Source organism: Apibacter sp. ESL0432 (assembly GCF_019469225.1).
Lineage (GTDB): Bacteria > Bacteroidota > Bacteroidia > Flavobacteriales > Weeksellaceae > Apibacter.
Genome location: NZ_CP048266.1, coordinates 634,386 through 692,056, shown reverse-complemented (window position 1 = coordinate 692,056; position 57,671 = coordinate 634,386). Strand labels below are relative to the sequence as shown.

The window sequence follows — 57,671 nt, the reverse complement described above, 5'->3', positions numbered from 1 at the left end:
TTAAGCCCTGGTAAGGTTCCTCGCGTATCATCGAATTAAACCACATGCTCCACCGCTTGTGCGGGCCCCCGTCAATTCCTTTGAGTTTCAACCTTGCGGTCGTACTCCCCAGGTGGGATACTTATTACTTTCGCTTAGTCACTGAGGGTTAATCCCCAACAACGAGTATCCATCGTTTACGGCGTGGACTACCAGGGTATCTAATCCTGTTCGCTCCCCACGCTTTCGTCCATCAGCGTCAATCGGTATTTAGTAACCTGCCTTCGCAATCGGGGTTCTGTGTAATATCTATGCATTTCACCGCTACACTACACATTCCAGCTACTTCAATACTATTCAAGATTAACAGTATCAACGGCAGTTCTACAGTTAAGCTGCAGGTTTTCACCGCTGACTTATCAACCCGCCTACGGACCCTTTAAACCCAATAAATCCGGATAACGCTCGCATCCTCCGTATTACCGCGGCTGCTGGCACGGAGTTAGCCGATGCTTATTCGTATGGTACCTTCAGAACATTACACGTAATGTGGTTTATTCCCATACAAAAGAAGTTTAAAACCCATAGGGCTGTCGTCCTTCACGCGGGATGGCTGGATCAGGCTCTCACCCATTGTCCAATATTCCTCACTGCTGCCTCCCGTAGGAGTCTGGTCCGTGTCTCAGTTCCAGTGTGGGGGTTCACCCTCTCAGGCCCCCTAAGGATCATCGTCTTGGTAAGCCGTTACCTTACCAACTAACTAATCCTACGCATGCCTATCTGTATCCGATTAATCTTTTAATATCTGCCAATGCTGGCTGATATGTTATCCGGTATTAATCCGGGTTTCCCCGGGCTATCCCAGTGATACAGGTAAGTTGCATACGCGTTACGCACCCGTACGCCGGTCTCTCTTGAAGCAAGCTCCAAAATACCCCTCGGCTTGCATGTGTTAGGCCTCCCGCTAGCGTTCATCCTGAGCCAGGATCAAACTCTCCATTGTAATTTCTTTGTTATTATCAATCTCAAGGTTTTTCCCTAACTCAAAAGAATCTCTCTTCTTCCAGGTTGTGTTTTGCTACTTTTTATCTTTCGTAAGCTTTGTTTAAAAAACTTTTTATTTCAACGATCTTTTGCGCTAATCAGGTCCCCTCATCTTCTGTTTTTCTCTTTCGTTGTTCCTGACTTGCGGGTGCAAAGATAGCTACTTTTTCTTTCCCCGCAAGTTTTTTTTTAATCTTTTTTTAATCTTTTTTGCTAATTTTTCACTAATATGCTGAATACGAACCACTTAACCTCAAAAAAAAATTTTAATTTTTTTTTCTATTTTTTAATGCTTCTCTACTGATCATTCGTATTGGGGCTTATGGGCTCGTTCTTATTCTTTTCTATTTTATAATCTTTATAGGTTGTATTCTCTAATTGATAGTTTTGAATTCCTTTCCTCTAATGTTTTTATTCAAGTACTTTTTTTGTATATATAGGTAGATAGTACGTTTACTATTAATACTTTTACTGAATAGCTTTTTGTTTTGTAGTTTATAATAATATATATCGAACAAGTTATTAAATCTTTTACTAAATAAACTAATATATAAAATTAAACCTAAAAAGATATATTAACTATATATAACAAAAAGACTGCTTATTTATCATAGCAGTCTTTTTAATTTTTCAGATATGTTCTAGCAGATTATCTTTTAGCTCTGTATTCGCTAACAGTTAATTGCTTTCTTCCTTTTGCTCTACGTCTTGCTAAGACTTTTCTTCCGTTAGCTGATGCCATTCTTTCACGAAAACCATGCTTGTTTCTTTTCTTTCTTTCTGAAGGTTGAAATGTACGTTTCATCGGTTGTTATCTTATATCTTTATATTCGTTAATCTTTTTCGAGGTTGCAAAGATAGCATTTATTTTTTATATTCCTACTTTTAATTGTTTTTTTGTGAAAAAATTTTAGGTGTAACCGTAAGGTAGTTATAGGTTTATAGTCATAAACAAGGTTATTGTAGGTTATTTCTTAACTTTAAATGACATATATTACTATATAATAAACTTTTTCTTAGTTGATATTTTTATATATTCTGTCAAGAAAGAATAAATTTTGATTGGTTCTTTTATATTAAGGTAATTTATATTTTGTTATCGTGAAATCAATTTTATACTTATCAATAAAAAAGCTATCATTAATGATAGCTTTTTTCAATTCATTATAAAGTAGTAATATGAATATTACCCGTTAATTTTAGCAATTCTTTGAATCAATTCAACAACTTTGTTAGAATATCCCCACTCATTATCATACCAGCTTACTACTTTAACAAATTTAGGGCTTAATTGTATCCCTGCTTTTGCATCAAAGATTGATGTACGTGGATCTGTAATAAAGTCAGAAGAAACAACTTCTTCATCGGTATATCCTAAAATTCCTTTTAATTCACCTTCTGATGCTTCTTTCATTGCTTTACAGATTTCATCATAAGTTGTTTCTTTAGCTAAATTTACTGTTAAGTCAACTACTGAAACGTCTAAGGTTGGTACACGGAATGCCATACCTGTTAATTTTCCGTTCAAAGAAGGAATTACTTTTCCAACTGCTTTAGCAGCTCCAGTTGAAGATGGAATTATATTTCCTGCTGCTGCTCTACCTCCTCTCCAATCTTTTGCTGATGGTCCGTCAACTGTTTTTTGAGTAGCAGTAGTAGCATGTACTGTAGTCATTAATCCTTCTAAAATACCAAATTTTTCATGTAATACTTTAACTACCGGAGATATACAGTTTGTTGTACAAGATGCGTTAGAAATAAATTGAGTACCTTTTACATAGGTATTATCGTTTACTCCGCATACAAACATAGGGGTATCATCTTTAGATGGAGCAGACATTACTACATATTTTGCTCCGGCATCGATGTGACCTTGTGCTTTATCTTTTGTAAGGAATAAACCTGTTGATTCTACTATATATTCTGCTCCGATATCACCCCATCTAAGATCTGCAGGATTTTTTTCAGCAGTTACTCTAATTGCATTTCCATTTACTACTAATTTACCATCTTTAATTTCAATCGTTCCATCGAATTTACCATGAACAGTATCATATTTTAGCATATAAGCCATATATTCAACATCAATAAGGTCATTAATTCCTACAACTTCAATATTTTCATTATGTTGAGCCGCACGAAATACTAATCGTCCTATACGACCAAAACCATTGATACCAATTTTAATTTTTGACATAATACTTTACTTTTTTAAGTTTGTTTCTAAATTAATTTTTTTATTTTATCTATGTAGATAAGATATCTGCTACTTTTATTAGATCCTTATCTATTTCATTGTGTTTTTTAATTGCTTCTTCTATAGGAGTAAAAACGATCTTGCTTGATTGCATTCCTGCCATTACATTAGATCTACCCGCCATTAATCCTTCAACTGCAGCAACACCTAACCTTGAAGCCAATACTCTGTCGGCAACTGTAGGAGATCCTCCTCTTTGAATATGACCTAAAACGGTAACTTTAACGTCAAATTCAGGGTATTTCATTTTAGTAAATTTAGCCAAATCATATACTCCTCCTAATTTTTCTCCTTCAGCTACTACTACAATACTGGATGTTTTTCCTTTTTGTTTTGCATTATCAAAAGAAGAAAATAAATCTTCAATACTATCTTTTTGTTCAGGTATAAGTATATCCAATGCTCCGGTAGCTATACCGCTGTTTAAAGCTATAAACCCGGCATCCCTTCCCATAACTTCTACAAAGAAAACTCTATTATGCGAAGTTGCTGTATCTCGGATTTTATCGATTGCATCAACTACGGTATTTAATGCGGTATCATAGCCTAAGGTAAAATCTGTACCGAATATATCGTTATCGATAGTTCCGGGAATTCCGATAAAGGGTACCCCTTGTTCTTTTTGGAAAACAGTTCCACCTGTGAAAGATCCATCTCCTCCGATGACTACTAATGCATCTATATTATGTTTTTTTACTGTTTCTGCTGCTTTATTTCTTCCTTCAATAGTTCTAAATTCATCGGAACGTGCAGATTTGAGCTCAGTTCCTCCTCTATTTATTAAATTTCTTACTGAACGAGGACCTAAATCAACAACCATATCATTAATCAACCCATCATATCCCATTCGTATTCCACAGCATTCTATTCCATAATAATTAGCTGCTCTTACAACTGATCTTATGGCAGCATTCATCCCGGGAGAATCTCCTCCTGAGGTTAAGACACCTATTTTCTTAATTTTATTTGTGTTTTTAGACATGTTTTTTATATAGATTTTTACATTCTAAGATCATACAAATATACTAATCATTTGTGGATTATGCATTAAGAAAAGGACATGTATAATAAAATATATATCATGTTATTTTATATTGAATTAAAATTAATTTTTTCTTAATTTTGTAGCTATCACCTTTAATTATAAGGTAACTTATTTATTTTATATCCACATTTTAAATTAGATATATTACGAAGTTATTAGTAAAATAAATTGTATTGATAATTTACAATTTTATATATCAAAAATAATACCATATTCCTTTATAATACAACATTTATACAGCTTCGTAGTCGTAAAATAAGAAATCATTTATGCTGATTTTCATAAATTTTTTATTAATTATTTTAAACTTCCTACCATGTCTTTCGGTCTAACCCATTGATCAAATTGTTCGGCAGTTACTAAACCTAATTTAATTGCTTCTTCTTTTAGTGTTGTTCCGTTTTTATGTGCTGTTTTAGCAATTTTGGCAGCATTTTCATACCCTATATGTGTATTTAAGGCTGTCACCAACATTAGGGAATTATTAACGAGTTCTTTTATTCTTGTGTAATTAGGCTCAATTCCGACGGCACAATGATCGTTGAATGATTTACAAGCATCTCCCAATAGTTGGGCTGATTGTAAAAAATTATAGGCCATAACCGGTTTAAAAACATTGAGTTCATAGTTTCCTTGTGTACCGGAAAAAGAGATAGTTGTATCATTACCCAATACTTGAGCACATACCATGGTCATTGCTTCATTTTGTGTAGGGTTTACTTTGCCCGGCATAATGGAAGATCCGGGTTCATTTTCAGGTATAAATAATTCTCCTATTCCGCTTCTAGGTCCGGATGCTAATAGTCGTATGTCTTGAGCTATTTTAAAAAGTGAAACGGCTAATTGTTTTAATGCTCCGTGTGTCTCAACTATTGCATCATGAGCTGCTAATGCTTCAAATTTGTTAGGAGCAGTAACAAATGGCAATCCGGTAAATTTAGATATATATTCTGCAACTTTGACATCATAACCTTTAGGAGTGTTCAATCCTGTCCCTACAGCTGTTCCTCCTAAAGCTAATTCTGATAAATGCGTCAGGGTATTTTTTATAGCTTTAATGGCATGATCCAATTGAGCTACGTATCCGGAAAACTCTTGTCCTAAAGTTAAGGGGGTGGCATCCATTAAATGGGTCCTACCTATTTTTACTACATCTTTAAATTTCTCTGATTTTTTTAACAATGTATCTCTTAATTTTTCAACTGCCGGTAAGGTATGTGTTACTACCTTTTTATAGGCTGCAATATGCATTGCTGTTGGGAAGGTATCGTTAGATGATTGGGATTTATTTACATCGTCATTAGGATGAATGGGACTCTTTTCACCTAGTTTACCTCCACCTAGTACCAATGCTCGATTAGATATTACTTCATTGACATTCATATTGGATTGAGTTCCTGAACCGGTTTGCCATATAACAAGCGGGAATTGGTCATTTAATTCTCCTTTACTGATTTCATCACATACTTTGGCTATTAAATCTCTTTTTTCTGAAGGTAATACTCCTAAATCAGTATTAGCATATGCGGCTGCTTTTTTTAGATAGGCAAATGATTCAATTATCTCTTTGGGCATTGATGCCTCCGGTCCAATCTTAAAATTATTTCTTGATCTTTCAGTTTGGGCACCCCAATATTTGTCAGCGGGAACTTGTACTTCTCCCATAGTATCTTTCTCTATACGGTAATTCATGGTTATGTTTTTTTATTTTATATGAATCTTTCAAAAATCATACAAAAATAAAAAATCAGCCAAAAAGGCTGATTTTATTACTTCTATTATAGGATTGATTTACTTTTTCTTATTTTTATTTTGATTCATTTTTTGTTCTTGAATCTGTTTTTGTTGCTCTTGGGCTTGTTCCAACATGGATTGCATTTTTTGCTGCCATTTACTTTTTTTCTTACCCGGCTTTGTTTTATTCTCTTGCATCTTAGCATGCAACTTTTCTTCATTGATCATAAAGTTTTTAATCAATAAGATTAAAAGTATATTTATAGCATTGGATACTAAATAATACCAAGAGAGACCTGACGCATAAGAATTTAACCAAAATATAAACATAACCGGCATCAAATACATCATAAACCTCATATCCGGCATTCCTTCTTGTGTAGGTGCTTGCATGGTAGAGGTTGACATTTTAGTGTAAATTAATAATACTAAACAGTATAATATCGTAAACAGACTTATGTGATTTCCGTAAATACTTGATAAAATCGGAATATGTGTTGTCCATTCATAAATAGAATCATAAGCGGTCAGATCATCTGCCCAAAGGAAGGACTGTCCTCTTAAAGCTATATTATTCGGGAAAAATCTAAATAATGAATAGAAAATAGGTATTTGTATTAATGCCGGTAAGCATCCTGCTAGTGGATTAACCCCTACTTTTCTATATAATTCCATCGTAGCTTGTTGCTTTTTAATCGGATCTGAATTTTTGTGTTTTTCGTTTAATTCGTCAATTTCCGGTTTTAAAATTCGCATTTTTGCTCCTTGAATGTATTGTTTATACATAATAGGAGAGGTAACTAATTTTACCACGATGGTCATTAAGAAAATTATCCATCCTGCTGCAATACCGAATTTTGATAAAAATTCATAAATCCATAAATAAAATATACAAAGCCATTTCATCCATCCAAATGGAATGTTGTATGAAAACTGTTTACTGTCTCCATTATCTGCTTTGTAAGATTTCAATAGATCATAATCTAAGGGTAGAAAATTCCAAGTATATTTTTGATTAATTTCTCCTTGTTGGATAGGAACTATACTTGTAAATGTAAAATTCTTAAGATAATCAGGGTTATCTCTTTCTGCTTCTTGTGTACCTTTGGATTTGTAAAATCCGTTCTGTGCTTCTAAAATAGTTGCAAAGAATTGTTGTTTAACACTAATCCAATCTATTTTGTCTTTATCTTCTGTAAATCCGTTTGTATCGTAATCAGTTTGTGAATAATCGTTTAAACTGTATCTAAACTCCGTATAGGTAGTTTCTTGTGATTTTCCTTTTTCAAGAGCAATCGCATTTTGATTCCAATATAATTCGGCATCTTGCTGAGAGGTAATTTTTGATAATCCTTTCGATACTACTTGAAAATCTAAAGAATATTTTCCTTTCAGTGCATAACGGAATTGAATAAAACTCGTATTATCTAAATTCGCAGTTAAAACGGTTACATTTCCTTCCGTTGATGGTGTAAAAACCAAATCTCTGGTATTAATTATTTTACCTGCCTTATCTTTAAATGAAATATTGAAATCGGTATTTTCATTATTTACAAGATATAAAGGTTTTTTGTGAATGGTTGTATCCTTATCATAAGCCGTCCATTTTTTTAAACGTACTTCACGTAATTGAGCTCCTTGTGTGCTGACTTTAACTTCTATTTCATCATTTGAAAAAGGTAATAATTCTACCTTAGCCTGAGCAAGTGAATCTAACTTTACGGGTGCTGACTTATCATTGGTATTCTGAGAGATATTTTCAGATTTGATTTGTTGCTGTTCGGATTTTTGGGCTTCATCTATTGCCTGTTTTTGTTGATTATTGGAATAAACCAAAAATCCAATTAAAATAATCCCTATAAGAATAAAACCAATCAGCTGGTTTTTATCAAATTTGCTTTCCTGTTGCATTCTTTACTTTGTTTATCTGATAATTTTGAGATGCTTTAACTAATGCTAAAAATAATGGGTGGGGAGAAGCTACCGTACTTTTATATTCCGGATGGTATTGTACACCTATAAAGAATGGATGATCTTTTACTTGTATAACTTCCACCAATCCTGTATCAGGATTAGTTCCAATGGCTTCTAAACCATTGTTTTCAAACTCACTTATATATTCATTGTTAAGCTCGTATCTATGTCTGTGTCGTTCTTCTATATTTTGTGCATTGTAGATTTTTTCTGCTATAGAGCCTTTTTTAAGTTTACATGCCCATGCTCCCAGTCTCATAGTGCCTCCTTTATTGGTGACATTTTTTTGTTCTTCCATTAAACAGATAACCGGAGCTGAGGTATGCAAGTTAAATTCAACACTATCTGCATCTTTATATCCAAGTACATTTCTAGCAAATTCTATGACCGCAATTTGCATACCTAGACAGATCCCTAATACAGGTATTTTATTAACTCTAGCGTATTGACAGGCTATAATTTTTCCTTCAATTGCTCGATCTCCGAATCCGGGAGCTATTATAACTCCATCCACACCTTTTAAATAATCGGAAATATTTTCATAAGTAAGATCTCCGCTGTATATCCAACGAATATTTACTTTAGTTTCTAAAGTAGCTCCTGCATGTATTAAAGCTTCTACAATAGATTTATAGGAATCTTGAAGAGATACATATTTTCCTACTAAGGCTATTTCAACATTACTCTTTGGATTTTTATATTTATCCAGGAAATCATTCCATTGTTTTAAATCAGGTTTTTTATCTGTGGATAAACCTAGTTCTTTTAACACTAATGCATCAAAATTCTGATTTTGCAGATATAAAGGAACTTCATAGATGGTAGGAAGATCTTTACTTTCAATTACATTATCAATATTAAGGTTACAGAATAATGCTAATTTAGAGCGTACTTCTTTAGATATTGAGCATTCTGTCCTACATACCAGAAAATTGGTTTGTACTCCATATTCCATAAGTTGACGTACGGAATGTTGAGAAGGTTTAGTTTTTAACTCTCCACTGGCTGCTAAATATGGAATTAAAGTTAGGTGTACTACAATCGAATTTTGATATCCTAATTCCCAGCGTAATTGGCGTACGCTTTCAACATAAGGCAAGGATTCAATGTCTCCTACCGTTCCTCCTATTTCGGTGATAATGATGTCAAAATCTCCTTTTTTACCTAATATTTTAATTCTTCTTTTTATCTCATTAGTAATATGAGGGATTACCTGTACAGTTTTTCCTAAAAAGTCTCCTCTTCTTTCTTTATCAATAACTGTTTGGTAAATTTTTCCGGTAGTAACATTGTTGTCTTTGCTGGTAGGACTATTTAAGAATCTTTCATAGTGCCCTAAATCTAAATCAGTTTCAGCTCCATCTTCAGTAACATAGCATTCTCCATGCTCATAGGGATTTAGAGTTCCCGGATCAATATTAATATACGGATCGAGTTTTTGAATGGTTACTTTGTACCCTCTGGCTTTTAAAAGCATTCCTAAAGATGCAGCGACAATTCCCTTTCCAAGTGAAGAAGTAACACCACCTGTAACAAATATATACTTTGGAGAAGATTGGTCAGACATAATTTTAAAGTTTAGAAAAAATTTAGTTTATATAGTTTAGAATAGTTCAGTCAGTACCAATAAAAAAAGGCAAGCTACCTGCATCACACCGCTACAACCGTTTACCTTTGCTGCGTTCCCACCCTGGAGGATTCACAGGAGCTGGTTGTGCAGGACTTGCCGGTGCAAAAGTATAACTTTTTATAAATAATACAAAATTATAAGGCTTTTTTGAATAATATTTTTTCCTAAACCCGAACTTATAAATCAGGATAATGATATTTTGATGTCCGGATTTAAATATGTTAATTCGGTATTGAGCCTTTTTTGCGAAAGTTCCTTACCTAAACTAAATATTCAATCCAGATATCCTCTTACTAACTCAGAAGATTATTTCTTTGATTAGCCAAGGAGGAACCAACAAGGAAGTAGATGATATTACACGAGGACCTCAGTTTACTGGTAAAGATCCTTTTTATATTGATGGGCAGCGATTGTTTCGAATCAATCCCAACTACTTTGAAACTTTATTCTTTTCTAAAATTAAAATCTAAAAAAATAAAGAAAACGGTTATTCTTTTATTGTAAATTATCCTGACGGTAAAATTGGAAAATACAAAGAATTAGTGCATGTCCAACATTATATTTCAACATTTATTGATTCTATAGGAAATAAAATTCATTATGAATATTTATTAGATTTTGGTACTCCTTATATTAAACGTGTTTCCTACGGAGGGAGAACACTTTTCACAGATACATACTATTATACTAATTTTTCGTAAAATGAAGAAAATACTTTATTAAATCATAAAAAAAGGATTTTGAATACATAAATAAAAAAAATTGTATCTCAAATAGTTGTGTCTTCTTATTACACTGGTGATTATCACAAATATCATTTAACACATGATTTATTGAGCAATAAAAATGAGCGTCTACGTATTATTAAAGTGCAAAATGCTGAAGAAAAAAAAGTTAAAACCACTTACTTTTAAATTCAATGATTATAATGATACTAAAATCGTTAAAAGAATAGTTTAAACAACGGATTAAAAATAATAATAAATTAACAGCAGGTTATGGATTATAAAAAAATAATTAAAATATTACTATCATTTGGATTGTATTTATTAATGATACCCATTATAGTTTTCTTTTCAAAACATATTTATTATAAACCATATAGAATAAACACAGGATATAGTATTATTTCTCCAATAATTTATGCCAAAAAATTATTATATATAATGAGTATTATATTTATATTATTTTATATATGGAGAATATTATTAAAAAAAAACTATTTTTATATAATAAATTTAATATTAATTATTACAATTTTAATTACTATGAATTATTCCATAAACATAATATTATAATAATATAATATAAAATCATATTTAATATTTACTAAAATAATTAATAAACTAAGATTCTACGATTTTTCGAAAAGTAATCGGAGGCTTTGGAGCGGTATTGTCCGATGTGAATTTCAGGAAAGATGGATTACAGGATTAAAAGTATAAGAATTAAATCACGTGGAGTTGTATTCGAGGTCCTAAATAACAAAATAAATTGATATGAAAAAAAAAAACGATACTAATTGTTGGACTATTTATTACCATATTAGGGTCTGGCTTAAAATATCTTGATTTATGTGTTTCTGAAAAATACGAAACCCAATTGGAAGGATTGAACCCAACTGAAAATCAAATTAAAAAAGCCAAAGAATTGAAAGAAAAAATAGAAATTAATAAAAGGATAGCTCTTTATATAATTACTCTTTCATTAGTTTCTATTTATCCCATTTCGTTAATAAAAATAAGATAAAGTAAGGGATTTAGCCAAGATGACCAATTGCTTGGGGAGTTGCCGGACTATAAATTAATGGATATAATTCATATAATAAAACTAATATATTTATACACGGAGGAAGTTCTCCGGGTAGTGCAGACTGTATAGACCTTATGAGTAATGACTAGAATTTTTCAATTCACTAAGTAATTATAAAATACTGCCATCCCTGTACTAGTTAAATATAAATAATATGAATAAATTTTTTAAATGGAAATCATATTTTTAGTAGGATTAAGTGTGATTTTGTTTATTATTATTTTAGCTGAGGTAATTAGTATTTGAACACCCCCTGAAAAATACAAAAGAATTTACGAATTTTCTAAGACTCTGTAAAATAGATATTTAAAAGTATTTTCAATTATATCTTTTAAAATATTATTGGGATATGTATTTTAATTTTTTACGTTATTTTAAACTTAATATTAATTATAAAAAATATAAGATTTATCAAATTTATTATTTTAGTAATAGAAGTAACTCTATTGATATATAATTTTATACATCATATACAACAGCATTTTACCATTAAACTAAAAACTTCTCGCTTTGCGAGGAGTTTTTGTTTTACCGTGCAGCGGCGTTTTTCTGAAAAAAGTCTTTAAACTTTTTATTGCTTAACATTTTTTCCAAAAGCCGGAAAATGGTTTGCTTATCTTCTTCTTTCAACTGCTGTAAATCTTTACTCTGCGGGTAATTGAGGCCAAAAATATTGCAAAATATTATATATTTTACAGTTAGAGCAAAGCTTCAAAAAAGGAGAATTATTATGCAAAGAATGCATTAACAGCAGAATGCGGAATCTTCAAAAATATTTTGTCTATCTGTTGGAACTCGCAACTTTAAAGAATACGCAATGTTGCTCAAACAGGTGCAATGTTTTTAAGGACACAACCAAATAGAAACTAATAAAATTTACACACTTATACTAAAATCAATAAAAAATTATAAATGATGAATGATGAAAATTTTTGAAAAAAAACGTTTCTGCTGTTGAAAAAATTATTTTAAATAGTTTACATTAAATTTTAAATACTACTTATAATTATTTCATTCATAAAAATAATTACTATCTTAGCTACATATCAAAATACTAAAAAAAGATGAGCATAAAGTTACGGCTAATTATTCTTGTTTTTCTTCAATATTATATTTGGGGTTCTTGGTTAATATCTTTGGGAGGATATGCCGGATTACCTATAACTGAGGGTGGTTTAGGATTTACCGGAATCCAAATTGGAAGTTTATTTGCAACTATGGGATTTACTTCTCTTTTTATGCCCGGCTTATTGGGTATAGTTGCCGACCGATGGATAAATGCTGAAAAATTATTAGGTATAAGCCATATTCTAGCTGCCATATTTATTTTTATGGCTTCCCAAGTTAAAGAATACCATATATTTTATCTTTTGTTATTCCTGCATACTTGCTTTTATATGCCAACCATATCATTGACTAATTCTGTTTCTTATAATGCTCTTGAAAAAAATGGTTTAAATTCAGTTACCGATTTTCCTCCTATACGGGTTTGGGGAACCATAGGTTTTATTGCTGCTATGTGGACAGTTGATTTCTTAGGTTTTGCCAGAAGTTCTGTTCAACTTTTCATTAGTGCGGGAGCCGGAATTATTATGGCCTTATATTCCTTTACGATGCCGGCTACTCCACCAACAAAAAATGTTAATAACAAAGGATTAGTACATGCATTAGGCCTGGATGCTTTTGTTTTATTGAAAAATAGGAAAATGGCTATATTTTTCTTTTTTTGCATGCTATTAGGTTGTTCACTCCAAATAACCAATGCTTTCGGAGGTCCTTTTTTAGATAGTTTTAAATCCACATATCCCGATTCTTTTGGCGTTAAACACCCTAACTTATTACTATCTATATCACAAATTTCTGAAACTTTATGTATTTTATTAATACCATTCTTTTTACAAAAATTTGGAATCAAAAAGGTGATTATGATAAGTATGTTTGCATGGTTTCTACGTTTCGGACTATTTGGATTAGGAAATCCGGCTAATAAAATTTATCTTTTAATTTTATCCATGATTGTATATGGAATGGCTTTCGATTTTTTCAATATTTCAGGATCTTTGTTTGTAGATAAAGAAACTGATAAGAGTATGCGTTCCAGCGCTCAAGGACTATTTATGATTATGACGAACGGACTGGGTGCTATTTTAGGAAGCTACGGTAGTGGATGGGTGGTTGAGCATTTTACAGTCAATGGTATTACCAACTGGCCATATGTTTGGTTTACTTTTGCAGCTTATTCTCTAACAATTTTTATCATTTTTCCATTTGTATTTAACCCTAAAAAATCTTCTTAAGAATTAGATATTTTCAAAATGGTCTATTAAAAATATTTTTATTTAAGTATAAATTTTTGCGTTTTAGTAAATAACCATCCTATTAAAACGCCGACAAATGCTCCTGAAAGAACATCCAGAGGAAAATGTACTCCTACATATATTCTGCTATAAGATACCAAAATAGCCCAAGAGAATAATAAAATGGATGAATATTTATATTCTTTTTTAAAAATAAAAGTTAGATAGGTAGCTAAACTAAAAGAATTGGCAGCATGTGCGGAAAAATAGCAATAGGATCCCCTACATTTTTCAATCACTAGCCTAAAAACCCCTTCTAATTCCGGATTTCTACAAGGTCTTGGTCGCTGAATCCAATTTTTAACCAATGAGGATAAAGAATCGGTTAAAGAAATCATTAAAGCAATACTTAAACCTATTAAAAGAACTTTTTTCCATCCATATTTTTCTAAAATAATTAAAAATATAAAAAAATATGTAGGGATCCAATAGTATTCATTAGTTATAAATAACCAAAAAGCATCAAATTTTGGGCTTCCTAAATTATTTAAATATAAAAATAATTCTTCATCCCATTTTATAATTTTATCCATTAACTTCTTTTTACAGGACCATCGAACGTATCATCCATAAAATCATTTAAATGATCAGTAGCCTCACTTACCTTTTGATCCATATTTTTTTTGGCCTCATTTATTTCATCTTCAATTTCTTTAACTGATCCGTTGTCATCAACTTGAGACATGATTTCTCTTTTAATATTATCGGTGGCATCTTTCATAGCTCGTACCCCCTGACCTAACCCTCTTGCAATTTCAGGAATCTTATCAGGGCCAAACAATAAGACCACTACTAAAAGTATAACTATAATTTCTCCAAAACTCACAATATCTACATTTATTTTTTACAAATTTACAACTTTCTCATATGTATTGTCCGATTTTAAATGAATTTAACGTATTCATACTAATTAAATTCTAATAAGTGCTTGTAATAATTATTTTAAATAATAAATGAGAATTTTTATGTGTGAAATATCATTTTAAGCCTAACAATCCTGTAAAATTCAAAATTCACTTACCCTATACATATTGCTTATAAAAAAAGGTCTTGAAATTCAAGACCTTTTTTTATTACAACATAAAATATTTATTTTATAGTGGATACTTTCGTATTTGAATGTTCTTTATCATAATTATATTTAGTTAAATCATAAGATAAAGAAGATGCTATGTATATAGATGAATACATACCAAATGTAAATCCTAAAAATAGTGCAAACATAAATCCTTGTAAAGTTTCACCTCCGAAGAAGAATATAATAACTGTTACCATAATTGTAGAAACACCCGTATTAATAGTTCTTCCTAAAGTATGATTAATTGCATCGTTATATAATTCCTCTAAAGTCATTAAGTGGTGCGCATTATTTTTCTTATTTTCTCTAATCCTATCAAATACAATTACGGTATCATTAATTGAATAACCGATAATGGTTAAAATAGCAGCAATAAAGGATTGATCTATTTCCACGGAAAAAGGTATGATTTTTAGCCAACTTAATACGGAAAATGCACCCATTACTACTATTGAATCATGTAATAAGGCTGCAACCGCACCGGTCGACATTTGCCAATTTCTAAATCGTACCAAAATGTAAATGAAAATACCTGCTAAAGCAATAGATACGGCAATAACTCCATTTCTAACGATCCCACTAGCTACTGTAGGGCCCACTTCTGAACTTGATTGAATTCCATAAGGAGTACCTTTTACAAAACTTTCTTTAGAATAATTAGCCGGAAGATAATTTTTTAATCCTGTATATAATTTTTCACGAATTACCACATCAATATTCGGATCATTGCTATCCATTCCATATTTAGTAGTTATTCTTACTTGATTACCTTCTCCATATTTTTTAGCATTAATATTCGATGATTCTCCGTCAGTAGTAAATAATTTTTCTAATGATTCTGTTACTTCTTCCGGATAAATATTTTTTTCCAGTTTAATTACATAAGTTCTTCCTCCCGTGTAATCAACCCCTTTATCAAAACCTTTGGTGAACATGGAAACCAAAGCAATAACCATTATAACCAATGAGAAAATATAAGCATATTTTCTTTTTTCCATCCATTTAAAATGAACATTGGTAAACCAGTTTTTAGTTATGCTTGTAGCTAAAGAAAAGTTTTTACCTTTTTCCATAGAACCATAAATAAGCATACTGGTTATAAATATTGCTGTAAATAAGGTACAGAAAATACCTATAACTAAGGTAACCGCAAAACCTTTGATCGGTCCGGTGCTAAATAAAAGCACGATACCCACAATTAATGTGGTTAAGTTACCATCAATAATTGCTGCCAAAGCATGTTTTTGTCCTTCAATAAATGCTTGTTTTAGAGGTCTTCCTCGTCTCAACTCTTCTTTAACTCTTTCAAAAATAATGATATTAGCATCAACAGCCATTGCCATAGAAAGTACTATACCTGCTATTCCGGGAAGAGTTAAAACAGCACCCGTGGAAGCCATAATACCTATTAAATAAAATAAATTTAATATAAGAGCTATATTCGCGTATAAACCTGCTTTTCCATAGTAAAAAATCATCCATCCTAAAATAAACAAGTAGGAAACAACTATAGATATTAATCCATTGTTTATAGATTGTTGACCCAAAGTTGGACCTACAATTTCTGATTGGATAATTTTTGCTTTTGCCGGTAGATTACCGGATTTTAAAACATCAACCAAATCGTTAGCTTCTCTTTCTGTAAAATTACCGCTAATAACTGATTGACCGTTTGGAATAACTGAATTGACATTAGGAGCAGTATAAACTACATCATCAAGAACAACTGCAATGGGTTTACCAATATTTTTTTCAGTCATATTTTTCCAAACCAAAGCACTTTCCGGTCCCATTTGCATACTTATTTGTATTCTGTTGAATTGGTCGAAAGTTAAACCTGCTTCAGTAACTGCTCCGACTAAAGGAGCTTTGTTATTTTTAGTTCCTCGAATGGCATATAATTCTAACTCGTTGTTAGATTGGGAATCCGGTTTAGAAGCCCATAATAATTTTATATATCGTAAACCAATCGGTAATAATTTTTTAGCTTTATCTGAATATATAACTTTATTAATTGCTGCTGTATCAGATAATTTAGCAACTGCTAACGCATTAGATCTATTAGACGGTTTCAATAAAGGAGTTAATTTGTTATTAGCAACTTTTAGATTAACATCCATTAGATAGGACCATGCGGTAGGTTGATCATACACTTCCCAAAACTCTAATCTCGCAGAAGTCTGAAGTAATTTTTTTACACGATCAGCATCAGTAACTCCCGGTAATTCCACTAATATTCTACCGGTACCGGGTACTCGTGCAATATTGGGTTCATCAATATTTAGTTTTTTGATACGGGCCCTTATAACATCTATTGCTTTAGTAACTTTGGATTCAATAACTCCGGAGATATATTTTTCAACTTGCTCGTCGGTTGTGTTATGTTGAATTTGATTGGATAAATCTCTAGTACCGAAAACATCAGGACTGGATAATTTTAAATCCGGCTGATTTAATTCTGATTTAGCTGTTTGAAATGCTTTAAAAAAATTAGCTGTATAGGTATCCCTGGATTTCACTTCCTCCGAAGTAGCTATATCTAAAGCTTTTCTAAATACCGGATTTTCTGAATTATCTGCCAAATCCAACAATAGATCTTTTTCGGAAATTTCTAATAATAGATTTAATCCGCCTTTAAGATCCAATCCTAACTTCATTTCATTCTTCTTGGCATCATAATAATTCATCTTAACTATTCCGAGATTCAAAGTATCTTTAGCTAATTTATCAAGCTCAGCTTTTTTACTCGCCTCCGTTCCGTTAGATAAACTGTTTGCTTTAGATTCTATACGGTTAACATATAATGTTGGGAATAATTCCGCCAAACATATTAACCCAAGAACAATTGCAAAAAATTTAACAAGTCCTTTTCCTTTCATTGGTAAGTTTTAATTATAAATAATGTATTTTTATTTGGTTTGCAAATATAACAGTCTATTTGATGACTGGCAATTATTTATATATTTTTTTGCTCATTAAAATAAATACTTTCAATAATATGCATAAAATTTTAAAATAAACTTATAAATAAAAAGTGTAAAAATTATTTTTATAAAACCTTGCCGTTTTATATTTGTATTTTAAACAATTATGGAAAAGGAAGAAATTGAAAAAGCAGTTGAAATTTTAAAAAAAGGAGGAACTATTCTGTATCCCACCGATACCATCTGGGGTATTGGATGTGATGCAACCAATGAGGAAGCCATTGAAAAAGTTTTCAAATTAAAAAATAGGGATAAATCTAAAAATTTAATTATTTTGGTAGAATCTGAAAGAAGGCTTCAAGAATATGTTAATGTTTCTTCATTGGCTTGGGATTTGATTGATTTAGCAAACAAGCCATTAACCATAATATATGATAAACCACAAAATTTGCCTGCTCTATTGATTTCTGATGAAAATACTATAGGAATTCGTTTAACGCAGGATCCCTTTTGTAAAAAATTAATTTCAAAACTTAATAAACCCTTGGTGTCGACCTCAGCAAACATCAGTGGTGAACCATCTCCGGAAAATTTTTCATCAATTTCTTGCAAAATTTTGGAAGGTGTGGATTATATAATAAATTTGCGCCACGAAGAAAATATGCAATTTGCATCTTCTTCCATAATACAACTATCTGAGGATGGACGAATTAAAGTAATTAGAGAATAAATACTAAATGAATTTAAGCCACGCAATACAAAATCCTATTTTTAAGCTGATAACCCATGTTGTTTCAGACAAAAAACAACAAACTTTTGTTATCGGAGGCTTTGTTCGTGATCTCCTTTTGGAAAGGCCGAAAGTTAAAGATATTGATATTGTAACTGAAGGTAGCGGAATTGAATTAGCTTTATCCGTTGCAGATAAACTACATTCCAAACCCAAAGTATCCGTTTTTAAACGTTTTGGTACTGCTATGATCCATGTTAAGGATTATGACGTAGAATTTGTGGGTGCGAGAAAAGAAAGTTATTCTTTTGATAGCCGAAAACCTTTTGTTGAAACGGGTACTATAGAAGACGATCAGAATAGAAGGGATTTTACTATTAACACATTAGCGATAAGCTTAAATGAAGAAAGTTTTGGAGAATTGATAGATCCATTTAATGGATTAGAAGATTTAAAAAGAAAAATCATTCGTACGCCATTAGATCCTGAAATTACCTATTCAGACGATCCCTTACGAATGATTAGAGCCATACGATTCGCAACTCAGCTAAATTTTACTATTGAATCGTCTTCTTTTCTTGCGATTAAAGAAAATGCAGAACGATTTGATATTTTATCAAAGGAAAGAATTACGGATGAGTTTAATAAAATTATGATGTCGCCTCAACCTAGTATTGGTCTGAAATTATTATATGAAGCAAATCTTTTACAACGATTTTTACCGGAACTAACCGATTTGCAGGGTATTGAAGAAGTTGAGGGACAAAAACATAAAGATAACTTTTTTCATACTCTTGAAGTAGTTGACAATATTAGTAAAACTACAAACAATTTATGGTTAAGATGGGCTGCTTTATTACATGATATCGGTAAAGCTCGAACTAAAAAATTTGATAAAAAAATAGGTTGGACATTTCATTCTCATGAATTTGTGGGTAGTAAGATGGTTCTTCCCCTATTTAAAAGATTAAAATTACCTCTGGGCGATCCCTTAAAATATGTTCAAAAACTAGTTCAGAATAGTTCGCGTCCCATATCACTTATTACAGATGATGCATCGGACAGTGCTTTGAGAAGATTATTATTTGATATGGGTGATGATTTGGAAGATTTATTTTTACTTTGCAAAGCTGATATCACAACAAAGAATATAAAGAAACAAACACGTTTCAAGCAAAATTTTGATTACGTTGAAGAAAAAATAAAGGAAGTAGAAGAAAAAGATAAAATAAGAAATTTTCAACCGCCTATTACCGGACATGATATTATGGAAGCTTTCGAAATTATTGAAGGAAAACAAATTGGTACAATTAAGGAAGCAATTAAAGAAGGTATATTAGAAGGCACTATTACAAACGACTATAAAAACTCATACAACTATATGTTACAATTAGGAAAAAAATTAAATTTAAAACGTAAAAACTAGACTATATGATTTATAAGATTAGAGTAATTCTTGAAACAGAAGGGGACGTTTTTCGAGACATTGAGATTAAGGATTTGCAAACGTTGTGGAATTTATATGAAGGCATTAAAAGTGCTTTTAGTCTACAAGGTGACGAGTTAGCTTCATTTTATAAGTCTGATGATAATTGGACTCAAGGCACAGAGATTCCTTTAGAAGATATGGATGAAGATGGCGAAGGTGAGACCATGTCAGACGTGTATATTAAAGAAGTTTTTACAAAAGTCGGAGATAAAATGTTATTTGTTTATGACTTTATGAAAATGTGGTCTTTTTACGTAGAATTGTTAGAAATTATTGATAGAAAAGCGATAGGTGTTTATCCGTTAACGGTGTATCGTTTTGGTAAAATGCCTTTAAAAGCACCTGATAAAAAGTTTACTTCACCATCAAATATTGACGATTTCAGTGATGTGGGTGATGTTGACATGAATATTAAATTTGACGACGATGATGATTCCTATGACGACGATGATGATGATTCGTACAATGATGACGAACTTCTAGACGAGGATGAATTATAGAAACTAAAAAAGGAAATTAAATAAAATTTAATTTCCTTTTTCTTTTAAATTTATAAATTTTCACATATAAATTCCGTATATTAATTTACTAATAATATAGCTTATAAATCGTATTCGTATTTTCTATCCAAAACAAAATCTTCCATAAATTTGGTCGTATAATCTCCCTTCAAGAAATTTGGATCATCCATAAGCTGTCTGTGTAAAGGAATAGTAGTTTTAACCCCCTCAATATAAAATTCATCTAATGCTCTCTTCATTTTAATAATAGCTTCACTTCGTGTAGGAGCTGTTACTATTAATTTAGCAATCATAGAATCATAAAAAGGTGGAATTGTATATCCTGAATAAACATGTGTATCAACTCTTACTCCATTACCTCCGGGAATATTCAAGGTAACTATTTTTCCGGGTGATGGGCGAAAATCACTGTAAACATCTTCTGCATTAATTCTACATTCTATGGAGTGTCTTTGCGGATAAAAATTATTTTTAGGAACTTTAGCACCTGCTGCTAACTCTATTTGAAGTTTTAATAAGTCTAAGTCGGTAATTTGTTCAGTGATCGGATGTTCAACTTGAATTCTCGTATTCATTTCCATAAAATAGAAATTTCCATATTTATCAACTAAGAATTCAATTGTACCTACTCCTTCATATCCTATATATTCTGCTGCTTTTACAGCTGCTTCACCCATTTTTTTACGTAATTCTTCGGAAACAAATGGAGAAGGCGTTTCTTCTGCTAATTTTTGATGACGTCTTTGAACTGAACAATCTCTTTCAGAAAGATGGATAGCCTTACCATATTTATCTCCGGCTATTTGAATTTCAATATGTCTAGGTTCTTCAATAAGCTTTTCCATATACATACCCCCATTCCCAAAAGCAGCTTCGGCTTCTTGAACTGCAGATTCCCAAGAACTTTTAAGGTTTTCCTCTTTCCAGATAGCTCTCATTCCTTTTCCGCCACCTCCGGCTGTTGCTTTAAGCATAACAGGATATCCTATTTCTTTAACAATTTTAACAGCATCTTCATACGATTTTATTAAACCGTCTGAACCCGGTACAGTGGGAACTCCCGCCTCTTTCATGGTTGCTTTTGCAGAAGCCTTATCTCCCATTCTTTCTATATTTTCAGGAGTACCACCGATGAATTTAATTCCCATCTTTTGGCAAGATCTGGAAAAATTAGCATTTTCAGAAAGGAAACCATATCCCGGATGAATAGCGTCTGCATTAGTAACTTCTGCAGCTGCTAAAATATTCAATTGTTTTAGGTAGGAGTCTTTACTTGATGAAGGTCCAATACATACTGCTTCATCGGCAAATCGTAAATGTAAGCTCTTAGCATCTGCCGTAGAGTAAACAGCAACCGTTTTTATACCCATTTCTTTTGCTGTTCTAAGAATTCGCATAGCGATTTCTCCTCTATTAGCAATCAAAATTTTTTTAAACATACACTTTAACTTTTAATTTTGATTATTTAAGATGGATCTACTAAGAATAAAGGTTGGTCAAATTCAACGGGTGAAGCATCATCAACTAAAAATTTAACAATTTTTCCTGAAACTTCTGATTCTATTTCATTGAATAATTTCATTGCTTCTATCACACAAACAATACTGCCTGCACTAATGGTGTCTCCTATATTAACAAATGCTTCTTTATCAGGGGAAGGTTTTCTGTAGAATGTACCAATCATTGGAGATTTTATAGTTACATACTTAGATGTATCTTCATCGTTCTGGGTAGCTACTGATTGGTTAGTTACAGTTGGCAAAGAAGCTACCGGATGATTTGTCACAGCTTGTATTGGTTGGGAAACTTCCGGAGTATATACTACTGAACCACTTTTGGTTTTAATGGAAATCTCAAATTCTTCTGTCTTATATGTTACTTCTGCAACATCTGATTTAGATACAAATTTAATTAAATTTTGAATGTCTTTAATGTCCATGAGCTAGAGCTTTTATTTAAATTTTCCCAAATGTAAAGGAAATAAATTAATTTTATACAGAAAAAAACCATTTAACTAATAAATTAAATGGTATTATATTTTTAGATTCTAACTAACTTAGATTTACTCTTCAACTTCTTCAACAGCCTTTTCCATAACTACTTTTCCTCTGTAGTATAATTTTCCTTCATGCCAGTATGCACGATGGAACAGGTGCAATTCTCCGGTTGTTGAACATTTAGCTAATTGAGGAACTGACGCTTTATAGTGAGTTCTTCTTTTATCTCTTCTTGTAGATGACTGACGTCTTTTAGGATGTGCCATAATTCTTCCTTAAATATTTTTTTATTTTATATTTTATTCGCCTTCTTCATCAGACAGGCCATACTTTTCAAGTAAATGGGTATGTTCGTCCTCATATCCTTCGGAATATTTAGGATGAACATGTTTCATAGGTATGGATAAAAGCACACTTTCATAAATTAATTGAGACACATTTATACTATGAGAACCTAAAGGTAAAATTAAAACTTCTTCATTAATATCATCATAAGATTCTCCAAACTTAACTAATGTTTTGATTTCATTTTTAACGGCTTGTTCATATTCTTCTCCGGATATATCACATTCTAAAACTACAACACCTTCTGTTTTTACTTTTAATTCTAAAAAAGAAGAATGTTTTATAATTTCAATGTCAACCTCAATTTTAGGACTTTTAAACTCCTGTATGAAATCAAACAATTCAAAAAATGGTTGCTCAATACTCATCTTAAAGCTATGACTTCCAAGCTTTAATGATGAAAATAAAATATCATAATTGCGTAACCTTTCCATAAATATGGTTTGCAAAGTTAAGTATTAGTTATTAAAACTACAAATTTTTAATTTATTTTTAATTGGATGTAAGATATTTAGTAAAACTGCCATATAATATATACATAAATAAATTTATCTAATTTATTTATTATTAGTATATATTTATAATTATTCTTTTGAAAATTTATAAATTTGTTAGAGAATAATTATCAATGAAAGATTATGCATTTTATTCAGGGTTAGGTTTTCAACTCATGGTAACCATATTAATTTTCACGGGAATTGGTTATTATCTAGATGAAAAATATCTATCTATGAAACCTTTATTTATAATAATTTTCAGTTTATTAGGAATAGGAATCGGACTTATCAATATCATCCGCCAAGTATCAAGAAAACAAAAATAATATAAATCATATTTTCTTGAGTAGCAAACATTAAAATATGATAAAAATCATACACATGGAATGTGTTTTAAAAATATTTATATTTGCATATACATGAATCAGAAAAATATGATAAAATTTGCATTTAGCTTTTTAGTCTTAATTTTTACCTTTAATTTCACTTTTGCTGAGGGTACTACTAAAAGTAATGATTCAGAAACATTTAATCCTACTGAAACTGCCATGCACCATGTTAAGGATTCTCATCAATTTGAAATATGGGGCGATGATGTTACTCTCTATTTACCTGTAATCCTCTGGACTGATAATGGATTAGTACTGTTTTCTTCTAAAGAATTTAAAGGAAATGATGATGGAGAAGTAGTGGTAGAGAAAAAAGGTATGAGATTTATTAAATTTCATGAAAAAATATATTATGCTAATACCAAAAAAAATGCATCGGGGGAATATATAACAGAATCATCTCAAATTGTTCACTTGGACGATCAACATCATCCTATCAATAAAGCTCCTTGGGATTTTTCAATTACTAAAAATATATTTTCTATGTGGCTATCCCTTGGGATTTTATTAGTTGTATTTATTTCAGCAGCCAGATATTATAAATCGAAATCTTATACCGGAGTTCCTAAAGGTGTAGCCGCCGTTGTTGAACCTTTGATTGTATTTGTAAGAGATGAAATAGCTATACCAAATATCGGAGAAAAAAAATATAAAAAATATATGCCTTATTTGTTAACTGTATTTTTCTTTATATGGTTAAACAATGTTATGGGGTTAATTCCATTTTTTCCATTTGGAGCTAACCTGACAGGAAATATAGCTGTTACTTTTACATTGGCTGTTATCACTTTTATAATTACTAATATTAGTGGAAATAAAAATTACTGGAAACATATATTTTGGACTCCCGGCGTACCTGTACCGATGAAATTATTCTTAGCACCCATTGAAGTTATCGGTATTTTTACCAAACCCTTTTCATTAATGGTTCGATTATTTGCTAATATAACCGCCGGACACATTATTATTATCAGTTTAGTTTCTTTAATTTTTATATTTAAATCTTATTTTGTAGCTCCTGTATCTATAATTGCAGTAGTCTTTATAAGTGTAATTGAAATTTTAGTAACTGCCTTACAAGCATATATATTTACAACTCTTTCTGCACTATATTTCGGTATGGCAACAGAAGATAATCACGAAGAACATTAATTTTTAATATATAGTAAACATGGGAATGTCAGTAATTGGAGCAGGTTTAGCTGCTATTGGAGCAGGAATTGGAATCGGTCTTATCGGTGGAAAAGCGATGGAGGCTATTGCAAGACAACCTGAAGCTCAAGGAAAAATTCAGGCTTCTGCATTAATCTTAGCTGCATTAGTTGAAGCAGTTGCTTTATTTGCAATTGTGGTATCTTTGATTAAATAAGAAGAAAAATAACAGAAAACTCGAAATGATAACGGTTGGTTATTCGAGTTTTCTTTTAATTAAAAAAGCATTTATTTAAACTCTTATCATAAAAAGTTAAAAAAGATATAAAATATGGATTTATTAACTCCTTCAATTGGTTTAATATTTTGGATGACTATTTCCTTTATAGTTTTATTAATAATTTTAGGAAAATATGCCTGGAAACCTATTTTAAAAGCTTTAGAAAATAGAGAAAACTCAATACAGAAATCTTTAGATGAAGCTAAAAATGCACGGGAGGCGATGGCTAAATTAACCTCTCAAAATGAGCAAATTTTAAAAGAAGCTCGTATGGAGCGCGAAGCCATTCTTAAAGAAGCCCGTGAAATTAAAGATAAAATTATCAACGATGCCAAAGATGCTGCTACTGCAGAAAGCAATAAAATTATTCAATCAGCTAAAGAAACCATTAATGCGGAAAGAATATCTGCGATCAATCAAATAAAAAGTGAAGTGGCAGATTTATCCGTTGATATAGCAAAAAAAGTTCTTCAAAAGGAACTATCTTCTCCTGAAAAACAAAAAAAGCTTATTGATTCATTAGTTAACCAAGCAAAATTAAACTAAAATGTCAGTAGTTAGACTTGCTAAGCGCTATGCAACGGGTTTATGGGAGTATGCCCTATCTTTACATGAAAGTGAAACTATCGTTAAAGAAATGAAATCTTTAATTGATATAATCAATCAAAATAAAGATTTTCAATTCTTTTTAAAATCCCCTATAATTGAAACCCATAAAAAAATTAATATTGTAAACGAAATTTTCAAATCCTTCTCTCCTACTTCTCGTAATTTTATTACTTTAGTGGTAAGGCATAAGAGAGAAAATGATTTATTGGAAATAGCACAACAAGTCTTGGAATTATACGATGTATATAATGGCATACAACGCGTAGAAATTATTTCTGCTATACCATTAGATCAAGAAACCGTAAGCAAAATTTTAAATTCATTTCCAAAAATTAACCAAGAAAAAGCAATTATTGAAAATAAAATAGATGCATCTCTTATTGGAGGATATATTTTACGTATGGGTGATCAACAAATCGATGCAAGCGTAAAATCCGAACTAACTAATATTCAAAAAAAATTAAGTAATAAAATATTTTAATTTTTTAGCTATAACTTATAAATAAAAAGACCACAATGGCAGATATAAAACCAGCAGAAGTTTCTGCAATTTTAAAACAGCAATTATCAAATTTCGATCAAAATATTTCCTTAGAAGAAGTGGGAACGGTTTTACAGGTTGGAGATGGTATTGCCCGTATATATGGACTAAGTAACGCAGAACAAGGAGAACTTGTAAAGTTTTCCAATGGATTGGAAGGAATGGTTCAAAATTTAGAAGAAGATAATGTAGGGGTAATACTTTTGGGTAAATCCAATGGCATTAAAGAAGGAGATATCGTTAAAAGAACTAAAACGATTGCATCTATCGATGTGGGTGAAGGAATGATAGGAAGAGTTGTCGATACTTTAGGTGCTCCAATAGACGGTAAAGGTCCGATTTCCGGAGAATTATACAGAATGCCTTTGGAAAGAAAAGCACCCGGTGTATTATTTCGCCAACCCGTAAATGAACCTTTGCAAACCGGTATTATAGCAATAGACTCTATGATTCCTATCGGTAGAGGCCAAAGGGAATTAATTATTGGTGACCGTCAGACCGGAAAATCTACAGTAGCCATTGACACTATTCTAAATCAAAAAGAATTTTATGATCAAGGCAAACCCGTATATTGTATTTACGTAGCTATTGCCCAAAAAGCATCTACAGTTGCGCAAATTGTTAAAACATTAGAAGATAAAGGAGCAATGGCTTATACGGTTGTGGTTGCCGCTAACGCTTCTGACCCTGCTCCTATGCAGGTTTATGCTCCATTTGCCGGAGCTTCCATCGGAGAATTTTTACGCGATACCGGTAGATCTGCATTAATTATTTACGACGATCTATCTAAACAAGCAGTTGCTTATCGTGAGGTTTCCTTATTATTAAGAAGACCTCCGGGACGTGAAGCGTATCCGGGTGACGTATTTTATTTGCACTCCCGTTTGTTAGAAAGAGCCGCTAAAATTATTGATAATGATGAAGTTGCTTCAACGATGAACGATTTACCGGAATCTTTAAAAGGTAAAGTTAAAGGAGGGGGATCATTAACAGCTCTGCCAATCATTGAAACTCAAGCAGGAGACGTTTCTGCGTATATTCCTACTAATGTAATATCTATTACAGACGGACAAATATTTTTAGAATCGGATTTATTTAATTCCGGGGTAAGACCTGCTATCAACGTTGGTATTTCTGTATCACGTGTAGGTGGAGCTGCTCAGATTAAACCTATGAAAAAGGTATCCGGAACACTTAAGATTGACCAAGCGCAATTCCGCGAATTGGAAGCATTTGCAAAATTTGGTTCCGATTTAGATCCGGCTACTGCCGCTGTTATTGCAAAAGGAGAGAGAAACGTTGAAATATTAAAACAGTCCGTTAACTCACCTATGCCTGTTGAAGAACAAATTGCTATTATATATGCCGGAACTCAAAATTTATTACGTGAAGTTCCTGTCAATAAAGTTCAAGATTTTAAAAGGAATTTAACAGAAACATTACGAACTCAACATGCCGATTTATTAAAAAGTTTAAAAGAAGGTAAAATAGATGATTCCATTACTTCTTCTTTAGATACGATAATAGCCGGGGTTGTAAAAAATTATTCATAAATAAAAAAGAATATTCTAGAAAATGGCAACATTAAAAGAAATACGAAACCGAATTGCCTCTGTAAATTCGACTATGCAAATTACAAGTGCAATGATGATGGTTTCTTCATCTAAACTGAAAAGAGCGCAAGATGCTATTGTAAGACTACGCCCCTATTCAGAAAAAATGCAAGAATTATTATCAAATGTTAGTCCCTTTCTTGACTCTGATTCCGGTGGTGCAGAATATGCTAAAAAGAGAGAACTTAAAAAGGTTTTATTAGTTGTCATTACTTCCAATAAAGGACTTGCCGGGGCCTTTAACTCTACTATAGTTAAAGCTGTTAAAAATCTATTGGAAAATGACTATAAAAATATTCAAGTTGACCTTTTAACAATAGGAAAAAATGGATATGAAAATTTAAAAAAATCTGTATCCATATATAAAAATTACAGTTCTCTATGGGATGCGCCAACCTATGAAAATTCTTCTAAAATATCTGAAGAACTTATGCAGTTGTTTTTAAATGGTGAATATGATCAAATTGAATTGGTATATAATCGATTTAAAAATGCGGTAGTTCAGCTTTTACAAGTCGAGCAATTTCTACCAATTGAACTTTCTAAAAATACCAATGATTCTTCCTTAGTTAGCGATTATATTTATGAACCCTCTAAGGAAAGTATTTTAACATATCTTATTCCTACTTCATTAAAAACTCAGCTTTTTAAAGCGATATTGGACTCAAATGCTGCAGAACATGGAGCAAGAATGTCTGCCATGCAGGCTGCCACAGACAATGCTAAAGCATTAAAAAATCAACTATCCATATCGTATAATAAAGCTCGTCAAGCATCCATAACCAATGAATTAATTGAAATTGTAAGTGGAGCTCAAGCCTTAGAAAATTAAGATTTTAAAATTATAATCTATATAAAAAAAGGTTACTATAAACGTAACCTTTTTTATTTTTATCCGGGTTTGGTTCAAATTTTGAGGGATAAAGAGCATTATTAAACCTATTAAAAAATTAAATAATGAATAATTTTGCCTTTGTAAATCCTGTAAAAATTTTATTCGGAAAAGGTATGATTTCCGAAATTACTAAAGAAATACCTTTACAAACTAATATATTGGTCATCTATGGTGGAGGGAGCATCAAAAAAAATGGTGTATATGAACAAGTAATTAATGCATTAAAAGGGTACCAATGGTTTGAATTTTCAGGCATTGAACCGAATCCTCACTATGAAACTTGTATACGTGCCGTTGAATTTATTAAACAGAAAAATATTGAATATGTATTAGCTGTGGGAGGCGGTTCGGTTATTGATGCAACCAAATTTATTGTTGCAGCAGCTTGTTTCGATGAGGGAGATCCTTGGCGAATACTTGCAGATCCTACTGTGGTTATAAAAAAAGCACTTCCTTTTGGTACTATTTTGACTATTTCTGCCACCGGATCAGAAATGAATACCTATTCTGTCATTACAAAAAATGAAACCCAAGAAAAATTATCTTTCAGCTCACCAATAGTCTATCCAAAATTTTCTGTATTAGATCCAAGTGTAACCTATAGTTTACCTCCGGTTCAAACCAGTAATGGGGTTATCGATGCCTTTGTGCATGTTATTGAACAATATCTAACGTATCCTGTAAACGGTTTATTACAAGATTTCATGTCTGAATCTATTCTAAAGACCTTAATCATTGAAGGACCTAAAGCTTTAAAAGATCCTAAAAATTATGATGTTCGAGCTAATCTGATGTGGGCTTCAACTTGGGCTTTAAATGGTTGGATTGCTTGCGGTGTACCTCAGGATTGGTCTACACATATGATAGGACATGAATTAACCGCTTTCTACGAAATAGATCATGCGCAAACACTGGCAATTGTATTGCCCGGAGTAATGGAAGTATTAAAAGAAGAGAAAAAAGATAAAATTCTTCGATTGGGAAGAGAGGTTTTTTCTTTACAAGCCGATTCTATTGACGAACTTATCAAAGATACTATTATTGCAGTTGAATCCTTTTTCCAAAGCATGAATTGTAAAACCAGACTTTCTGATTATAATTTAGGAGAGGAAGCTATACACCGAATTTCTGAACGAATAGAAAAAAGAGGTTGGCAATTGGGTGAACATCAAAATATTAAATCCCAAGAGGTTAAGAAAATATTAGAATTAAGAAAATAGATAATTAATTTAGAATTCCGTCTTATAAATCAGGATAGTTTCCTATCCTGATTTTTTATTGCTTAAAAATTATATTTATTATAAACTTGATAGCGTATGATTATTACCTAATCTTTTCCGTAACAAAATCTACAATTTCCTGAGTGCTCTGATAATCGAACCAGTTAACTGACTCATCTCTTCGATACCAAGTTAATTGTCTTTTAGCATATCTGCGTGAATTCTTTTTGATTTCACTTACGGCAAATTCTAAGGAAGAATTTCCATCGAGATAGTCAAAAAGTTCTTTATACCCAACGGTCTGTAATGCGTTTTTATGTCTATATGATTGCAAAGAAATAACTTCCTCCAATAATCCTTTTTCCATCATTAAGTCCACACGTTTATTTATCCTATCGTAAATAAGATCACGAAATGCTGTTAAACCGATTTTTACGGATGTAAAATTTCTTTTTTCTACCAGATTTTTTCTAAATGAACTGTAAGGTTTTCCGGTTCCTCTAAAAATTTCCAACGCCCTCATTACTCGCTGCGGATTATTATAATCCACTTGAGAATAATATTCGGGATCGTTCTTCTTTAGTTCTTCTTGTAAATAGGATAGTCCCTTTTCCTGTATTTCAACCATTAAATCTTCTCTGACTTTAGTATCTATATCGGGAAAATTATCTAACCCTTCATTAACCGCTTTTTCATATAGACCGGACCCTCCCACCATAATGAGTTGATCATATTTATTAAAAAGCTCGTTTATCTTTCTTAATGCGTCTTTTTCAAAATCGCCAACTGAATAATCTTGAGCAATACTTAAATTTCCTATAAAATGGTGAGGAACTAAAGATAATTCTTCCAATGAAGGAGCAGCAGTTCCAATCTTTAATTCTTTATAGAATTGTCTGCTGTCACAGGATATTATCTCTGTTTTTAAATTTTTAGCCAGTTCAATAGATAAAGCAGTCTTTCCTATTCCTGTAGGCCCTACTATAGACCATAAAATTTTCGGATTTTTATTCAATGACAATAGTATTATGTTTTTGCTTTTCCCATGCTACATACTTATCAACTTCTTTGAATAATTTGGAAAATGCAAAAAAGGCAATAGTTAAATCATCAAGAAAACCTATGCCTACTAAAAAGTCAGGGATGAGGTCGATGGGAGATAATACATAAATAATTAAAAAGGTGAAAATAAAAAGATTTTTAATTCCCGGTTTATATTGCCCCTTTAGAGAAGCCCTTAACATTCTAAATAAAACAGGAATTTTGGAAATAAATGATTTATCTTTAGATACTGCACCTACCAAATGTTTTACTTTCATTTTTTTAACTACTTGATTGATTAGCTAATTTCAATTTCTATTCCAAATATTACTCTCTGCCGCATTTGCAATTGACACCTCCTCCGCATTTTTTCTTTTTGGAAAAAAAAGTTTCCCTAAATAATTTAATCAAATACCAGACAGCTACTAGTAAAGTTAAGGCTATAAATGCATATTGAAGATAAATATTCACAACTAGTTAACTATTTAGATTAATTCTATGCGAAGATACAATTTTATTTTAAAATATTCTTTTATAAATGATTATTTGCTTTTGAATATTGTAATGGTTTTCAACTAAAAAAAACTTATTTTTGTAGAAATTTAGATGTTTTTTATTATGTTTAATAAAGAAGACGAAGAACTAGACCATTTCACACATACAGAATATACTCCTATTCGATCGGATGCCTTTGTTTTATCTCCTGAAGAAAAACAAAAAGCGATTCAAGAGCATTTTACTAAAATTATGCATATTCTTGGATTAGATTTGAATGACGATAGTTTAAAAGATACTCCTAAAAGAGTTGCTAAAATGTATGTAAATGAAATTTTTGGAGGACTTCTTCCCGAAAATAAACCGGAAGTGTCTACTTTCAAAAATAGTTACAAGTATCGTCAAATGCTGATTGAAAAAGATATTACGGTTTATTCAACTTGTGAACATCACTTTCTGCCTATAATCGGAAGGGCACACGTTGCTTACTTTTCAAATGGAAAAGTTATCGGATTATCTAAAATTAACCGAATCGTAAATTATTATTCCAGAAGGCCTCAGGTTCAAGAACGGCTCACCAGACAAATTGTTGAAGCTATTAAAGAAGTATTGAATACTAATGATGTTGCTTGTGTGATTGACGCTAAACATTTATGTGTTAATTCGAGAGGCATACAAGATACGGAAAGCAGCACGGTTACTGCTGAATTAAGTGGCTTGTTTTTAAACAATCCTACAACAAGAAAAGAATTTTTACATTATATTGGTATTGACTCCCATTTCAAAATTTAAATATGCGCAGCTATCTGAACAATCAAATAAAATTATATAATTCTTTACACGGTAAAAAAGAAGTATTTACCCCTTTGCATGAAGGTTTTGTAGGAATGTATGTGTGCGGTCCAACAGTATATAACAAAGTGCATTTGGGTAATTGCCGAACTTTTTTATCTTTTGATGTTATTAACAGATACTTGCGTCATTTAGGATATAAAGTAAGATACGTTCGTAATATTACCGATGCCGGACATCTTACCGATGATAATTCTGAGGATAAAATTTCAACGCGGGCTCGCCTGGAAAGAATAGAGCCTATGGAAGTCGTACAAAAATATTCTCTTAATTTTCATAAGGTCTTAGATCTATTTAATATGCTCCCTCCCGATATCGAGCCTACAGCTACCGGCCATATTGTAGAGCAAATAGAGCTAATTAAGAAATTATTGCATAAAGGTCTGGCTTATGAAGTCAACGGGTCTGTTTATTTCGATGTAAATAAATTTGATTTAGAAGGAGGCAACTACGGTGAATTAAGCGGCAGAAAAATAGAAGATATGATTGCCAATACTCGTGATTTAGACGGACAAGGAGAAAAAAGGAATTCTCAAGATTTTGCATTGTGGAAAAAAGCGTCTCCTGAACATATCATGAGATGGCCTTCTCCTTGGGGAAACGGATTTCCGGGCTGGCATTTGGAGTGTACCGCAATGAGTACCAAATATTTAGGTAAAAAGTTTGATATTCATGGAGGGGGTATGGATCTTAAATTTCCGCATCATGAATGTGAAATTGCTCAAGCTAAAGGATCTTTTGGAGAAGAACCTGTAAATTATTGGGTTCATACGAATATGCTTACCTTAAACGGACAAAAAATGAGTAAATCTACGGGCAATACCATTTTACCTGAAGAATTATTTAGCGGTGAAAATAGTTTTATTGAAAAACCTTTTCATCCGATCATTGTTCGTTTTTTCTTTTTACAAGCTCATTATAGAAGTGTCTTAGATTTATCCAACGATGCTATTATTGCTGCCGAAAAAGGATATTTCCGCTTAACTTCCGCGATTGAAAAACTTCCACATATTGCTGCTTCTGAAACTTCAAGTTATAACATTCAGGAATGGATTAATACTTGTTATGAAGCATTAAACGATGATTTTAATACTCCGGTATTAATTTCACATTTATTTGATATAGTTAAACTTATAAATAATTTAGATTTAAAAAAAGAAACACTAACTGCTACTGATTTAAAAAAGTTAAATACTGCCATTCATGTTTTCTTCTATGATATTCTAGGATTGGAACTTTTATCTGACACTATGAAAGATACTGGTAAACTGGATCAAGCCATGAAAGTTCTTATTGATTTAAGAAATAAAGCAAGACTTGAGAAAGACTGGGCTCTTTCTGACGAGATTCGTAATCGTTTGTCGGAAGCCGGTATTAATCTTAAAGATGGAAAAGAAGGAACAACTTTTGAAATTGAATAATTAAATGATCACAAAAAATGAAAAAAATCAGTTATTTTACTATTATTTTAATTCTATTAGCTTGTTACAGCTGTTCAAAACTAAACAAAAAAGAATCGGCAACTATTATTGCACCTGAAAATGTAATGAATGTTGCTGCTTCAAAAAAAGCTAAGGCAGAAATTACCGGAGAACAAAGCGGTGTATCCATTGCTAACGAAAAAATTAATGTTTGGAATATCGTTTACAGAGACGACAAAGGTAATTTACATTCAACCATTATAAAGAAAATGCCTGAAGATAAAAGTAAGGTGGGTGATTCTTTGTCTATTTATTATGATGAAACTAATCCCATGTCTCTTCCTATTCATGAATCTCAATATGATGAAATGAATAAGTAAGTAACGTACTGAATGCAGATATAATTAAATCTGTAAAAGATATGTTACGTCTTTTCTAATAAATTTATGATAAAAAAAATATATATCTGCTTATTTTTACTAGTATTTACGATTATTGGTAAAGCCCAGCCTGCCACCTCGACTGAAATAATCAAGGATATTAAAGTAATCACTTTTTCAGATTTTAAAAACATTATTGAGAAAGAGAATGATAAATTTTTAGTCGTTAACTTTTGGGCTACATGGTGTATGCCTTGCGTTGTTGAAATTCCTTCCTTTATGAAAGTAAATGAAAGGTTTAAGGATAACGTCGGTTATAAAATGATCTTAATAAATTTAAATCCTGTTAAAAATATTGAATTTGTTAAAAAGTTTATACGTAAATATTCCATTTCAACCGAAGTTTATCTTCTAAATGATCTTGAAAATATGGATAAATGGATTCCTGCTATTGATCCACTATGGGAAGGAAGTATACCTGCAACCGTTTTTTATAAGAATGGAAGTAAGGTTTTATTTAAAGAGCAATTACTTAATGAAAAAGATTTAGAATCTATAATTATTGCCAACTTATAAAGTTGGATAAATCTTAATTCATTCATTCTCATTATGATAGTAATTGCTTTTTTTGTGGTATTTACTAGTTAGCTTTATACTTTATTTTATACTGATACTATTTTATCTAAAAAAATATATATTTATAGATTGATTTGTTTCAAATAATTTTAAATCAAAGTATCAATTTGATAGTTTTTAGGAAACTTTTAAAACACAACCATAACCCTTCCTTGAATTAAATTAATGTTTTCTTTATTGGTTCCATAATTGTTATAAGGTCCTAAATTAATGTAGGAATAATTAACTTTAAAACCTATGTATTTATTTAGATAGTAATTTACTGCTAATGATAAATCACTCATTCTCCCCCCTTTTAAAATTTCCGTATTATAGATCCCGTCATTAAGATCTGTATAATCATATCTAATAGCCATTTCCAAAGTATGATCTCCCGGTTTTTTCAATCGTCTGTCCCCTAAATTATATTTATAGGTTTTGTCTCCAAGTATTAAAAATCCCGTTTGCACATAAAAACCATCGGCGTTATACGAATGATTATTTGCTTTTCTATTGATATGAATCGAATAATATTCGCCTTGCAAAAAAGCAGGGCCGGCAGTCGCTAATAATTCCGTCACCCATCTGTACTGATCTTTAACGTTAGTGATGGTTATGTCTAAGGGTTTCTTTTTTTCAACATTTGTATTTAAATTTCCGGAGTAACTCATAATCCGTTTGGTTTTTTTATTATCATCCAAACCATCACGATTACCGTTTCTATACTCTCCCGATATTCCTATATGAACTAATTTATCATTAGTACTGACAGGATCAACTGAAAATTTACCTACAAAAGCATATCCCTGATTTCCTTCTTTGCTGTTGGTTATTGCATCGCTATCTGTATAAAAGCCACCGCTATAATATATTCTTTTATTCCATTTAACATAGGTAAAACCAAGCTGTCGACCCGAACCAAAAACTTGTGAACTAGCTGCTGCCGTCATAAATTTTAGCCATGCAGAACTTTCCCAATTTTCCAACCCGAGTTGCTCTCCGGCATATCCCAACTTAACCCAGGAATTTTCATTAATATTATAAATTAAATGGATGTCTTTGGTATTTACTTTTTTATCGGAAAAACCAAAATCTATTTTTGCATCCCATTTTTTATATCGCATTTTGGAGGTTAATCGCACATCAGATATAGTCATTCCATTACCCAATGGTGTTTTATCATCAAAATAAACAGCTCCGTCAAAAGCTATTCGACCTCCCATGGTTATTTTTATATTGTCCTCAGTATTCGTTCCTGTTTTTATTTCGAGTGTTTGAGCTTTAACAGAACAAACTAAAACGATAAGAAATAACAGACCAATTAAATTTTTTCTATTCATAATTGCAAGAACTTCAAAATATTTCCTCTGAACATTTTTAGAATGTTTAATTAATTCAGAGGAAATAAACTTAATTAATATTACTTCATTATGTAATCAACGGGTTTACCTATGGCACCGTTAGGCATTTGTATTTTTAATAATGCAGATATGGTAGGAGCAATATCTGTCATATAAACTTCTTCTGTAGTGCTTCCGTGAGGAATTTTCCAGCCCATTAAAATAAAAGGTATGTGCGCATCATCCGGTCCCCAAGTACCATGCGTACCTCCTTTGGTTGGATCATAGTATTCAAAATCATAAGATCCTCCATCTAAAATAATCTGTATTTCTCCGGAATATTCTCTGTTATACCCATTAATGATTTTTTCTTTAATATATTGAGGAACTGTTGCTATGGATGCTTTTTTCATATCAACGGCATATAAGACCCCTTCCAGAGTTTGAAGATAATCAATACAGGTTTGTTTAAGATCTTCTAAATTTATTGAGGCTTGTTTGATTGCAGTATAGTTGAAATTTACTTGATAGTTATTAAAACTTCTAACTAAATCGTCTCTTCCGTATTTTGATTTCAAATATTCATTGATTTTCTTTTCGTACGGAGTTAATCTTCGAAGTGCACCGGCCATTTTATTGTCATTCATAAAATTTGCATTAGGTATTCCTGCATGATCGGCACTTAAAAAAACCAGGTAATTTCCTTTTCCTACTTTACTGTCTAAATGGCTAAACAAATCTGCTAATTCTTGATCCAACTTTATATAGGAATCCTCCGTTAGTATTGAATTGATTGAATAATGGTGAGCCATTTTATCGGGAGAAGAATAACTTATTGCTAAAAAATCGGTATCTCCTGTTTTGTTATTTCCTAAATTCTCATGATCAATCGCCAACTTAGCTATATCTGTCGTGGTCGTGTTTCCATAGGGTGTGTATTGAATCAAGCTTACACCTAATGTCTTCATCATTTGGGAAGTCTTCATGGGAAAAGAAGGAGTTTCATATCCTTTAAATCCTACTTCATATTTTCCCAGCATTTTGATATCCGGACTTTGTATGTAAGTTGAAATGGGATACGTTGGATTCCAATCTTTACTTAAATATTTTTCCGGCATATTTTTAGAATTATATTCTTTTAACCATTTCGGTAATTCTTTCATATAGTAGGTACTGGTTATCCATCTTCCGCTTTTTGCATCAAACCAATAGGCGGCATCCGCTGCATGTCCTGCAGGTAATATACTTCCTCTGTCTTTTAAAGAAATACCTATTACTTTTGATCTTGAATTGGTAGCATATTTAAGCTGGTCGGTAACTGTTGATACTTTTAAATTATACGGAGACATTTTCCCTACTTTATTTTCCGGATCATCCAATCCTACCCCTTTTACTTTGGAGTCTTCTGTACAATAAATGCTCCTGCCGGTGTTTTGCTCTATATAATCATTTCCTGCAATTCCATGTATGGAAGGAACTGATCCGGTATAAACCGTACTGTGTCCTATGGCTGTAAATGAAGGAACATAATTTACCATGCAATTCTCAAATGAAAATCCTTCATTTAAGAGTCTTTTAAAACCTGCATTTCCATATCTGTCATATAATCGATATAGGTAATCCCATCGCATTTGGTCTACAATGATACCAACTACTAACTTGGGTCTTTCTACCTGTGTTCTATTTTGTGCTTCTAATGATCCATATAGAGTCATCAAAGTCAGTAATGTGAGAGTAATTTTTTTTATTTTCATATGGTGTATATAGTTCAAAAAATTGGTTGCAAAATAAAGATAATTTTATATGTATTATGTATTTATTTTATATAAATTGTAGCTTTACTTTCAATCTTTTATCAATTTTGTTATTATTTAAAGTAAAGGAACATAGATTACCATTAATTTAATATAATTAAATCTATAAATTAAATCAATTTATTGAAATTATCGTAATAAATTCTAATCATATTTATTATTTATATCTTGTTTTCAAATATAAAAAAATTTATCAATTAAATTAATAATAAATTTAATTTCAATAAAATTTCTTTTTTATATGGATTTTAAATCTATTAAATTTATTTAAGCTATAAATTTAACAAAGGTTTTTAAATTATATAATTTATCGGAAAAGATATTAAAATAGAGGTTTACCTATGTTGTATCTTTTAAGAATTACACTTCTTTTTTAGTGATATAATTATCAATAGCTTAAATAGACTGAAGTAAAATGAAGAAAATTTTTCAATAGGTAATTTTCTTTTAATTTGATAAAATGCTTTAAAAAAAATTTTAGCTTCAATACCCTAAACAGTATTGAAGCTAAACTTAAATGCTAATAAATTAATTTATCTGTATTCTTTTTTAACCTCTTCGTATGTATTTACAATATCCACTTGAGTATTGTCTTTTAAACGTCGGATGGTGTATGAAATAGGCGCAGATGAAGCAATTGCATTTTCTTCTCCAAATAGCTCCATATAATCCATGAATTGATCATAATTGGTAACTATTTTAGAAGGACCACCCAACACAGAAACTTTTATTTTATTGGAATTAAACAACTTTTTAAATTCTTCATTCTTTTGATAATTCCCGCCAGCTGAAATTCTACCAATTTTAAAATCTACAGCCCCTTTAACCATATTACCGGTTTCTTGTGATGACTTTTTAGTTTCAATCAGCAAATAGGCCACTCTACCATAATCAATACTGCTGATATATACCGGTTCGTAAGGACCGCTATCTAAAACACTAATATCACCTTGTACCCAATTTGACCAGTGCACCGGATCTATTCCTGCAGAATATACGGTCTGTCTTAACTTAACCAAAATATAGCTGGATGATTTCACATTTGACTTATTATAATCATAATCAAAGGAGGAATTTGCTATACCGGCAAAATTGGCTTTTATATGCAGATTGATTGTCTTTTTAAAACTTTCCTCCGTTGTAACTTTTTCACTTTCATACGTATAATTTGCCGGAATATATTTTGACGAAAAAAAGGCTGAATTTCCTAATGTTAAGTCCGTCAATGCTTGAAAAACTTCACTCCCTTTAGGAATAACATTTTTTTTAATTTCTCTGTTAGATCCATTAATAGTTAGAAACAAGGTAACCGGATTAAATGAATTATGAAGTACAACCGGATCGTATTTTTCGTTTAAAAAAGATTCCCCTCTAAGTATGCTTCCCGGGTATAAGATTGTTTTTTCTATATTTGCCTCACTCATAAGGTCGGCAACTGAAAATTCATTGTAACGACGCGTAACGATTTCGTATTCTTTACGAGGAACACCATCAGCATCTATACTTGTATTTCCTGTAAATTTTGTAGATATTTCCATATCCGGTTTGGAATGAAATTTCACTTCACGCAATCCCCTACTACCGGAAACCGCATCATCGTCGCTACTGCAAGAGCTAAATACATTACCCATGATAAATCCGAAAATCAGAACGGATACTAAATTTTTTTTCAAGATCATTTTTGTAGAGTTTTAGTTTATTTTTGTTAAAGATTATTATTTCCTTCTGTCCCCCAATCATCTTTCCTTCCATAGAAAACTACAGGAATATTTTTGTATTCGATATTGGTGGTTACCCCATTTACTTCTTTTTTGAAAACAATTTTATCAATAGTATTTACCGTATATGCTTTTTTACCTCCTTCAACTCTTTGTACTTCATAAAAATCTCTATTCTGTTTATTGCGAAAATTAGACTGCTCAAAATTTCGCGAATTATAATATACGTTATAGGTAAGATTCTCAAGATATTTATCATATTCTTCATTTCCTGTGTCAATATAAAGTTTATGAAATACTCCTCTCAAGGAATGTTGCCATGTCGATGATTTCCTAAGCCTGATTTCATAATTGTAAGCAACAATTCTGACAGAATTAAAATATAGATCACTTTTTGAAATTAGTTTATTGGGAATTTCATTGTTTTCAGTATTTACAATAAAAGCAGTATAGGCATGACTAAAATTACCTGCCTTTTTGATATAAAGTGTAAATTTACCTTGCTTTTCTAGCGTATTAATTTTATCAACCTTCTTATTTTTATAATAAAGATCATAATCTTCTCCTAAAATTTGATGTGAAACAGGACCTCCAAGTTGAGGCATGATGGTAAACGTTTCATGTGTGTTTATAGAGACACCATTAATTTCATAAGCTATTACAAGTGAATCCCCAACTTGAAGATTATTCATGGTTGATCCGCGAGATGTTCTAACAAATTTTAATGAAAATGTTGGATTTTCAATTAGGTTTTGATCTGTAATTAAATTTAAATCATCGGTATCAGAATCGCTGCAGGAATACATACCAACCATTAGCAAAAACAAAAGCATTAATTTTTTCATAGTTAGTTTTTATTTGTAATTATACTGTATTAACGTAGATTTAAATAAATTATTTTACAATTAATTAAAATTTATTTTGTTTTGTTCTGTTACCGTAACAAATATTAATTAAATCAATACATTTATTAAATATTGAGCTATATTATATTTTTTATAAAAAAGAAAATTTTAATTTCAAATTTGATATTCGGATATTCATTAAAACCATACCATCAAGTCAAAAATTATAACTTACTTGTAATTAATACGTAATTTACCTTATAACAAAACAAATTGTCCCCTTATTAAAACATTTAGCCTCAATACCACGAAAAGTATTGAAGCTAAAATTTAAAATAGGTGCTATGTTGTTTATCGGAGTTCTTTTCTGACTTCTTCGTAAGTATTCACAATTTCGACCTTTGTATTGTCTTTCAAACGACGAATGGTATATGAAATTGGTGCAGAAGAAGAAACGATGGCTTCTTTTCCATATAAATTCATATAATTAATAAATTCGTCATAGGAAGTAACTCTATTGGAAGGCCCACCCAACACGGAAACATTGATTTTTTTTGTATTAAACAGTTTTTTCAATTCTTCATTCTTCAAATAATTCTCTCCTGATGTTAATTTACCTATCTTGTAATCAACTGCACCTTTTACCATTTTACCGGCATCCTTTGCCGACTTATTTGTTTCAATTAATAAATAAGCTACTCTACCATAATCTATGTTACTGATATATACCGGTTCATACAAACCAATTTCCGATGCTTTTATATTACCTTCTACCCAATTCGTCCAATTAGCAAGATCTATACCCGCTGAATATACTGTTTGTCTTAGTTTTACCAAAACATAGCTGGATGATTTTACAGCGGAGTTATCATAATCGTAATCAAAAGAGGAATTTACAAGGGATGAAAAATTAGATTTTACATGTAAATTAATAATTTTCTTAAAACTTTCATCCGTAGTAACGACCTCACTGTCATACGTATAATTAGTAGGAATATAATTATCAGGAAAATAACCGGAGTTACCGGTTTTTAATTCGGTCAGAGTTTGTGAAACTTCATTTTCTTTAGGTAAAGCATCTTTTTTTATACTTACATTGACCCCATTGATCGTAAGATATAATGTAACCGGATTAAAAGAATTTGTTAGGATTAATGGCTCATAGTTTCCGTTAATAAACGACTCTCCTCTTAGTAAAGATCCGGGATATAAAATCGCTTTTTCAATAGTAGCTTCTTTCATTAAATCTGCTGTTGAAAACTCATTGGATCTGCGAATAATAACTTCATATTCATTACGTGGAACCCCGTTTTCGTCCACGCTTTTATTACCTGTAGGCTTTGCAGATATTTCCTTATCCGACTCATTTAAAAATCGTACGGGACGAAAAAAATTAATATTTGAATCAGCATTATCATCACTGCTACATGAATAAAAAATACTACTAAGCATAAATCCGGAAAGAATACCGGATAATAAACGTTTTTTAAAAATCATTTTTTATAATTTAAGATTATTTATAAATATTACTTTTTTCATAAATAGCTGATATCTTGATTAAAAATATTTACATTAAAATCATTTCTAAAATTCATATAAACAATTGCAAACACCCAAAATATAAGTCTTTTCATACCAAGATAATAATATTTGAAAATAAATATAATTATAATAACGTAAAAAAGAATATAATTATTTTATTATAATATATATTTTAATTTATTTTGTTCTATTATCACACATAAACCTTAATATTTAACCTGTTTACATAAATTGTTCTGATTTTTTTTATATAAAAAAAGGAGAATTAAAATATTAATTCTCCTTTCTTGAATTCATAGAGTTAGTATGATTACAACATAGGCACTAATTACCTAATTAACCCAAAATTTCTTTTACCTGTTTATATACATTTTCAGGGGTAAATCCTAATTTTTGATCTAAAACAGCAGCCGGAGCAGAATATCCAAATGAATTCATTCCCCAGATTTTTCCATTTTCTCCAACCAATCCTTCTAGAGTAACGGGAAGCCCCGCAGTTAATCCGAATTTCTTTTTATTTTTAGGTAAAACCAATTCTTGATAGTCTTTAGGTTGTGATCTGAATAATCCCTCTGATGGTACGGATACAACTCTTGTTTTTATACCGTCTTTTTTTAGTAATTCAGCCCCTTCCACTAATGTGGAAACTTCAGAACCGGAACCCAGTAAAATTATTTCATACCCCTCATCTTCCTGTACTATGTAAGCTCCTTTAGAAGTTTGTAAGGATTCATTAAATCGATCTTGTTTAGTCGGTAAATCCTTAATATTTTGTCTAGACAAAATCAAAGCTGTTGGAGTATGTGTATTCTCCATTGCTAATTTCCAAGAAACAGTTGTTTCCTGAACATCTGCCGGCCTTAAGACTAACATGGAATTTTTACCTTTATGGTTTTGCAGCTTTTCCATCAAACGTATTTGTGCTTCTTGCTCCACAGGTTCATGAGTGGGCCCATCCTCTCCCACTCTGAATGCATCGTGCGTCCAAATGAATTTAACCGGCTGTTCCATTAATGCAGCAACCCTAACTACAGGTTTCATATAATCAGAAAAAACGAAAAAGGTGGCACACGCAGGAATTACTCCTCCATGAAGACTCATTCCCACACATAAACAAGCCATAGTAAATTCAGCTACTCCTGCTTGTAAAAATGCTCCTGAAAAATCGTTTTTGGTAAATGGACGGGTATGCTTTAAGAAGCCATCCGTTTTATCAGAATTTGATAAGTCGGCAGAAGATACAATCATGTTGTCAACTTGTTTAGCTAAAGTTTCCAACACCGTTGAAGATGCTGCTCTTGTAGCGGCATTGGGTTTTTGTGTAATTTCAGACCAATTGATATTTGGTGCAGCACCTGAAAACCATTTTTCCATTTTTTCGGCTAATTCAGGATTTTCTTTTACCCATTGTTCTTTTATTTCTTTTTTATTTTTTACTATTTCTTCTAATTCTTTGGCTCTATTTGCATATAATGCCTGAACTTCAGGAAAAATAATAAATGGGTTATTCGGATCACCTCCTAAATTTTCGATGGTTTTTGCTAAGTTACCTCCGGCTTCCCCTAATGGTTGACCGTGTGTGGATACTTTATTTTCAAAGGATTGCCCATTAGCATCCACGGCTCCTTTTCCCATGATAGTATTTCCTATAATAAGAGTAGGCCTGTCGTTAACTGCTTTTGCTTCATGTAAGGCTTTACGTATTTCTGAAGGATCATTTCCTTTTATAGTAATTACTTTCCAACCCCAGGCTTCATATTTTGCTGCTACATTTTCTTGATTAACTTCTTTTACTTGAGTAGAAAGTTGTATACCGTTGGAATCATAAAACATAATCAGATTATCCAACCCTAAATGTCCGGCTATCCTTCCTGCTCCTTGAGATACTTCTTCTTGAATCCCTCCGTCTGAAATAAAGGCATAGATGGTTTGATTCATTAAATTTCCTAATCGAGCTTTCAAAAACTTTGCAGCTATTGCCGCTCCCACAGCATAAGCATGACCTTGTCCTAAAGGTCCGGAAGTATTTTCAACTCCTCTTTCAACATCTAACTCAGGATGTCCCGGAGTAACACTTCCCCATTGACGAAAATTTTTAAGGTCATCCATAGAGTATTTTCCGGCCAATGCCAAAACTGAATATAACATGGGCGACATATGTCCCGGATCCATAAAAAATCGGTCTCTTCCTTCCCATCTGGGATTTTTGGGATCGTATTCCAAAAACTCCGAATATAATATATTAATGAAATCAGCTCCCCCCATGGCTCCTCCCGGGTGGCCTGATTTTGCTTTTTCTACCATTGATGCAGCTAATATTCTAATATTGTCTGCTGCTCTATTTAATGTTTTAATATCAGTCATTGTACTTTATAAAATTTTGGATTTCAAATTTACGCTTTAATTGCACTTACTTCAATTATTCAGAGCAATATTGTGAAAAATTTGATTATTGAATTATTATTATTCTTTTATATAATTTTTAAAAGGGCAAGTTCTGTCTCTATCTGTTCATAGAGACAGATGCTCCATTACCCTTGAAAACTAATTTATATGATCTCTTTGATATTTTCTAAACTCAAGTATTTATTAAATTCTTGATTGTAATGTTTATTATATTCTTGGTTAGGATAATAGATATTCGAAATTTCCATTCCCATTTTGCTCTGCGCTTCGGGTAAATTTTTATACACTCCCGCAACTACAGCAGCACACATGGCAACTCCCAAAGCACATGCCTCACGGGTTGCAATAACTTTAATAGGCATTCCGATAACATCCGACATGACTTGCATTACGTATGGTGATTTTTGAGATATCCCCCCAACGGCAATAATTTCTTTAAGCTTTATTCCGTTGTCAATAAAACGGTCAATAATATTTTTAGCCCCGTAAGCAGTTGCTTCCACTAAGGATTTATAAACTAAAGGAGCTACACTGGATAAAGCTATTCCTGTTATCGTTCCTTTTAATTCATAATCTACATTAGGAGATCTTCTGCCATTGATCCAATCGGTAGATACAATCTGACTGTCTTTGGGAGGTATGATTTTCGCTTGTCTGGCCAAATTAGGAATCATTTCAGCATATACCTCATCTCTTAAACTTTGCCGCGTCTCCGGATCTCCTATATTCGATTTTAGCATTATGTTATCTAAAGGCCACATTAACAATCTCTTAAACCAGGCATATAAATCTCCAAAAGCCGATTGACCTGCTTCGAATCCTACCATACCGGGAAGAATAATGTCATCTGCTTGTTGAGGAATCCCCGGAACTAATTTATTCCCTAAGCTCTTAGGTCCTACGGTAATGGCACAAGTAGAAGTTCCCACAATTTCCACCATAGCTTTATCTTTAACTCCCGCTCCAACCGCACCTGCATGACAATCCAAATTACCAACGGCAATAAGTACATGTTCCGGAAGACCTAATTTATTAGCCCACTCTTTGGTGATCGTTCCCGCGACTTGGTCGCAAGTATATGCTTCTTTGTTAAATGTATCTACTAAGCCATCTAAAGACGGATCCAATGATTTAAAGAATTCATTGGGAGGATATCCTCCCCATTCTTTATTCCACATCACTCGAGATCCGGCTATACCCATTCCTCTTTTTATCTCTTCGGGCTTAGTTAACCCACAAAGTAAGGCAGGCAGCCAATCACTGGACTCAACGAAAGAATAGGCGGCTTGTCTAATTTCGGGGATCTTAAATATATGTAATGCTTTGGTCCAAAAGTGTTCTGTGGAATAATCACCACAACCGGCAGACTTAGTATAGTCTATATGCCATTTTTTTGCAAAATCATTCAGATATTCATTTTCTTTTTGCCCTGTGTGATCTTTCCATAAAATAAACATGGCATCAGGATTTTCGGCAAATTCCGGCAACAAAGACAAAGGGGTTCCTTCTTTATTTACCGCTACCGGCGTTGAACCGGTCATATCCGTACTGATGGCTTTCACGCGAGCGGCTGCTCCCGGCACTTTATATAAAACATCTTTAACGATATATTCGAGAACTTCAAGATAATCTAAAGGGTGTTGTCTAAATTGGGTCTTTACAGGATTACAATATAATCCTTTTTTCCATCTTGGATATTCTTTGATTGATAAGGCTAATTCTTTTCCGGTTTCTGCATCCATTAAAATTGCTCTTCCGGAATCTGTACCATAATCTAATCCTATTACTAAATTATTGGATAATTGCATTTTTTTGGGTTTAGTTTGAAGTTTTGTTTGATTGGAGACGGCGATCATTATTTTTTTACTATCCTCCGTCTCCGAAATATTATGGTTTTCCGGTTAGCTCTTTTACTTTTTCTAACCGTTTGTATTTTTCATATTCAACATTGTAATGTTGGTGATTTTGTTCGTTAGGATAGTAAATTGTTGAAATTCCCATTCCCATTTTTTCTTGAGCATGTTCCAATTTAGAATAAATTCCGGCGGTTACAGCTGCACACATCGCCACTCCTAAGGCACATGCTTCCCTGGTTGCTATAACTTTTATGGGCTTTCCTAAAACATCTGATAAAATTTGCATAACATAAGGAGACTTTTGAGAAATTCCTCCTACTGCGATAATTTCCTCAATTTCAATTCCATTGTTTATAAATTGTTCTACAATAGCTCTTGAACCGTATGCGGTTGCTTCTACTATGGATTTATATAGTAATGGAGTACTGCTTGATAATGCCAACCCTGTGATAGTCCCTTTCAATTCATAGTCAACATTGGGCGTCCTTCTTCCATTAATCCAGTCAGTGGCTATAATATGGCTGTCTTTTGCCGGTATGAGTTTTGCTTGTCTGGCCAATTCAGGAATCATTTTATCATAAACTTCCTGAATTACTTTATCTTTGGTTTCTTTATCTATGTATTCGATTTTTGCAAATATTTCTCGCAAGGGCCACATTAATACTCTTTTAAACCAAGCATAATAATCCCCGTAAACGGATTGTCCTGCTTCATAACCTACCATTCCGGGAATTATGGAATCATCTGCCTGGCCGGATATGCCCGGAATTAACGGGTTATTTTCACTTTTAGGTCCTACAATAATATCGCATGTGGATGTTCCGATAATTTGAACGATAGCTTTATTTTTTACTCCCGCTCCAATTCCCCCTGCATGGGCATCTATGTTTCCGGCAGCTACTTTAACTGCTGTGGTTAATCCTAATCGTTTAGCCCATTCTTCTGATAAATTTCCTATCGTTTCTATACAGGTATACACTTTTTTTGAAAAGGTGTCTACAATTCCATCTAAAACGGGATCTAATTCTTTAAAAAATTCATTAGGTGGATATCCTCCCCATTCTTTATTCCACAACACTTTAAATCCGGCTGTACATATATTTCTTTTTAAGTCTTCCGGTTTTTTTACCCCTATAATTAAATTGGAAAGCCAATCACAGGCATCTACAAAAGAATGCCCGATTTCTTTTATTTTGGGATCTTCTCTGAATATGTGAAGGGCTTTAGCCCAAAAATGCTCTGCAGAGTAATTTCCACCTCCACCTGAATATCGGGTATAATCGGTATGCCATTTTTTGGAAAATTCGTTGATATGTTCGCAATCTTTTATTCCTGTATGATCTTTCCATAAGATAAACATCCCGTTGGGATCATCTAAAAAGTCTTCTCGTAAAGCTAAAGGGGTACCTTCTTTATCTACTACTACCGGAGTAGAGCAGGTAACATCTATTGCCAATGCTTTAACTCTTTCTTTTGCTACCGGAACTGTTCTAACTACTTCATTAATTATATATTCTAATACTTCAACATAGTCTAAGGGATGGTGCCTGAATTGGTAATTCACCGGATCGCAGTACATACCTTTTTTCCATCTCGGATATTCTTTTACTGAGAGTGCTAATTCTTCGCCGGTTTCAGCATCCATTAATATGGCTCTTGCTGAATCAGTTCCGTAATCAACACCGATTACTAAATTGTTTGAAATGCTCATCATTTTTTTGTTTATTCAGTTGGTTTATAGTAATTATTTGTTTTTTTCTTGTCCATAATAAGCATTCGCTCCATGTTTTCTTTCGTAATGTTTATGGATCAATGCTTCTTTCAATCTTGGGGCTTGGGGATTTATTTGCCTTGTTAAATAAGCCATTTTCGCTACATTTTCTAAAACCGCGCTGTTGTAAACTGCTTTTTCAGCTGTTTTACCCCAGGTGAAGGGCGCATGGCTTCCTACCAATACCATTTCCATCTCTTTATGACTTAATTTTTTTTCTTTAAGAATATTGAGAATCTGGAAACCTGTTTGGTATTCATAGTCTCCTTGGATCATCTCATCACTCATAGGCGGAGCACAAGGTATATCAGAAATGGTATGATCTGCATGGGTTGTACCGAATATGGGAATATCCAATAAAGATTGCGCCCAAGCGGTAGCATAGGTACTGTGCGTGTGTACAATTGAGTTTACGTCTTTCCAATGCTTGTATAAAACGGCATGGGTGGGTGTGTCTGATGAAGGTCTTAGTTTACCTTCGACCACTTTACCGTCAAAATCAACCAGTACCATGTCATCGACCTTTAACTTATCATAGGGCACTCCGCTAGGTTTAATAGCAAAAACTCCTTGATTGTGATCTGCGACACTTACGTTACCCCAGGTAAATAAAACTAAATTCAATTGGGGTAATAATTTATTGCCTTCGAATGCTTCTTCTTTTATTTGAGCATATTTTTTCATAGCTTTATTTTATATGTGAATATTCTATCAGGTTGCCTAATACCTCTATGCTCGGCAAGACAATATCCAATTCAGGATCAGCTTTTTCTGCATCTTCCAACGTAGCTTCTCCGGTTAGTACTAATACTCCAAAAGCTCCGGCATTATGAGCCATCATCATATCTGTGTAAATGCGATCTCCTACCATAGCCACTTCATCCGGCTCTAAATTTTTCGCTGACAATATCCCGTCTAACATTTCTTTTTGTGGTTTACCCAACACTATATCCGGTTTTCTTCCCGTAGCGGTTTCTATAGATGAACATATAGAAGCACAATCAACTAAAACTACCGGTTTGTCGGTCGGACAAACTTTATCGGGATTGGTTGCTATATAAATTTTTCCTTGTTTTGCCCACCAAGCTGCTCTGCATAATCTTTCATAATTTAAAGTCATGTCAAAAGCAACAATTAACGCATCGGGCTCATCTTGTGCCGAGTCTTCAGTAGATATATATCCTGCTTTATTGAATTGTTTGATCATACTGGGGGTTCCCAATATGAATAATTTTTTTATTTGGGGATGTTTGGCTTTTAAATAATCTATGGTTGCTACTGCGGATGAGTACATTTCTTCTTCTGAAGCATCAATTCCTAATCCTTCTAATTTTTGCAGGTAGTCTGAAATACTTTTAGACGGATTATTGGTAAGAAATGAATAGCTTATGCCTAATCTTTTAAGCTGATTTAAAAAGCTTACTGTATAGGGGAATAGGGTTGAGCCATTGTAAATAGTTCCATCCATATCTAGAGCTACATGCTTCAGCTTTTTTACTTTTTCTAAAAGAACATTTGAAGTCTTTTTTATATCTGTGATATAATTATTCATACAATTTATATTTAAAAGATATAAAGGATAAACATGTAATTTTTCTATTACATGAATATCCTTTTAATTTATTTTCCTTTTAATGCTCCTTTTTCGCTGAATAATTCTTCAATCCATTGATCAAAATATCCTGCTCTGTAAGCAAAGTCTAAAATTGTATATCTGCTTCGGATTTTATGTGCTCTGTAAAAACTATCTTTGAGTCTTTTTCTGGTAATACCGATTTCTTCCGGTTCAACAGGTGCTCCTACGGCTGCCAATCGTTTTTTTGTTTCCTCAAAAGGTATAACTTGATTTCTTAGTTTTTCTTTTAATTGCGGCCAATTCTTTTTAATTTTATTTAACTGCTCCCTTAATTCCTCTTTGGTAACGTATTTATCTGTAGTTTGGGCAACAGCAAAGGGATGTATTTCTGTCCCTGCAAACATTTCGTCTATCTCTTTTAATTGAGCTTCCAGGGTCGGCCATTTTTCAACTGCCGCTTCAACATCAAGCCGATCTATAGATTCTTTTAACATTACTTCATACAAAGCGGTAATTGCCAATGTGCCAATGCCTACTTTAAATCCATGAGAAGGGGCTTGTTCATCTTGATTAGGATATAAACCGAATTTTTTAGCCATTTCTCCTTTGAAGGTGTGATGCTCCATATCCCAAAGATGGCTGAATTGATGTTCTGAACCGGATGCCGGACGGCTTACTCCTGCCCCCCATGATTCCATGGATTGCATGGCGAAACCGCCTAGCATTAATCCTTCTGTTAATAATTCTATAGCTTTTGAATTTCCATTTTTTGCACCTGCCGGATCTTGCAATGCCTCTGCCAGTCCATCTTGTACTATATTCCATGCACTTGTCATAGGTTCAATGCCTTTTTTTGGGTGATTGGGGTCGGCTAATTCTGCAGCTAAAATCCAATCTGCTCCGGATACTACTTTAGCATATAAATCTGCATATCCGGAAGCGGTCATCAAAGGGGGAGCAGCAGCAATAATATCAATATCAGCTACTAAGGCTTTGGGAGCTTCACAGGCATGAGTGATTTTTGCTCCTTTGTTGGTTATGGATGCTCCTGCCGAAGAATATCCATCCATGGATGCGGCAGTAGCAACACACATATACGGTCGTTTTAGTTCGGAACTTGCTCGTTTCGTAAGATCATTTATAACTCCTGAACCAACCGCAATAGGTGTTACGTCTTTATCTTTTAAATAATCTCTTATTTTCTCTACAAATATATAATCTGCATATAAATTAGGATCATCTAAAATATACGGTTCTTCTCCTTCCAATCCGGCTTTATGTAATGCCTCATGAACTTTTTTTCCTGCTACTCTATAGGTATTAGTATCTGCTATAATAATTGCTTTTTTTCCGGGAAATTGTTCCTTAAATATTTGTGGTACATCCTTTAAGATATTGGATTCTATTTCTAGAAACTTTGTTTCAGTAGCTTGTTTTAAAGCTGATTTAATGCTTTCTTTAGACATTTTATTTTTTATTTTTTGTGGTTTGTGATTGATATGGTCTCTTATTTAAGTTTAAAGTTTTTTAGAGTCTTCTAAAAACTTGGCTAATCCAATATCGGTTAATGGGTGTTTTAGTAAATCAAGTATGGGAGCTAAAGGAGAAGTAATTACATCAGCTCCTATTTTCGCACAATTGATAATGTGCATGGAAGATCGTATGGATGCGGCTAGTATTTGGGTAGAATAACCGTAGTTATCGTATATTTCTCTTATTTCAGCTATCAGGTTTAAACCGTCTGTTGATGTATCATCTAATCTTCCTATAAAGGGAGATACATAAGTAGCTCCTGCTTTTGCCGCAAGAAGTGCCTGACCGGGTGAGAAAACTAAGGTACAATTAGTTTTAATTCCTTTACTTGAAAAATATTTAATGGCTCTTATCCCATCGTGGATCATGGGAACTTTAACAGTTATTTGCTTATCAATTTCTGCTAATTCTTTTCCTTCTTTAATGATTCCTTCGTAATCGGTTGAAAGTACTTCTGCACTTACATCTCCATTTACGATTTCACATATTGCTTTATAATGAGCATATATGCTGTCCTTTCCGGTTATTCCAACTTTTGCCATAATGGAGGGATTTGTGGTAACTCCATCAAGAACTCCTAGATCCTGAGCTTTTTTAATTTGCTCTAAATCTGCTGTATCAATGAAAAATTTCATTTTTTTATTTTTTATGGTTTTATAATTGATTTGATTGTTTTAAAACATATTGTCCGGTTTTTATTTTAATTAAAATAACCTTTAACTAATACGTATAGTCCTGCAGCAAGTAATCCCCCTACTATTGGAGCAATGGAAGCGTACACAATTCCATATCCCCAATCACTATCTCCTTTGCCTTTTAAAGGGAGAATTTGATGAACTAATCTAGGCATTAAATCTCTGGCAGGGTTTAAAGACCATCCGGTAACCCCTCCGTAAGCCATACCGATTGCAAATATCATAAATCCGGCAGGTAATGCTCCTAAAGATCCGAATCCTACCATCGAATGAGTAAATTGAGGAATACCTGTTGAATTTTCAATAATTACTCCTCCATGATTGGCACTCATGGATAGTCCTATAAATACTAAGAAAAAAGTACCTATGGCTTCAGCCGAGAAATTCTGAATTGAGTTATTTTTTCTAATAGATGCATTGGTTGCAAAAACGCTTAAAAGTTTACTTGAATCTGAAGATGTAGCAGTTAAATGACCTCTATATACAAATGAAACAAGCAGAGCCCCTAAAAAACAACCGATAAATTGTGCTGTTATATACGGAAGAACAAATTTGGGATCTAAAACACCTGCAGCCCATTGTGCTATGGTAACTGCCGGATTGAAATGCCCACCCGTATCAAATGGAGAAGAAATAATTACCGACATAGCTACAGCAAAACCCCAGCCAAGTGGCCCGCTTAATGCTGCCTTATTACCTTCGCCGTATGATTTGTCCAAGGTAAGATTCATACTTATCCCACATCCTAAGGCAATTAATGAAAAAGAACCTAGTAATTCTCCTATAAATTTTGTTGCAATGACTGAATCCATAATCTTTGATTTAGTTTTGATTTATAATTTTATTTTTTTGAGCTTTGTGTTTTATATAATTAAAACGTAACAAATGTATTTACTAAATCGAAACTAAACAATAATAAAACAAAATTTTTTTTTATAAATATTAAAATAATTTTAGTATAAAAATAGGTTAAAGAGAAATAATTTATTATCTTTGTTATTGATTGACAATTATTTATATATTAATTTAATTATTTTCAATATCGAAACTAATTATGTTACATTCTTCTGACAATTCAAATATTTTCGTAAATTTGAATCACAAAGTATTACATTTAATTTCATCCATGTCATTATATATCTACCTATGAAGAACAATAACATAAATAATATAAGACAACAGGAAATTTTAGAAGAATTAAATTTCAATCATTATGTTTCTGTAACTGAATTATGTAAAAAATTAAATGTGTCTGCCGTTACCATTAGAAAAGATTTGACTCATCTGGAGAAGATCGGTAAATTATACAGAACCCACGGCGGAGCAACTCGAGAATCTTTTATTGTTAAGGAAAGACATGTTAATAAAAAGGAAACGCTACAGGTTGAAGAGAAATCGAAAATAGCCAAAGCGGCTCTTAATTTTATTGAAGATAATGATTTTATTACGATTTCATCAGGAACTACCACACAAATGGTTGCTCAGGTAATTGAAAATAATTATACTAAGTTAACCATTCTTACCTCTTCTTTAAAATCAGCTATGCTATTATACGGTAATCCAAATTTTGATGTAATACAACTGGGAGGAGACGTTCGAACTAAGTCTGGGTCTGTTATGGGGCCTTATGCGGAATTAATGATCAGTAATTATTCTTGCAGTAAACTTTTTATTGGCGGCGATGGAGTCGATTTTGATTTTGGCCTTTCCACTTCAAGTACTATGGAGGCTAAAATGAATCAATTGATGATTCAAAATTCCGAAAAGGTTATTGTTTTAGCAGATTCTACCAAAATTAGTAAAAGGGGATTTGGTAAAATAACTGATTTGGATAAAATACATGTCTTAATTACCGATGAAGGCATTAAAAAAAGAGATGTTGAAAGATTCGAAGATTTAGGTATTGAAGTTGTTATTGCACGATAAAATAAATCGGCTTTACTATCAAAATGTTAAGTTAAATTATTATGGAATTATCTGAATCTTTGATATCATAATCTCCAATCTTCTCCCTTCGCAATTTAGTCAAATACCCTCCAACTCCTAAGCTTTGTCCAAAATCATGAGCTAATGAACGGATATAGGTCCCTTTACTGCAATGGACTAAAAATTCCACATAAGGCAGATTAATGTTAGTGATTTTAAAATCGTAAATGGAAATTTCACGAGAGGGAACTTCAATAGCTATTCCTTTCCTTGCAAATTCATACAATCTTTTCCCATCTTTTTTTAAAGCAGAAAATACAGGAGGATTTTGACTAATGGATTCCCCTATGAAATCCTGTACTGCCTCTTCAATATCTTTAATTTGTAAATGATTGTATTCTTTAGGGTTACATTCCTCTGTTTCTAAATCATAGGAAGGAGTCTCCACTCCTAATTTAATTTCTCCGGAATAGATCTTGGATGCATCTTGAATTTGTTGTATTTGTTTGGTTGCTTTACCAACGCATACAATTAATAAACCGGTTGCTTTGGGATCTAATGTTCCCGCATGACCTACTTTGATTTTCTTTAAATTAAATTGCTTTTTTATTTTCCATTTAATTTTATTTACTATATCAAATGAAGTCCAATCTAACGGCTTATCTATTAAAAATATTTTACCTTCCAGTAATTCGTCTAAATCCATTCATTCCTAAATTTAAAAGCAAATATAAACAACTAATATTTTAAGTCCATTTTTGAATATTGAAAAATATCGTAATTTTGCAAAAAGCAAATCAACCTTGTTGCTTCTATTTTTTATAGAAGAGGAAAGTCCGGACACCAAAGGATATCACAGCGGGTAATGCCCGTCCATCGTAAGATGAGGACCAGTGCAACAGAAAGGAAGTACAGTTCGGCTGTAGTGAAATCAGGTAAACTCTGTGAGGTGCAATGCTATGTATACCGGATTTATAAGGGCTATCCGTCCGATGCCGGGGGGTAAGCAGATTGAAATAAGGAGTAATTCTTATTCTAGATAAATAACAAGGCTTTTCAGTAATGAAAATGACAAAATCCGGCTTATTGATTTGCTTTTTTTATTTGTATATATATATATAAAATAAGCATGGATTTTATCCTATCCATTCATTAACATGTTCTCCTAATCCCATACTTATAGCCTTTGCTGATATGGTAAATGTTTCTGTAATCGAGGATCTACCTAATCCTAAGGAATCAAATTTTTCTTTATATTTTACTACATAACCGTCTGTAAAATTTAATTCTTTTAAGGGAGTGTTAGAATCCTTTTTTGTAAAGACTACTTTGCCATTTTTCTTTTCATAGCTATTAGTCATCCATTCAAAAAAACGAGTTTCATTAGTTGATCTTAGAGTTATCTCAATTCTTCCTCCTCTAATTTGTGCTGATGGTCGCCCGGTTGGATCTGTTTCTTGCGCTAATGAATAATTTACATTGATAATATTATATTTTCTTCCGGCTACCTCTAATCGTGCTCTAAATGACATAATAATAATGATTTTTAGTGAATTTTTCAAATTTTACAAATTTACGTATTTGAAAGTAGATAGTATTTTTACATTAGTTAAATGCTTGTTAAAAATAAATAGCCCTATTTTGATAAACTTTATCTCTATATAATAAAAATAAACAAAATTAATTCTCATACTGTTCTATATTTTAGCAACTATTTATAACTATAAAAAAAAGAGATATTATAAATATCTCTTTTTTTTATAATTTAAATTTTTCCTAATTATTTCTCAATTAAAACATTTCCTGTCATTTCTGAAGGAATCGGTAAGCCCATTAATGTTAGAATAGTAGGTGCTATATCTCCCAGTTTACCTTGTTTTAAATTGTATTTTTGATTATCAACTACAATTAAAGGTACTAAATTAGTAGTATGTTGAGTATTTGGTGAGCCGTCTTCGTTCTTCATTTTGTCAGAATTTCCGTGATCTGCAATAATCAGAGTTGTATATCCGTTTTCTAACGCTGCTTTACAAATATCTCCGGCACATTCATCTACTACTTCTGCTGCTTTAACTGCTGCTTCAAATACTCCGGTATGACCTACCATATCCGCATTGGCAAAATTGAGACATACAAAATTAACTTCTTTTTTTTCTAGTTCGGGAATAATAGCATCTCTTATATCATATGCAGCCATTTGAGGTTTTAAATCATATGTTGGGACATCTTTAGGAGATGGGGCTAAAATTCTTTTTTCATTTTCAAATACTTTTTCTTCTCCTCCTGAAAAAAAGAATGTCACATGTGGATACTTTTCGGTTTCGGCAATTCTGATTTGTTTTAGAGCAGCATTTGCTATCACTTCTCCGATTGTATTTTTAATCGTATCTTCTTTGAATATGACATGAATGTTTTTGAATGTTTCATCATATTCCGTCATAGTAACAAAATATAAATCCAATTTTTTAATTCCAACTTCCGGATGGTCATGTTGAGATAAAACATCAACTATTTCTCTCGGTCTGTCGGTACGGAAATTAAAACAGATCACCACATCTCCTTCTTGTATTTTGGCTACCGGATTGTTATTTTCAGTTACAACGATAGGCATAAGAAACTCATCGGTAATTCCGTCTTCATACGATTGCTGTATAGCTTGTAAAGGATCTTCTGTTTTATTTCCTTCAGCATTTACCATTACATCATATGCTATTTTAACTCTTTCCCAACGTTTGTCTCTATCCATAGCATAGTATCTGCCTACAATAGAAGCTAATTTTGCATTGTTATCTTTGCAAAATTCGATCGTATCTTTTATAAAACCTTTACCACTTTGCGGATCGCAATCTCTCCCATCGGTAAAAGCGTGTACAAAAACATTAGGTACATTCGAAGAGTTTGCCGCTTCTACTAATGCTTTTAAATGGCTTATATGTGAGTGAACACCTCCGTTGGATACTAATCCGATGAAGTGTACCGGTTTATTATTTTGTTTAGCGTACTCAAATGCTTTTTTTAATTCTTCTTCATTTCCTAAGGTTCCGTTTTCTACGGCTAAATTAATCTTCGTCAAATTTTGATAAACCACTCTTCCTGCACCTAAATTCATATGCCCAACTTCTGAATTTCCCATTTGACCTTTAGGTAATCCAACATCCAATCCATAAGTTACTAAAGTGGTATTGGAATATTTTTGAAAACAGCTGTCCATAAAAGGTGTATGAGCATGGTCAATAGCAGATACACTTTTATCTGTGGCTATTCCCCATCCATCCAGAATCATTAAGATTACTTTTTTATTCATAATTTATTATTTTTTGTAAAATTAATCTATTTTTATGCGTATTTTTAATTTTAAAGTTACTGAATTTTTATGATTTTTGTTGAATATATATCGATAATCCATTCTTTTTTCTAATAAAAAAAGACTTGGTAATCAAGTCTTTTATATATTTAATAATTCATGATCTAGCGTTTATTCAACGGTAACAGATTTTGCTAAATTTCTAGGCTGATCTACATTAACCCCTCGTAATACAGCTATGTAATACGCTAACAATTGTAAAGGGATAACGGATAATAGCGGTGTAAAGCATTCTGAAACATCAGGAATTTCAATGGATTCGGTTACCATATCTTTAACTACGCTATCGCCTTGGGTAACTATTGCAATTACTTTTCCTTTTCTTGAATTAATTTCCTGTATATTACTTACAATCTTTTCATAATATCC

At 32.2% G+C, this 57,671-nt stretch carries 49 protein-coding genes, 1 rRNA gene and 2 other RNA genes (2 of these 52 cut by a window edge); 18 read left to right on the top strand and 34 right to left on the bottom strand.

The features are described 5' to 3' along the window. The 8 genes from GYM73_RS02895 to ffs all read right to left on the bottom strand — a co-directional run. Positions 1-982, bottom strand: a 16S ribosomal RNA gene (locus GYM73_RS02895); it reaches 539 nt to the left of the window's first position. A 690-nt stretch (positions 983-1,672) separates the two neighbouring features. Continuing rightward, positions 1,673-1,828 (bottom strand): 50S ribosomal protein L34, encoded by a 156-nt coding sequence (gene rpmH / locus GYM73_RS02890; protein ID WP_055425699.1) that lies wholly within the window; start codon positions 1,826-1,828, stop codon positions 1,673-1,675. Positions 1,829-2,209: 381 nt separating this feature from the next. Further along, a complete protein-coding gene (gap, locus tag GYM73_RS02885; RefSeq protein ID WP_160568185.1) occupies positions 2,210-3,220 on the bottom strand; it encodes a type I glyceraldehyde-3-phosphate dehydrogenase in 1,011 nt (336 codons plus the stop codon). A 49-nt stretch (positions 3,221-3,269) separates the two neighbouring features. After that, complete coding sequence (gene pfkA, locus GYM73_RS02880) at positions 3,270-4,262, bottom strand: 6-phosphofructokinase (protein ID WP_160557897.1); 993 nt, start codon at positions 4,260-4,262, stop codon at positions 3,270-3,272. Positions 4,263-4,622: 360 nt separating this feature from the next. Beyond that, the gene (gene fumC, locus GYM73_RS02875) at positions 4,623-6,017 is read right to left on the bottom strand and encodes a class II fumarate hydratase (RefSeq protein ID WP_220234088.1); all 1,395 of its coding nucleotides are present in this window, start codon (positions 6,015-6,017) and stop codon (positions 4,623-4,625) included. Between the two features lie 99 nt (positions 6,018-6,116). Then, the gene (gene yidC / locus GYM73_RS02870) at positions 6,117-7,970 is read right to left on the bottom strand and encodes a membrane protein insertase YidC (protein ID WP_220234087.1); all 1,854 of its coding nucleotides are present in this window, start codon (positions 7,968-7,970) and stop codon (positions 6,117-6,119) included. Next, on the bottom strand, positions 7,948-9,600 hold the full coding sequence (locus GYM73_RS02865; RefSeq protein WP_160543081.1) for a CTP synthase: 1,653 nt from the start codon (positions 9,598-9,600) through the stop codon (positions 7,948-7,950). Before GYM73_RS02865 ends, yidC begins: the two co-directional genes overlap by 23 nt. A 64-nt stretch (positions 9,601-9,664) precedes the next feature. After that, positions 9,665-9,762: signal recognition particle sRNA small type (gene ffs, locus GYM73_RS02860), an RNA gene on the bottom strand. 2,777 nt (positions 9,763-12,539) lie between these two features. On the opposite strand from ffs, the gene GYM73_RS02855 reads away from it, so the two are divergent. Continuing rightward, positions 12,540-13,772, top strand: coding sequence for a nucleoside permease (locus tag GYM73_RS02855; protein ID WP_105296988.1), 1,233 nt, complete (start codon positions 12,540-12,542; stop codon positions 13,770-13,772). 38 nt (positions 13,773-13,810) lie between these two features. Here GYM73_RS02855 and GYM73_RS02850 read toward each other — a convergent pair whose 3' ends face one another. From GYM73_RS02850 to secD, 3 genes are all read right to left on the bottom strand, one after another. Next, positions 13,811-14,365 (bottom strand): phosphatase PAP2 family protein, encoded by a 555-nt coding sequence (locus GYM73_RS02850; protein WP_220234086.1) that lies wholly within the window; start codon positions 14,363-14,365, stop codon positions 13,811-13,813. After that, positions 14,365-14,658, bottom strand: coding sequence for a twin-arginine translocase TatA/TatE family subunit (locus tag GYM73_RS02845; RefSeq protein WP_255571010.1), 294 nt, complete (start codon positions 14,656-14,658; stop codon positions 14,365-14,367). The genes GYM73_RS02850 and GYM73_RS02845 overlap by 1 nt, the downstream gene beginning before the upstream one ends. Before the next feature lie 263 nt (positions 14,659-14,921). Then, entirely contained in the window at positions 14,922-17,789 is a 2,868-nt protein-coding gene (secD, locus tag GYM73_RS02840; RefSeq protein ID WP_160566762.1) for a protein translocase subunit SecD, read from the bottom strand. Positions 17,790-18,015: 226 nt separating this feature from the next. On the opposite strand from secD, the gene GYM73_RS02835 reads away from it, so the two are divergent. Genes GYM73_RS02835 through GYM73_RS02825 form a run of 3 tightly spaced genes read left to right on the top strand, consistent with a single transcriptional unit; the run spans position 18,016 to position 20,553 of the window. Then, positions 18,016-18,564, top strand: a complete 549-nt coding sequence (locus tag GYM73_RS02835; RefSeq protein WP_160543093.1) for an L-threonylcarbamoyladenylate synthase — start codon at positions 18,016-18,018, stop codon at positions 18,562-18,564. 7 nt (positions 18,565-18,571) lie between these two features. After that, on the top strand, positions 18,572-19,990 hold the full coding sequence (locus GYM73_RS02830; protein ID WP_220234085.1) for a CCA tRNA nucleotidyltransferase: 1,419 nt from the start codon (positions 18,572-18,574) through the stop codon (positions 19,988-19,990). A gap of 5 nt (positions 19,991-19,995) precedes the next feature. After that, positions 19,996-20,553: a hypothetical protein gene (locus tag GYM73_RS02825; protein WP_105296984.1), complete on the top strand. Its 558-nt coding sequence runs from the start codon at positions 19,996-19,998 to the stop codon at positions 20,551-20,553. A gap of 101 nt (positions 20,554-20,654) precedes the next feature. On the opposite strand, the gene accC is transcribed toward GYM73_RS02825, so the two are convergent. The 4 genes from accC to GYM73_RS02805 form a co-directional block, all read right to left on the bottom strand. Then, complete coding sequence (gene accC, locus GYM73_RS02820; protein ID WP_220234083.1) at positions 20,655-22,013, bottom strand: acetyl-CoA carboxylase biotin carboxylase subunit; 1,359 nt, start codon at positions 22,011-22,013, stop codon at positions 20,655-20,657. Between the two features lie 26 nt (positions 22,014-22,039). Continuing rightward, the gene (gene accB / locus GYM73_RS02815) at positions 22,040-22,513 is read right to left on the bottom strand and encodes an acetyl-CoA carboxylase biotin carboxyl carrier protein (protein ID WP_105296982.1); all 474 of its coding nucleotides are present in this window, start codon (positions 22,511-22,513) and stop codon (positions 22,040-22,042) included. A 123-nt stretch (positions 22,514-22,636) separates the two neighbouring features. Further along, positions 22,637-22,837 (bottom strand): 50S ribosomal protein L32, encoded by a 201-nt coding sequence (gene rpmF / locus GYM73_RS02810; protein WP_055425712.1) that lies wholly within the window; start codon positions 22,835-22,837, stop codon positions 22,637-22,639. A 33-nt stretch (positions 22,838-22,870) separates the two neighbouring features. Continuing rightward, positions 22,871-23,350: a DUF177 domain-containing protein gene (locus tag GYM73_RS02805; RefSeq protein WP_220234082.1), complete on the bottom strand. Its 480-nt coding sequence runs from the start codon at positions 23,348-23,350 to the stop codon at positions 22,871-22,873. A gap of 194 nt (positions 23,351-23,544) precedes the next feature. On the opposite strand from GYM73_RS02805, the gene GYM73_RS02800 reads away from it, so the two are divergent. From GYM73_RS02800 to GYM73_RS02765, 8 genes are all read left to right on the top strand, one after another. Next, positions 23,545-23,739: an AtpZ/AtpI family protein gene (locus tag GYM73_RS02800; RefSeq protein ID WP_105296980.1), complete on the top strand. Its 195-nt coding sequence runs from the start codon at positions 23,545-23,547 to the stop codon at positions 23,737-23,739. 108 nt (positions 23,740-23,847) lie between these two features. Then, positions 23,848-24,954, top strand: a complete 1,107-nt coding sequence (gene atpB, locus GYM73_RS02795) for a F0F1 ATP synthase subunit A (protein WP_255571008.1) — start codon at positions 23,848-23,850, stop codon at positions 24,952-24,954. Between the two features lie 19 nt (positions 24,955-24,973). Then, entirely contained in the window at positions 24,974-25,171 is a 198-nt protein-coding gene (gene atpE, locus GYM73_RS02790) for an ATP synthase F0 subunit C (RefSeq protein WP_055425716.1), read from the top strand. A 114-nt stretch (positions 25,172-25,285) separates the two neighbouring features. Further along, on the top strand, positions 25,286-25,780 hold the full coding sequence (locus GYM73_RS02785; protein WP_220234080.1) for a F0F1 ATP synthase subunit B: 495 nt from the start codon (positions 25,286-25,288) through the stop codon (positions 25,778-25,780). A 1-nt stretch (position 25,781) separates the two neighbouring features. Continuing rightward, positions 25,782-26,324 (top strand): ATP synthase F1 subunit delta, encoded by a 543-nt coding sequence (gene atpH / locus GYM73_RS02780; protein WP_160557887.1) that lies wholly within the window; start codon positions 25,782-25,784, stop codon positions 26,322-26,324. 35 nt (positions 26,325-26,359) lie between these two features. Further along, positions 26,360-27,937 (top strand): F0F1 ATP synthase subunit alpha, encoded by a 1,578-nt coding sequence (gene atpA / locus GYM73_RS02775; RefSeq protein WP_105296976.1) that lies wholly within the window; start codon positions 26,360-26,362, stop codon positions 27,935-27,937. Positions 27,938-27,959: 22 nt separating this feature from the next. After that, the gene (gene atpG / locus GYM73_RS02770; protein ID WP_220234079.1) at positions 27,960-28,829 is read left to right on the top strand and encodes an ATP synthase F1 subunit gamma; all 870 of its coding nucleotides are present in this window, start codon (positions 27,960-27,962) and stop codon (positions 28,827-28,829) included. Between the two features lie 125 nt (positions 28,830-28,954). Then, complete coding sequence (locus GYM73_RS02765) at positions 28,955-30,112, top strand: iron-containing alcohol dehydrogenase (RefSeq protein WP_220234078.1); 1,158 nt, start codon at positions 28,955-28,957, stop codon at positions 30,110-30,112. A 103-nt stretch (positions 30,113-30,215) separates the two neighbouring features. Here GYM73_RS02765 and miaA read toward each other — a convergent pair whose 3' ends face one another. Then, positions 30,216-31,133 (bottom strand): tRNA (adenosine(37)-N6)-dimethylallyltransferase MiaA, encoded by a 918-nt coding sequence (gene miaA / locus GYM73_RS02760; RefSeq protein ID WP_255571007.1) that lies wholly within the window; start codon positions 31,131-31,133, stop codon positions 30,216-30,218. Continuing rightward, positions 31,120-31,431: a YkvA family protein gene (locus GYM73_RS02755; protein WP_160543066.1), complete on the bottom strand. Its 312-nt coding sequence runs from the start codon at positions 31,429-31,431 to the stop codon at positions 31,120-31,122. The genes miaA and GYM73_RS02755 overlap by 14 nt, the downstream gene beginning before the upstream one ends. Positions 31,432-31,771: 340 nt before the next feature. Between GYM73_RS02755 and folE the strand changes: the two genes are divergently transcribed. From folE to GYM73_RS02735, 4 genes are all read left to right on the top strand, one after another. Beyond that, complete coding sequence (gene folE, locus GYM73_RS02750; RefSeq protein WP_160557882.1) at positions 31,772-32,440, top strand: GTP cyclohydrolase I FolE; 669 nt, start codon at positions 31,772-31,774, stop codon at positions 32,438-32,440. A gap of 2 nt (positions 32,441-32,442) precedes the next feature. Then, positions 32,443-33,921 (top strand): cysteine--tRNA ligase, encoded by a 1,479-nt coding sequence (cysS, locus tag GYM73_RS02745; protein ID WP_220234077.1) that lies wholly within the window; start codon positions 32,443-32,445, stop codon positions 33,919-33,921. A 17-nt stretch (positions 33,922-33,938) separates the two neighbouring features. Continuing rightward, positions 33,939-34,301, top strand: a complete 363-nt coding sequence (locus GYM73_RS02740; RefSeq protein ID WP_105296969.1) for a hypothetical protein — start codon at positions 33,939-33,941, stop codon at positions 34,299-34,301. A 66-nt stretch (positions 34,302-34,367) separates the two neighbouring features. Further along, on the top strand, positions 34,368-34,877 hold the full coding sequence (locus GYM73_RS02735) for a TlpA disulfide reductase family protein (RefSeq protein ID WP_220234076.1): 510 nt from the start codon (positions 34,368-34,370) through the stop codon (positions 34,875-34,877). A gap of 188 nt (positions 34,878-35,065) precedes the next feature. Here the strand turns inward: GYM73_RS02735 and GYM73_RS02730 are convergent, their stop codons facing one another. The 13 genes from GYM73_RS02730 to GYM73_RS02670 form a co-directional block, all read right to left on the bottom strand. Continuing rightward, positions 35,066-36,256: an OprO/OprP family phosphate-selective porin gene (locus GYM73_RS02730; protein WP_220234075.1), complete on the bottom strand. Its 1,191-nt coding sequence runs from the start codon at positions 36,254-36,256 to the stop codon at positions 35,066-35,068. A gap of 80 nt (positions 36,257-36,336) precedes the next feature. Beyond that, positions 36,337-38,010: an alkaline phosphatase PafA gene (gene pafA / locus GYM73_RS02725; RefSeq protein WP_166005659.1), complete on the bottom strand. Its 1,674-nt coding sequence runs from the start codon at positions 38,008-38,010 to the stop codon at positions 36,337-36,339. Positions 38,011-38,603: 593 nt separating this feature from the next. After that, entirely contained in the window at positions 38,604-39,749 is a 1,146-nt protein-coding gene (locus GYM73_RS02720; RefSeq protein ID WP_220234074.1) for a thiol-activated cytolysin family protein, read from the bottom strand. Between the two features lie 26 nt (positions 39,750-39,775). Further along, the gene (locus GYM73_RS02715) at positions 39,776-40,633 is read right to left on the bottom strand and encodes a hypothetical protein (RefSeq protein ID WP_220234073.1); all 858 of its coding nucleotides are present in this window, start codon (positions 40,631-40,633) and stop codon (positions 39,776-39,778) included. Positions 40,634-40,984: 351 nt separating this feature from the next. Continuing rightward, positions 40,985-42,130, bottom strand: coding sequence for a thiol-activated cytolysin family protein (locus tag GYM73_RS02710; RefSeq protein WP_220234072.1), 1,146 nt, complete (start codon positions 42,128-42,130; stop codon positions 40,985-40,987). A 381-nt stretch (positions 42,131-42,511) separates the two neighbouring features. Continuing rightward, a complete protein-coding gene (locus GYM73_RS02705) occupies positions 42,512-44,539 on the bottom strand; it encodes a transketolase (RefSeq protein ID WP_220234071.1) in 2,028 nt (675 codons plus the stop codon). A 185-nt stretch (positions 44,540-44,724) separates the two neighbouring features. Beyond that, positions 44,725-46,437, bottom strand: coding sequence for a ribulokinase (locus GYM73_RS02700; RefSeq protein WP_220234070.1), 1,713 nt, complete (start codon positions 46,435-46,437; stop codon positions 44,725-44,727). A gap of 31 nt (positions 46,438-46,468) precedes the next feature. Further along, positions 46,469-48,148 (bottom strand): ribulokinase, encoded by a 1,680-nt coding sequence (locus GYM73_RS02695; protein WP_220234069.1) that lies wholly within the window; start codon positions 48,146-48,148, stop codon positions 46,469-46,471. A 33-nt stretch (positions 48,149-48,181) separates the two neighbouring features. Further along, positions 48,182-48,892 (bottom strand): L-ribulose-5-phosphate 4-epimerase, encoded by a 711-nt coding sequence (locus GYM73_RS02690; RefSeq protein WP_160543055.1) that lies wholly within the window; start codon positions 48,890-48,892, stop codon positions 48,182-48,184. A gap of 4 nt (positions 48,893-48,896) precedes the next feature. Continuing rightward, a complete protein-coding gene (locus GYM73_RS02685) occupies positions 48,897-49,760 on the bottom strand; it encodes an HAD-IIA family hydrolase (protein ID WP_160543054.1) in 864 nt (287 codons plus the stop codon). Between the two features lie 68 nt (positions 49,761-49,828). After that, positions 49,829-51,250 (bottom strand): sn-glycerol-1-phosphate dehydrogenase, encoded by a 1,422-nt coding sequence (locus GYM73_RS02680; protein ID WP_220234068.1) that lies wholly within the window; start codon positions 51,248-51,250, stop codon positions 49,829-49,831. Positions 51,251-51,301: 51 nt separating this feature from the next. Further along, complete coding sequence (fsa, locus tag GYM73_RS02675; protein ID WP_160557869.1) at positions 51,302-51,952, bottom strand: fructose-6-phosphate aldolase; 651 nt, start codon at positions 51,950-51,952, stop codon at positions 51,302-51,304. Positions 51,953-52,017: 65 nt separating this feature from the next. After that, entirely contained in the window at positions 52,018-52,824 is an 807-nt protein-coding gene (locus GYM73_RS02670) for an MIP/aquaporin family protein (RefSeq protein ID WP_185150295.1), read from the bottom strand. A gap of 334 nt (positions 52,825-53,158) precedes the next feature. On the opposite strand from GYM73_RS02670, the gene GYM73_RS02665 reads away from it, so the two are divergent. Further along, positions 53,159-53,938 carry a DeoR/GlpR family DNA-binding transcription regulator gene (locus tag GYM73_RS02665; protein ID WP_105296954.1) on the top strand — a complete coding sequence of 260 codons (780 nt, stop codon included), beginning with the start codon at positions 53,159-53,161 and terminating at the stop codon, positions 53,936-53,938. A 31-nt stretch (positions 53,939-53,969) separates the two neighbouring features. Here GYM73_RS02665 and truB read toward each other — a convergent pair whose 3' ends face one another. Continuing rightward, a complete protein-coding gene (gene truB / locus GYM73_RS02660) occupies positions 53,970-54,644 on the bottom strand; it encodes a tRNA pseudouridine(55) synthase TruB (protein ID WP_220234067.1) in 675 nt (224 codons plus the stop codon). 83 nt (positions 54,645-54,727) lie between these two features. Here truB and rnpB point away from each other — a divergent pair. Next, positions 54,728-55,040: RNase P RNA component class A (rnpB, locus tag GYM73_RS02655), an RNA gene on the top strand. Positions 55,041-55,074: 34 nt separating this feature from the next. Here the strand turns inward: rnpB and tssD are convergent. From tssD to glmS, 3 genes are all read right to left on the bottom strand, one after another. After that, entirely contained in the window at positions 55,075-55,470 is a 396-nt protein-coding gene (gene tssD / locus GYM73_RS02650) for a type VI secretion system tube protein TssD (protein WP_160543050.1), read from the bottom strand. A 248-nt stretch (positions 55,471-55,718) separates the two neighbouring features. Continuing rightward, positions 55,719-57,242: a 2,3-bisphosphoglycerate-independent phosphoglycerate mutase gene (gene gpmI, locus GYM73_RS02645; RefSeq protein WP_220234066.1), complete on the bottom strand. Its 1,524-nt coding sequence runs from the start codon at positions 57,240-57,242 to the stop codon at positions 55,719-55,721. 171 nt (positions 57,243-57,413) lie between these two features. Further along, positions 57,414-57,671 carry the final stretch of a glutamine--fructose-6-phosphate transaminase (isomerizing) gene (gene glmS / locus GYM73_RS02640; RefSeq protein WP_220234065.1) on the bottom strand. The gene runs 1,587 nt beyond the window's last position, so 258 of the gene's 1,845 nt are visible here — the last part of the coding sequence; the start codon falls outside the window, past its right edge — the gene reads right to left on this strand; its stop codon occupies positions 57,414-57,416.

Coding starts and splice junctions, on each gene's coding strand:
- rpmH (WP_055425699.1), bottom strand. CDS start 1,828: ATGAAACGTACATTTCAACCTTCAGAAAGAAAGAAAAGAAACAAGCAT.
- gap (WP_160568185.1), bottom strand. CDS start 3,220: ATGTCAAAAATTAAAATTGGTATCAATGGTTTTGGTCGTATAGGACGA.
- pfkA (WP_160557897.1), bottom strand. CDS start 4,262: ATGTCTAAAAACACAAATAAAATTAAGAAAATAGGTGTCTTAACCTCA.
- fumC (WP_220234088.1), bottom strand. CDS start 6,017: ATGAATTACCGTATAGAGAAAGATACTATGGGAGAAGTACAAGTTCCC.
- yidC (WP_220234087.1), bottom strand. CDS start 7,970: ATGCAACAGGAAAGCAAATTTGATAAAAACCAGCTGATTGGTTTTATT.
- GYM73_RS02865 (WP_160543081.1), bottom strand. CDS start 9,600: ATGTCTGACCAATCTTCTCCAAAGTATATATTTGTTACAGGTGGTGTT.
- GYM73_RS02855 (WP_105296988.1), top strand. CDS start 12,540: ATGAGCATAAAGTTACGGCTAATTATTCTTGTTTTTCTTCAATATTAT.
- GYM73_RS02850 (WP_220234086.1), bottom strand. CDS start 14,365: ATGGATAAAATTATAAAATGGGATGAAGAATTATTTTTATATTTAAAT.
- secD (WP_160566762.1), bottom strand. CDS start 17,789: ATGAAAGGAAAAGGACTTGTTAAATTTTTTGCAATTGTTCTTGGGTTA.
- GYM73_RS02830 (WP_220234085.1), top strand. CDS start 18,572: ATGAATTTAAGCCACGCAATACAAAATCCTATTTTTAAGCTGATAACC.
- GYM73_RS02825 (WP_105296984.1), top strand. CDS start 19,996: ATGATTTATAAGATTAGAGTAATTCTTGAAACAGAAGGGGACGTTTTT.
- accC (WP_220234083.1), bottom strand. CDS start 22,013: ATGTTTAAAAAAATTTTGATTGCTAATAGAGGAGAAATCGCTATGCGA.
- accB (WP_105296982.1), bottom strand. CDS start 22,513: ATGGACATTAAAGACATTCAAAATTTAATTAAATTTGTATCTAAATCA.
- rpmF (WP_055425712.1), bottom strand. CDS start 22,837: ATGGCACATCCTAAAAGACGTCAGTCATCTACAAGAAGAGATAAAAGA.
- GYM73_RS02805 (WP_220234082.1), bottom strand. CDS start 23,350: ATGGAAAGGTTACGCAATTATGATATTTTATTTTCATCATTAAAGCTT.
- GYM73_RS02800 (WP_105296980.1), top strand. CDS start 23,545: ATGAAAGATTATGCATTTTATTCAGGGTTAGGTTTTCAACTCATGGTA.
- atpB (WP_255571008.1), top strand. CDS start 23,848: ATGATAAAATTTGCATTTAGCTTTTTAGTCTTAATTTTTACCTTTAAT.
- atpE (WP_055425716.1), top strand. CDS start 24,974: ATGGGAATGTCAGTAATTGGAGCAGGTTTAGCTGCTATTGGAGCAGGA.
- GYM73_RS02785 (WP_220234080.1), top strand. CDS start 25,286: ATGGATTTATTAACTCCTTCAATTGGTTTAATATTTTGGATGACTATT.
- atpH (WP_160557887.1), top strand. CDS start 25,782: ATGTCAGTAGTTAGACTTGCTAAGCGCTATGCAACGGGTTTATGGGAG.
- atpA (WP_105296976.1), top strand. CDS start 26,360: ATGGCAGATATAAAACCAGCAGAAGTTTCTGCAATTTTAAAACAGCAA.
- atpG (WP_220234079.1), top strand. CDS start 27,960: ATGGCAACATTAAAAGAAATACGAAACCGAATTGCCTCTGTAAATTCG.
- GYM73_RS02765 (WP_220234078.1), top strand. CDS start 28,955: ATGAATAATTTTGCCTTTGTAAATCCTGTAAAAATTTTATTCGGAAAA.
- GYM73_RS02755 (WP_160543066.1), bottom strand. CDS start 31,431: ATGAAAGTAAAACATTTGGTAGGTGCAGTATCTAAAGATAAATCATTT.
- folE (WP_160557882.1), top strand. CDS start 31,772: ATGTTTAATAAAGAAGACGAAGAACTAGACCATTTCACACATACAGAA.
- cysS (WP_220234077.1), top strand. CDS start 32,443: ATGCGCAGCTATCTGAACAATCAAATAAAATTATATAATTCTTTACAC.
- GYM73_RS02740 (WP_105296969.1), top strand. CDS start 33,939: ATGAAAAAAATCAGTTATTTTACTATTATTTTAATTCTATTAGCTTGT.
- GYM73_RS02735 (WP_220234076.1), top strand. CDS start 34,368: ATGATAAAAAAAATATATATCTGCTTATTTTTACTAGTATTTACGATT.
- GYM73_RS02730 (WP_220234075.1), bottom strand. CDS start 36,256: ATGAATAGAAAAAATTTAATTGGTCTGTTATTTCTTATCGTTTTAGTT.
- pafA (WP_166005659.1), bottom strand. CDS start 38,010: ATGAAAATAAAAAAAATTACTCTCACATTACTGACTTTGATGACTCTA.
- GYM73_RS02720 (WP_220234074.1), bottom strand. CDS start 39,749: ATGATCTTGAAAAAAAATTTAGTATCCGTTCTGATTTTCGGATTTATC.
- GYM73_RS02715 (WP_220234073.1), bottom strand. CDS start 40,633: ATGAAAAAATTAATGCTTTTGTTTTTGCTAATGGTTGGTATGTATTCC.
- GYM73_RS02710 (WP_220234072.1), bottom strand. CDS start 42,130: ATGATTTTTAAAAAACGTTTATTATCCGGTATTCTTTCCGGATTTATG.
- GYM73_RS02705 (WP_220234071.1), bottom strand. CDS start 44,539: ATGACTGATATTAAAACATTAAATAGAGCAGCAGACAATATTAGAATA.
- GYM73_RS02700 (WP_220234070.1), bottom strand. CDS start 46,437: ATGATCGCCGTCTCCAATCAAACAAAACTTCAAACTAAACCCAAAAAA.
- GYM73_RS02695 (WP_220234069.1), bottom strand. CDS start 48,148: ATGAGCATTTCAAACAATTTAGTAATCGGTGTTGATTACGGAACTGAT.
- GYM73_RS02690 (WP_160543055.1), bottom strand. CDS start 48,892: ATGAAAAAATATGCTCAAATAAAAGAAGAAGCATTCGAAGGCAATAAA.
- GYM73_RS02685 (WP_160543054.1), bottom strand. CDS start 49,760: ATGAATAATTATATCACAGATATAAAAAAGACTTCAAATGTTCTTTTA.
- GYM73_RS02680 (WP_220234068.1), bottom strand. CDS start 51,250: ATGTCTAAAGAAAGCATTAAATCAGCTTTAAAACAAGCTACTGAAACA.
- fsa (WP_160557869.1), bottom strand. CDS start 51,952: ATGAAATTTTTCATTGATACAGCAGATTTAGAGCAAATTAAAAAAGCT.
- GYM73_RS02670 (WP_185150295.1), bottom strand. CDS start 52,824: ATGGATTCAGTCATTGCAACAAAATTTATAGGAGAATTACTAGGTTCT.
- GYM73_RS02665 (WP_105296954.1), top strand. CDS start 53,159: ATGAAGAACAATAACATAAATAATATAAGACAACAGGAAATTTTAGAA.
- truB (WP_220234067.1), bottom strand. CDS start 54,644: ATGGATTTAGACGAATTACTGGAAGGTAAAATATTTTTAATAGATAAG.
- tssD (WP_160543050.1), bottom strand. CDS start 55,470: ATGTCATTTAGAGCACGATTAGAGGTAGCCGGAAGAAAATATAATATT.
- gpmI (WP_220234066.1), bottom strand. CDS start 57,242: ATGAATAAAAAAGTAATCTTAATGATTCTGGATGGATGGGGAATAGCC.